This window comes from Sphingobium sp. BYY-5 (genome assembly GCF_022758885.1).
Taxonomy (GTDB): domain Bacteria; phylum Pseudomonadota; class Alphaproteobacteria; order Sphingomonadales; family Sphingomonadaceae; genus Sphingobium.
In genome coordinates, this window is the sequence record NZ_JALEBH010000001.1 from 3,344,016 (window position 1) to 3,397,055 (window position 53,040).

Here is a 53,040-nt window from a genome sequence, read left to right on the forward strand (position 1 = left end):
TTCATTAGAGAAGAGAGCAACGCCATGACCGATATTCCGTCCGTCCTCATTACCGGCGCTTCCACTGGCATCGGTGCCAGCTATGCCGAACGTTTCGCCCGCCGTGGGCACGACCTGGTGCTGGTCGCCCGCGATGCGGCACGGATGGAAGCCCTGGCTACCCGACTGCGGCAGGAAAGCGAGGTGACTGTCGATATCATTCAGGCCGACCTCACTAAGCCCCAGGAACTGGCAGCGGTGGAGACCCGCCTGCGTGACGACCGTCGCATCGGAATCCTCGTCAACAATGCCGGGGCAGCCAAGAGCGGCGATTTCGTCGATCAGGCGGCCGATGATGTCGCGAATATCATCGCGCTCAATACGACCGCGCTGGTGCGCCTGGCGAGCGCCGTGGCGCCGCGCCTTGTGGAGGCTGGTGAAGGGGCGATCATCAATATCGCTTCGGTCGTGGGGCTGGTGCCGGAGTTCGGCCAGACGGTCTATGGCGCGACCAAGGCGTTCGTCCTGTATTTTTCCCAGAGTCTCGGCCTCGAACTCGCATCGAAAGGCGTTTATGTTCAGGCGGTCCTGCCGGCGGCGACCCGTACCGAAATCTGGGAACGGGCGGGGGTCGACGTCAACACCATTCCCGGCTTGATGGACGTGAACGAGTTGGTGGACGCTGCGCTGGTCGGATTCGACCGCCGGGAAGCCGTAACCATCCCTCCACTCCCGGATGCCGGACAGTGGGATGCCTATCAGGCCGCGCGGCAAACCATGATTCCGGGCTTCGGCCAGGCCCATGCCGCAGAACGGTATCGGATAGCGCGCTGAACCCAATCATGGGGGCCGCGCGTCTATGCGGCCCCCATGGTCATGAAGTGACCGCGGCAACCGTTCGGTTAGAGGTTGGCGTCGGCATGAGATCGGAGACATCATCATGAAGGCCTTCATCCTCGACCACTATAAGAAAAAGGGGCCCCTGCGTTTCGGTGACATGTCGGAACCGGAAGTCGGGGATGACGACGTCCTGGTCCAGGTCCACGCGGCCGGACTCAATCTTCTGGATTCCAAGATTCGCGACGGAGAGTTCAAGCCCATCCTGCCATACCGTCCACCCTTCATTCTGGGGCACGACATGGCTGGAACGGTCATCCGGGTCGGATCGAATGTCCGGCGCTTCAAGCTGGGCGATGAAATCTATGCCCGGCCGCGCGATGGTCGGATCGGGACATTTGCGCAACTGATCGCGGTGAATGAGGCCGATGTGGCGCTCAAGCCCAGCAACCTTTCCATGGAGGAAGCCGCATCGATCCCGCTGGTGGCGCTCACCGCCTGGCAAGTGCTGGTAGAGGCGGCCGCGCTGAAGAAAGGGCAGAAGATTCTCATCCACGCCGGCTCCGGAGGGGTGGGTAGCTTTGCCATCCAGTTGGCGAAGCATCTTGGCGCAACGGTCGCCACGACGACGAGTACGGCCAATATCGAACTGGTCAAAAGCCTCGGCGCGGATGTCATTATCGACTATAAGAAACAGGACTTTGAGACGCTTTTGACCGGCTATGATGTTGTCCTCAACAGCCTGGATGGCGACACGCTCCAGAAATCTCTGAACATACTCAAACCGGGCGGCAAGCTGATTTCCATCTCTGGCCCGCCCGATCCCGATTTCGCCAGGGAGCAGGGATTGAACTGGTTCCTGCGCCAGCTCCTGCGGCTGTTGAGCCTAAAGATTCGACGCAAGGCCAGGCGCCATCGCGTCACCTATGCGTTCCTGTTCATGCGCGCCAATGGCGATCAGTTGAGCAAGATCGCGACGCTTATCGAAGACGGGATCATTCGCCCCGTCATGGATAAGATCTTTCCCTTCGCCGCGGTTAACGAGGCTTTGGCCTATATCGAAACCGGACGATCCAGGGGCAAGGTCGTCGTCAAGATGCGATGACGGGGCTGCTTCAGGCGGCGAACCGGCAGGGGATGGCCATGCCCGAACGGGAATCCCCTGCGCGCATCAGGGCGCCGCATCATCCTGGATGATGGCGACATCCCAGGGCGCAAGATCAATCTGCTGTCCGCGCGCGATCTTACGCGCGCTGAGCAATTCCGTCCCGTCGCCGGTCGCCGAAATATGCTGCGGCGTGGCGGAATAGTTGAGAAGATAGTGGACCTGACGCCCATCCTTCAGCGTGCCGCCGCGCACGATGATCGGGAAGCGGACGCCGGGCATGGCCGGTGTGACGCCCGCCCTTTCAACCTCGGCTGCGACGATCTTCTCGACCAGCGCGTCGCTTGGCATGAAACCGATATAGCTGACCTCGCCCTTGCCCCAGGCGTTGCGGGTCATCGCGGCGTGAGCGGGCCATGATGGGTGTTTGTAGCGCGCGACGACCTTGGCCGTCGTCGGCGTCAGCATCTCCATCCACCAGCGTGCCTTATTGTCCTCATTGCCCACGTTGAACGGGTCTCCCTCCAGCGTGACACCCTCCGGAATGGTGAACTGCTGGTAGGTGACGCCCGCCGCCTCGGCGATCGCGCCGGGCTGGCTCGCATAGCGGACCTTGGTATTCTCGTCCGAAAAGCCGCTCTTGAACGTGTAGAGCAAGTGGCCGCCGCGCTTGGCGAAATCGTTGAGCTTCGCGATCTCCGCGTCGCTCGCCGCATAGAGCGCCGGCACGACGATCAGCTTATAGTCGTCCAGCTTCATGGTGGAGTCGGGCGACAGGATGTCGACCTCCACGTTCATCCGGTACAGCGCGTCGTAGAATGGGCGCAGCACCTGATTATAATCGATGCCGTTTGGCTTGAACGAGTCAAACGCGCTGAGCGCGGTGTTGCTGACATAGATTGCGACGCGATTATGCTTCGTCATGCCGGCCAGTTTCGGGCCAAGCCGCTTTATATCCGCGCCAACCGTCTGCGCTTCGGCATGGACCGCGTTCGGCTTATAGTCCTGCGACAATAGCCCGCGCCAATAGGTCTCTATGGCGTTCGCGGTGGTCGCCCAGTGCCAATATGCCACCATCTGCGCGCCGGAGGCGAGGTGGCTGAACGCCTGCAACCGCAATTGGCGCGGATAGGGTGTCCATTGTGGAAACCCCTGCGCCTCTGTTTCCAGCACCAGATAATTCTGGCCATTTCGCATCGATCGCGCAACGTCACCGCCGAAAGCGATCTCTGCGCCGGTCAGCTTGTCCTGGCTGGGGTGATAGATGTCGATCCCGGCAATATCCAGCGGGCGGGCGGCCTTCCAATGGTCCACCTCAGGCTGGATGCCGAAGCTGTATCCTTTCCAGGCGAGATCGAAATTCTGGGTCAGGAACTGGCCCGGTCGTGCATGGGCGCGAACGATTTCTGCCTGCCAGTTCAGAAAATCGGTGACGAGGCTGCGTTGGAACGCGGCAAAGGCATTGGACAGGCTGGCATTGATCGATCCGTTGGCGGACGGGAAATCCTCCCACCGGTTGATGCGGTTGCTCCAGTAATCGAGACCATATGCCTTGTTCATCGCATCCAGGGTCGGCCACTTCCTTTTCATGGATGCGACGAAAGCGGCCTGCACATTGGCGCCGCTGGTGTCATACGCCTTCGTTTCGTTGTCGAGCTGGTAGCCTATGACAGCCGGATGATCCTTCACATGATCGATCAGCGCGACAATCACGCGCTCGGCGGCGGCGCGATAATCGGGATCGGTGATGTCCATATTCTGGCGCCGGCCATATTCGGCCCGCCCCTGCGGTGTGACGACCAGGACGTTGGGATGCTGGCGCGCAAGCCAGGTAGGCACCGCGTAGGTCGGCGTGCCGACGATCACCTTGATGCCCTGCCGGTGCATTGCGGCCAGCATCCGGTCGACATGACTGAAGTCGAATATGCCCGGCTGGCGTTCCAGCGTGCCCCAGGTCGACTCCGCGATCCGCACCACGGTAATGCCCGCATCCTTCATTAACCGGGCATCCTCGTCCACGCGATCGACAGGCGTATATTCGTCGTAATAGGCGACGCCATAGAGGATGGTGTCCGGCATTTGCGCCTGTAGCGCGGGCGATGCCGATAGAAGGATGGATGTTCCCAGAACCCCTAAAACCCAACGCATGATCGCCCCTCCCTTTTGTCGGAGTATATCGGCGCAATATCATGCCGCAACCGGCAAATGCCGCACTGGCCGTTATCGTTGCGCTGGGCCTTCATGGAAAGGGATGTCGAAGAGTGCCTCCATCTATCCGCCACATCCTCCGCATCCGCCACACCCGCCGCCGCTGCATCCTCCGCCACCTCCATTGTCGGAGTGACCGCTGTTGGTCCGCATCAGATGAAAGTCGTTCCAGCCGGAGCCGACGAGTACCATAGTGCCGAACAGCGCAACCGCGAGCACGGCTTCATCGGCAGTGGGCGCGCGCTGGAGACGTTCGGCACGCGCCTGCGCCTCCTCGATCGCGGTAATGCCGCTCCACGTCCTCGGTTCGCGCATGAACCAGCGCATGAGCGTGAAGATGATGGTGGCGATCAGCAATATGGTCAGGAAGCCGGTCGGATGGTCGAGCGCGGTGCCATAGCGCCAGCGCGATATGCCGAATGTGAGCAGCAGCAGATAGGGCAGCGTCTGGCACAGGCGGACCAGCATAGCCCGTCTTTCGTCCATCAGCAGTCCGGCGGCGACGAGCCCGCGCCGCAGCGCGTCCACATGCGAATGGAGCGCATTCTCGACCGCGGACCATTGGATGGGGGAGGGTAGCGCGAGTATGCTTGCCTCCGCTCCGCTACGCCGCATGTCGCGTCGCACGATCTCGATCTGGCGGTCGTCGGTCAGCGCAAGCAGTCGTGCCGACAGGAGCCGGGTAACGATCAGATCGAAAACGCGGCCGGGACCGCCGGAGAGAAAGGCGGCCTGCTCATTATCAATCGCGCCGGCTTCGCTGCCACGCGCGCGAAGATAGCGGGGAATGGCAAATCCCAGACGAATGACGATGCAGAGAAGTATGATATACAGGGTGAGGAACTGGCCACCGGTCCACTCATCATGATCGAAGATTCTCATGACCCAAGGTTCCTCTACCATATGATAAAGTGAAGCATGGCAATCAGCGCCGTGGCAATGAGAATTGCCCGCAGCGTGGAGCGTGAAACCACCATTCCGTCGCGTGGATGGACGCGCCGTGATCGGGGATCGTCGATCAGTCGTCGTCCGGCGCCCGGCCAGAGATCAATGGGAGGCGACGCGCCAAAGACCCGCTCATAATATTGCAGCGTCCTGGCATATTGTTCGAAGAAGCGTGACCGTTCGACATCCCCCCCGGCGGTCGGCCCATGGTGCAGTGGTCGACCGAGAACATCGGGGCAGAAACGTTCCCAATAGTCGCGGCTGTAAGTCAGATGGAGATGCCAAGCCTGATCGACCGCGTCGGACGGAGTGAGTTCGCAATCGCTCGTCACCGCTAGAAAGCAGAAACGGCGATATTCCTCGAACACGCGCAGCGCTTGTGTTTCGCTCCAGCCATTTTCGCGGGCGAGCCGTTGTACGAAGGAGAGGCGGGTATTTTCAGGACCAACGACATAGGAAGACAGCGCGCACCACACCGGATGATTGGGGTAGATGGCGGCTTCATGATCCTGTGCACGCATCGGATATGAAGAATATCATGGACTTGAAGGCAGGCAAGCGGTTTCGCCTAGCGCACCGGGAGCATGTCACTGGAAGGAGGGCTGCAATTATCCCTCTCCGAGCATAGAAAAGCCCGGCGAGGTCATCGACCTGCCGGGCTTTTCCATGGTGGGCGTGGCAAGGATTGAACTTGCGACCCCTGCGATGTCAACACAGTGCTCTACCACTGAGCTACACGCCCGCCGTGGAGGGGGCCAATAGCGGGGGGTAGCACAGCGCGCAAGCGGGAAATTGCGTCGGGCCAACATTCTTCCGGCCAACATTCTGCTGGACAGGGTTGGGGCCGCCCATATGGTGCGGCGCAGACAGGGGGACGCCCAGATATATGCTGCCATCGCCATCCTCGCCGCTCCAGATAGCGCCGCGGCTGCCTTTCTACCGACAGCTTTATGTCCAGGTGCTGGTCGCGATCGCGCTTGGCGTGCTGATCGGCCATGTCTGGCCCGATGCGGGCAAGCAGTTGAAGCCGCTCGGCGAAGCGTTCATCAAGCTGGTGAAGATGGTCATCGCTCCGGTCATCTTCCTGACCATCGTCACCGGCATTGCGGGGATGAAGGAACTGGGCGCGATCGGTCGGGTGGCGGCCAAGGCGTTCGCCTATTTCCTGACCTTCTCGACCCTCGCCCTCATCGTCGGCCTGATCGTCGCCAATGTCGTGCAGCCGGGCGCGGGCCTGAATATCGATCCAGCGACGCTCGATGCCGGCAAGGTCGCCGACTATGCCCATCAGGCGCATGAAACGACGCTCACCGGCTTCCTGATGGGCATCATCCCCTCGACCATGGTTTCGGCGGTGGCGGATGGCAACATATTGCAGGTGCTGTTCGTGGCGATCCTGTTCGGTATCGCGCTGACCATGATTGGGGACAAGGCCGATCCGTTGATGCGCGTGCTCGAATCCGCCAGCCATGCGGTGTTCAAGCTGGTTGCCCTGCTGATGAAGGCGGCGCCGATCGGCGCTTTCGGGGCCATGGCCTTCACCATCGGCGAATATGGCGTCGGCACGCTCGCCAATCTCGCCGGGCTGGTGGCGACCTTCTACCTCACTTCCTTATTGTTCGTGCTGGGGGTGCTGGGCGCGGTCGGCTGGCTGGTGGGGTTCAACATCCTCCACCTCATCCGCTATCTGAAGGCTGAGTTGCTGCTGGTGCTCGGCACCTCCTCTTCGGAAGCGGCGCTGCCCAGCCTGATCGAGAAGATGGAGCGCGCCGGCTGCCGCAAGTCGGTGGTCGGGCTTGTGGTGCCGACGGGCTACAGCTTCAACCTCGACGGCACCAACATCTATATGACGCTGGCGGCTCTGTTCATCGCCCAGGCGTGCAATGTGCATATCAGCCTGGAGCATCAGATATTGCTGCTGCTGGTGGCGATGATCTCGTCCAAGGGGGCGGCCGGCGTCACCGGTGCGGGCTTCATCACGCTGGCGGCTACGCTGTCGATCGTGCCGTCGGTGCCGGTCGCGGGCATGACCCTGATCCTGGGCGTCGACCGCTTCATGAGTGAATGCCGCAGCCTCACCAACTTCATCGGCAATGCGGTGGCGACGGTGGTGGTGTCGGTGTGGGAAAAGGGGCTGGACCGCGAACGCTTCAACGCAGCCATGGCCGGCCTGCCGCTCGACCCCACGCCAGACATGCAGGAAGTCGTTCCGGGCTGAGCCTCAATTGAGGCCCGACACGCTCTGGCTGTCGAACATCCGCTCGACCTCCAGCACCAGGTCGCGCAGGTGGAAGGGCTTGGACAGCACCTTGGCCTGTGGCACGGCCTTGCCGGCCTTCAGCGTCACGGCGGCAAAGCCGGTGATGAACATGATCCGCATATCGGGCGCGACCTGCGCGGCATGTTGCGCCAGTTCGATGCCGTCCATTTCCGGCATGACGATGTCGGTCAGCAACAGGTCGAACCGGTCACTGTTGATATGGGGCAGCGCCTCCAACCCGGTGGCGGCCGAAACCACCTCATAACCCGACTTTTCCAGTGCGCGGGCAAGATAGGTCCGCATACTTTCATCATCTTCTGCCAACAATATGCGAATCATCGCCCCGTTTTCGTCCTATCGTCTGGTCGCGCGCCTCCCACCCCTCTGGCTGGCGCGATGTCCGCTTATATGCGACAAGGTGTAAATATTATCCATCCGGGGAACCACATTGGACGCGCCGGTGAAAGGAACCGCATTGGACGACGGCGCGCCGCATCCTCCTGTTTCTACGAACGGCTTTTTCGACCTGCACGGGCCAGCGACGCCCAGCCGCCCCGTCATAGTGTCGGTGCCCCATGCCGGGCGCGATTATCCGGCAGACCTTCTGGCGCAGGCGCGGGTACGGCCGGAAATCCTGCAACGGCTGGAAGATCGCTGGGCTGACCTGCTCGTTCAGCCGCTGATCGCGCGTGGCTTCACCGTGCTGGTCGCGCGGGCGGCGCGGGCGATGATTGATCTCAACCGGCATGAGCGGGAAGTGGACCCGGTGATGCTGCGCGACGTGCCGCATGGCGCCGCCCTGCACAGCAGCGCGAAGCTGCGCGGCGGCCTGGGCCTGTTGCCGCGCCGTCTGCCCGGTGCGCAAGAATTATGGCGCGGGCCGTTGTCCTGGGCTGAGGTGCAGCGGCGGATCGACCAGGTCCATCGCCCCTATCATGCCATGCTGGCCCAATTGATGAAGGCGGCGCACGACGCCTATGGCCATGCCATCCTGGTCGACCTGCACAGTATGCCGCCGCTGTCGCCCCCGGCGCCGGGTCGCCGCGCGCCGGGCATGGTGCTGGGCGACCGGTTCGGCCGCAGCGCATCCAGCCGGCTGATGGCGCTCATCGCCGACATGGCCGAGGCGCATGGCGTGGCGACGGCGCAAAATCACCCCTATGCGGGCGATTATCTGCTGGAGCGGCATGGTCGTCCAGGGCGCGGGATGCACGCGATTCAGGTCGAAATCGACCGTACCCTCTATCTCGACGTGACGCTCGATCGGCCGGGACCGGGGATTGAGCGGATGCGTGGACTAGTGACCGACATTGCTGAGGCGCTGGCGCGGGAACTGCCGCGTGAGGAATATGCGCTGGCCGCTGAATAGGCCTAACCGCCGCGCTGCATCACGAGGCGCGCGCCAGCAACGCTCAGATGATGCGAATCGAAATAGAGCGGCTTGCCGTCCCGCTCGATCGCACAATGACGGGTGTCGCAGAGGGCCGCTATCGGATCGATATAATCCACGCCGCGCGCCTGCCATGCGGTGAAGAGTTTGCGCAGATGGCGGGTGCGTTCTTCGACCGTGGCGCGATCGACGCCCGTCGCCCCAGCGAGGCGACCCGCACAGGCAAGGTGGGCCAGGCGGCGCGGCACGTCGAAGGGCTGGGGCGGTACGGGGCCGATGATCGTGACGGCCCGGCCCTCTGCCCGCAGCGCTTTTATGCTGTGGTCGAGCTTCGCGACGAAGGCCGGATCATCGAAATCGCCATTGGCCCAAAAGGCGGCCAGATAGACGCGCTTTATATGCGGGTTCGCGCGAATCGCCGCGAAGATGGCGCGGTTGGCGGCGGCGCAGCGGGCATCCTTTGCCATATAGTCCAGCACGGGCGGACAACTGGACGCGGTGCGCTGGATGAGGGAGCGGCCCTGCGCGCGCGCCTGCTGGCCCAGCGCATAGGCCAGTTCCACGCCATGGCTGTCACCCCAGAGCAGCGCGTCGGGCGGTGTCGCCGCGCCCAGCACGCAGGGCTGCATCCCGCGCACGAAGCTGTCGTGACAACGCCCACGCTTCGGGCTGACATCGTCGCGCCCGGCGATCTGCGCGAGCACCGCCGGGGAGAAACGTGACGACCAGGGACCAGTGGTAAACAGCGCCAGCGACAGGGCGCACAAGGTCGCCATGGCTGCGGCGGTAAAGCCGAAGATCCGGCGCGTTGGCATGTGGCGCGGATTGCGGAAAGGCCGTTCTACGAAACGCCAGGACAGGAAGGCGGCCAGAAACGCGCCGCCGATCACCATGATCCGTATCCATCCCGACAGCGGCAGGTCGGTTGCATATTCGGTGAAGACGATCAGCGGCCAGTGCCAGAGATAGAGGGAGTAAGAGAGGAGGCCCACGCCCACCAGCGGCGGCAGGGCAAGCAGCCGCTCCATGCTGGTGCCCGGTGCGCCATGCAGCAGGGCGGCTGCACCCGCCACCGGCAACAGCGCCGCGACGCCGGGGAACAGGGTGCTGCGATCATAGGTGAAGACCGCGAACGCAATGGCGGAAACGCCCGCCCAGGCAATCCCCTCACGCAACCAGTGCGCTCGCACCACGGGTACTGCGCCCAGCGCCAACAGCGCGCCGGCGAATAATTCCCAGGCGCGGGCGGGCAGCAGATAGAAGGCGAAACCGGTCGCATCGCGCTGCATCGCGACGCAGAGCGCCAGCGATCCCGCCGCTATCGTCGCGACCACCGCCGTCCGCCAGCGCTGTGCGAAGCGCGCCAGCAGCATCAGCAGGATGGGGAAGTCGATATAATATTGCTCCTCGACTGCCAGCGACCAGCTATGGAGCAGTGGTTTCACGTCCGCGCCGCCCGCGAAATAGCCGGTGTCGGCAAAGAACCAGAGGTTGGAGACGAAGAAGGTGGCGGCCAGCGCCGATTTCGGCACGCCTTCCAGATCGCCCGGCAGATAGAGCCAGGCGGCCGCGCCCAGCACCGCCAGCATCATCAGCGTCAATGCAGGCAGGATGCGGCGGAAGCGTCGTTCATAGAAATGCACGAGCGAGAAGCGCTTTTCATTGACCTCGCGCGCGATGATCCCTGTGATGAGGAAGCCGGAAATGACGAAGAAGATGTCGACACCGACATAGCCGCCCGAAAAGCCCGGTACATGGGCGTGGAACAGCAGCACCGGCAGGATGGCGAGCGCGCGCAGGCCGTCAATGTCGCGGCGATAGCGAATCGCGGCGCCTAACCCCGTCTGTCCAGATGCCGGTCCGTGCATCCGGCGGGTTTAGGGCCAAAGCCCTGACAATCCCTTTATGGGCATCGTTCCGCTTGCGGTTGCATTCCATGCAACTGCTGTTTTTCCCTTCGCATTTGCGAAGGTGCCGGCCGGTTGGCAAAGGAGGTGTGCCTTTCAGGCATCCTCTCCTAAAAACTTTCAGGCTGGTCTTCGGACCGGCCTTTTTTTTGTCGCATCGCTGCGCTAGAGGGGCGTTGCTGATGCCGCGCCAATAATAGTTTCTTGGAGAGGATGCCGCCGGCAAAACCGGCAGGGCGAGGCATGGTTGGGGGATTGAGCGCGGTCTTCGCGCTCTCCCCCATTTTTCTGCATATCTGATCGATCATCCGTCGGCAAAGCCGAAGGGCGCGCGCGTCCGGCGATAATCGTCGGGCAGCATTTCGCGCCCGATCGGCGGGGCGGAACGCGCCATGCACTGGGCGCGGTGACACAGGCGACACGTGACACCGATCGGCGCCGGCTCCACTGGCAGCGTGTCCTGCGTATAGATGAGCTTGTGCGCATGCTCCGCCGCGCAGCACAGCGCGACGGCGCGCTCCACCCTGGGCGCCCCCCATCCGCCGCCGCCCGCCGTCACCGTCCGCGCGATCGAGAAGAAGCGCTGGTCGTCGGGCAGTTCCAGCCATTGCGTCACTACCTCGCGCGGGGTTTCGAACACGCGATGCACCGACCAGAGCGGGCAGGAGCCGCCATGACGGGCGAAGGGAAAGCCCGCGCCGTCCAGCCGCTTGGACACATTGCCCGCCGGATCGACCCGCAGGAAGAAGAAAGGCACCCGTTCCTGCCCCGGCTTCTGGAGCGTCGTCAGCCGGTGGGCGGTCTGCTCGAAACTCGTGCCGAACTGGCGGGCGAGCGCCTCCACATCATAGCGCCGTGCCTCGACCGCTTTTGCAAAGGGCGTGTAGGGCATCAGGATCGCCGCCGCGCCATAGTTGGCCAGAGCACGGCGGGCGAGGCGGCGGCCGCTCTCGCTGTTGAACTGCCCGTCCTTGAGCAGCGCGTCGAAACTCTTGCGCATTTCCAGATAGGCGATCTGGAGCGCGAGCTGAAATTGTGCGCTGGCCCCGTCCAGTGCGTCGTCCAGCAGCACGGCGTCGCGATGCCGGTCGAACCGCCGCATCGACCCGGCCATCACATCCGAAGGCAACCGTCGCACCCGCAGATTGTGGCGCGCCTTGAGCCAGGCCGTCAGGCCGCCCTCGGCCTCCGCCTCGGTCGCCAGCCTCTCCGCCGCGTCGTCCAGCACCGGAAAGCTGTTGCGCCGCGCGGCCAGGAAACGGCGCGATTCCGCCACGGGATCGGCCACATCTTCCACAGGCTCCAGCCCCGCGCCGCGATCCGCCCCCCGATCGGCCAGGGCCAGATGCTCCTCGCGATAGCTGGTGTAGAGCCGCAGGAGCGCTTCGGTGATGCCCGGATAATTGACCGCCACGTCACCGGTCGCGAGCGTGGGCAGGTCGATATCGGCGAACATCGGGTCTTTCAGTACCGCCTGTAATCGCGCGGTCTGCTCCGCGCCGCCGTCACCCGCTACCTCCGCCATGTCCAGCCTGTAGGTGCGCGCCAGCCGCAACAGCATGTCGGCGGTCAGCGGCCGCTGGTTGCGCTCCAGCAGCGCGACATAGCTGGGCGAAATCTCCAGGTCGGCCGCCATGTCCGCCTGCGTCAGGCCCAGATCGCGCCGCAGTCTGCGCAGGCGCGGACCCATGTAAACCGGGCGATCCTTGGTCATCGACTCCGTTCCCTTGTATAAGCTTTACAACTTTACATCAGATTTTTGTAAAGATCGACAACTGGACTTTGACGGGGCTGCGCAATTGCAGATCTCCTGTCTATTTCGCTGTCCATTCCCGCTCACCCGAAGGATGGACAGATGACCTATCAAAGTGAAATCGCGAAGGCCGATACGCTGATCGGCGGCCAGGCCAACTGGGACGGCATTGCGCCGGAATCCGTCGCGAGGATGCGGGTGCAGAACCGTTTCCACACCGGCCTCGACATTGCACGCTACACCGCGAAGATCATGCGCGCCGACATGGTCGCCTATGATGCCGATCCGGCCAATTACACCCAGTCGCTGGGCTGCTGGCACGGCTTCATCGGCCAGCAGAAGATGATTTCCATCAAGAAGCATTTCGGCACGACCAAGGGGCGCTACCTCTATCTGTCCGGCTGGATGGTCGCCGCGCTGCGCAGCGAATTTGGTCCGCTGCCCGACCAGTCGATGCATGAAAAGACCAGCGTTCCCGCGCTGATCGAGGAGCTTTACACTTTCCTGCGCCAAGCTGACGCCCGCGAACTGGGTGGCCTGTTCCGCGACCTCGACAAGGCGCGCGAAGAAGGAGATGAGGTCAAGGCGGCGAAGCTGCAACAGCAGATCGACGGCTTCGAAACCCATGTGGTTCCGATCGTCGCCGACATCGACGCGGGCTTCGGCAATGCGGAGGCGACCTATCTCCTCGCCAGGAAGTTCATCGAGGCGGGCGCCTGCTGCATCCAGATCGAAAACCAGGTTTCGGACGAAAAGCAGTGCGGCCACCAGGACGGCAAGGTCACGGTGCCGCATGAGGACTTCCTCGCGAAGATCCGCGCGGTGCGCTACGCCTTCCTCGAACTGGGCGTCGATGACGGCGTGATCGTCGCGCGCACCGATTCGCTGGGCGCGGGCCTGACCAAGCAGATCGCCTATACCCGTGAGGCTGGCGACATTGGCGACCTCTATAATGGCTTCCTCGATTGCGAGCCGGTTGATCCGGCCGCGATCGGCCATGGCGACGTCCTCATCAGCCGCGACGGGCAGCTATTGAAGCCCAAGCGCTTGGCCAGCAACCTTTACCAGTTCCGCGCTGGCACCGGTGAGGATCGCTGTGTCCTCGACTGTGTCACCGCGCTTCAGAATGGCGCCGACCTGCTGTGGATCGAGACGGAAAAGCCGCATATCGGCCAGATCGGCGGCATGGTCAGCCGTATCCGCGAGGTGATCCCCAACGCCAAGCTGGTCTACAATAATTCGCCCAGCTTCAACTGGACGCTGAACTTCCGCCAGCAGGTGTTCGACGCCTGGGAGAAGGAAGGGCGCGACGTCACCGCCTATGACCGGGCGAAGCTGATGAGCGTGGATTATGACGCCACCGATCTTGGCATCGAAGCCGATGAGCGCATCCGCACCTTCCAGAAGGACGCGGCGCGCCAAGCGGGCATCTTCCACCACCTCATCACCCTGCCGACCTATCACACGGCGGCGCTCAGCACCGACAATCTCGCCAGGGAATATTTCGGCGAGGCCGGAATGCTGGGGTACGTCAAGGGCGTGCAGCGTCAGGAAATCCGTCAGGGCATCGCCTGCGTGCGGCATCAGAACATGGCCGGCTCCGACATCGGCGACGATCATAAGGACTATTTCGCCGGCGAAGCCGCGCTGAAGGCTGGCGGCACGCACAACACGATGAATCAGTTTGCGGCCTGATCCAGGCCGTGCCTTCTCAACCCGTTCGGGCTGAGCTTGTCGAAGCCCTCTCCTTTCCTGAAGGAGAAGGAATGCCCTTCGACAGGCCCAGGGCGAACGGGGTTTAGGCCCGGATAGCCTGGCAGTGGGCAGGTTGCCGGATAGTCCATCTCCCCGGCGATATCCCGATGCGCGACGGGGAGATGGGTTCCGCATCCGTAACAAGCGTGGAAGACTGACGTTTCGCGGCCGGGGCCGTGAGGACAGCCAGTTCGCGGGGACTTCGACACTCCTCTCGCGATTTGGGTGGAAGGAACTGGACGGCCCGGTGCATAGCCGGGCCGTTTTTTCACTGTACTTAGCAAGGTTTATGCAATCCCCGCCCGCTGCCGCACGGCCTGTTTCAGGATATCCAGCGGCATCGCGCCCAGCGTCAGCACCTCATGGAATTGCTTGAGGTCGAACCTGTCGCCCTGCGCCTTCTTCGCTTCCTCGCGCAGGTCGTTCCACACGGTATGGCCGATCTTGTAGCTGCATGCCTGACCCGGCCAGACGGTGTAGCGGTCGATCTCGCCCTGGCTGCGGCCGCGCGCGATGCCAGTGGTGGCGATCAGGTAATCGGTCGCCTTCTCGCGGCTCCAGCGCTTGGCGTGCATCCCGCTGTCGACCACCAGCCGGGTGGCGCGGAACAGCAGCGATTGCAGATAGCCGACCCGGCCCAGCGGATCGCCCGCATACATGCCCATCTCGTCGGCAAGCTGTTCGGAATAGAGCGCCCAGCCTTCCGAATAGCCGCTGTAGAAGCCGCGCCGCCGGATCATCGGGATGGAATCGGATTCCAGTGCGACCGACACCTGAAGATGATGGCCCGGCACCGCTTCATGATGGGTCAGCGTGGCGAGGCCGAATTTCGGCCGGTCGAACGTGTCGCGCAGGTTGATGAAGTAGATGGCCGGCCGTGACCCGTCGAGCGAGGCGTTCTGATAATAGCCGCCCGGCGCGCCCGCCTGGATCGTCACCGGCACGCGGCGCACCTCGACCGGCGCCTTGGGCACGGTGTTGAAGGCTTCGCCAAGGCGCTTCTGCATCGCGATGATCTGGCTGTTCAGTTGCGCCAGCAGCGCCTCGCGGCCCGGATCGGTGTTGGGATAAAGCTGGTCGGGCCGCTTGTTGAGCGCCACCAGCCTGTCGCCGACCGTCCCCTGGCTCATCCCTTCCCCTTTTAGGATCGCGTCGATCCGGCCGCTGATCTCCGCCACCTGATCCAGGCCAAGCTGGTGAATCTCGTCGCCGGTCAGGCGTGTGGTGGTCGCGGCTTCGGCGGCAGCGGCGTAGAAAGCCTCGCCGTCGGGCAGGCGCCAGCAGCCCGCATCATGCACCGCCTTCGCCCGCAACTGCTGCACCAGCGCGCGCTGGCGGTCGATGGCGGGGAAGATCTTCTCCGTGACGATCTGTTCCGCCTGGGTCGCGCGTTCGGGCGGCAGGCCAGCGGCGGCCAGCTTCCTGGCGAAGGAGGCGACCAGCACGGTCTGCACCGCCGGCTGGTCGCGCAGCGCTGCCTGCATCTTCATCACCGTGTCGAGAATATAATCCGGCGCGAACACGCCCCTGGCCGCGTCCGCCTTCTGCCGGTCCAGTTCGCCATCCATGGCGACGGAGAAGGCTTCGAGGCGGGAGAGATAGGCGTCGGCGTCCGCCGCATCCTTCACCCGATGTTGCGAATCGAGGAAGTCGGGCACTTCGCGATAGCTGCCGGTGAGCTGCGAGAGGATATAGGGCGCGAACCGCCCGGCCGTCTCGCCATAGCCGAAGCGCTCGCCACCGACCGCGCGATCGAGCTGATAGGCGACGACATCATAGTCGAGCTGGCTCGCGGCACTGAGTGTCGTGCGGTCGACGCTTGCCAATTGCTTCGCCTGCGCCTTGGTCCGGGCCAGGTCGCGCGCTGCGCCAGCGGCGCTGGTATCGGAGAGCTTGCCTCGCAATGCCGCTCGTGCACCGGTGTCCAGGCCGAGGCGCGTCGCGCTTTCGGGCGAATCTTCCAGCCGCTCGTAGAAGAAGCCGTCCAGCATCGTCCGGAAACGCGCATCTGTCTCGCTGGCCTGGGCAAAGGCGCGTGGCGTGGCGGCGGCGATGGCTGTGGCGCCACTGGTGGCAAGAAATTGGCGTCGGTTCACGACAGATGCTCCATGGATCGGGGAAGGGCGGCAAGGGAATGCCGCCCGCGATGCGCCCTTGTGCCGCGATGACAAAGGCTTGGCTAGAGTCAGGGGAAATGTTCTCCCGCTTTCGCAGACGTACGGTGCGCTTATAAGCCCAGCTTGTCAGCATCGTGGATCGTTGCGGCTATATCGCCGTTACCCGATGCGATATTGCGCGGGCACCTTGCACGGGGAAGGAATGCCGATGTCCTATACGCTCATCACCGCCAATCGAAACTATAGCAGTTGGTCGTTGCGCCCCTGGGTGCTGATGAAGGCGCTGGGCATTGCGTTCGACGATCGGATCGAACCCTTCGCGTCCGCCACCAACTATGCCGCGTTCCGCAGCTTTTCGCCCACCGGGCAGGTGCCGGCGCTGGTCGATGGAGACCGCACCGTCTGGGATTCGCTCGGCATCATCCTCTATCTTGCCGACCGCCACGCGGGAGTCTGGCCGGCCGATGAGGCTGCGCGCGCCTTCGCCCAATGCGCGGCCGCCGAAATGCACAGCGGCTTTTCCGCGTTGCGCAACGACTGCACCATGAACGTCGGTGTCCGTGTCGATCTGCATTTGCCGTCGCCTGCGCTCAACAGGGATATCGCCCGTTTGCGCGAATTGTGGGAGCAGGGGCTGGAGCGCTTCGGCGGTCCCTTCCTGGCCGGCAAGGATTTCACGGCCCTCGACGCTTTCTATGCGCCCGTCGCCTTCCGCGTGCGCACCTATGGACTGGACGTCGGCCCGGTCGCTCGCGCTTGGGTCGATCATATGCTGGCCCATCCCGCCATGCGGCAGTGGGAGGAGGAGGCTCTGGCCGAAACCTGGCGCGAGGAAAGTCATGAAGCGGAGATCAGTGCGGCGGGTCATATCCTCGAAGATTATCGCGCAGTGTAAGATTCTTGCCTGACAGATAGGAAAAACAGCCGATTTCGGTCGCTCACCCCCTTTTCCCCCGGCCATTACGGGTCTAGGGGGTGAACACTATGGTTAAGTCTCGCACCCTCTACGAAAAAATCTGGGACGCACACGTTGTCGAGCGTCGTCCCGACGGCACCTGCCTCATCTATATCGATCGCCACCTTGTCCATGAGGTGACGAGTCCGCAGGCGTTTGAGGGGCTTCGTCTCGCCGGACGGAAGGTGCGCCGTCCCGATCTCACCCTTGCGGTGCCGGACCATAATCTGCCCACCACCCCGCGCCGCGATGCGCAGGGGCAGCGCATTCCCATCGCCGATCCGGAAAGCGCGCAGCAGCTTGCCGCGCTGGAACGGAATGCGCCTGAATTTGGCGTCCGCCTGATCGGCGACGCCGATGTGGAGCAGGGCATCGTCCATGTCGTCGGTCCGGAACAGGGGTTCACGCTTCCTGGCGCCACGCTGGTCTGCGGCGACAGCCACACCAGCTCACATGGCGCGCTGGGCGCGCTGGCCTTCGGCATCGGCACGAGCGAGGTCGAACATGTGCTCGCCACCCAGACGCTGCTGCTCAAGCAGTCGAAGACCATGGCCGTGGTGGTCGATGGTGAACTGGCGCCGGGCGTCACGCCCAAGGATGTGGCGCTGGCGATCTGCGGCCGTATCGGCACGGCGGGCGGCACCGGCTATGTTATGGAATATCGCGGCTCCGTCTTCCGCGACATGTCGATCGAGGGTCGCCTGACCGTCGCCAACATGTCGATCGAGGCGGGCGCGCGATCGGGCCTGTTCGCGCCTGACGAAAAGACCTTTGCCTATCTCAAGGGCCGCCCGATGGCGCCCAAGGACGCGGATTGGGATGCTGCGGTCGCCTGGTGGCGGACGCTGCACACCGACGAAGGGGCTATGTTCGACAAGACCGTGGTCATCGATGCTGCCGACATCGTGCCCAACGTCACCTGGGGCACCAGCCCGGAGGATGTGGTCCCCGTGACCGGCGTGGTGCCCGATCCCCACAGCTTCGCCGATCCTTCCAAGCAGGCCGCGGCGCAGAAGTCGCTCGACTATATGGGCCTGACCGCCGGTCAGCGGATGGAGGATGTCGCGATCGAGCATGTCTTCATCGGCAGTTGCACCAACAGCCGGATCGAGGATCTGCGTGCCGCCGCTGCCCTGCTGAAAGGACGTCATATCGCGGCGGGCATCAAACATGCCATGGTCGTGCCCGGTTCCGGCCTGGTCAAGCGCCAGGCGGAGGCGGAAGGGCTGGACCGCATCTTCCTCGACGCCGGTTTCGAATGGCGTGAGCCGGGTTGTTCGGCCTGCCTGGGCATGAATCCGGACAAGGTGCCCGCGGGCGAGCGCTGCGCATCGACGAGCAACCGTAATTTCATGGGCCGCCAGGGACCGGGATCGCGCACCCATCTGGTGTCGCCTGCCATGGCGGCGGCGGCGGCCATCACCGGTCGCCTGACCGATGTTCGCGCGATGTTGAATAACAAAGAGGGGATAGGCGCATGAAGAAGATTTTCTGGCTGCTGACGCTGGGCGCGCTGGCAAGTGCGGCGATGGCCGCAACCCTGGGCCGTGCCGAAGACACGCCGGCGGCCGAGATGAAGAAGGTTCATTGATGGAGCAACTGACGACCGTTGACGGCAGGGCCTATCCGTTCGGGATGAAGAATGTCGACACCGACATCGTCATCCCGGCCCATTGGCTCAAGACGATTTCGCGCAACGGCCTGGGCAGGGGCGCGTTCGAGGTGCTGCGCAAGGAACCGGGCAATGTCTTCGATGATCCCGCCTATGCCGGCAGTCCCATCCTGATCGCGGGCGACAATTTCGGCTGCGGTTCCAGCCGCGAACATGCCGCCTGGGCGCTTGGCGACCTGGGCATCAAGGTGGTGATCGCACCCAGCTTCTCCGACATCTTCTCAGGCAACGCCTTCAAGAACGGCATATTGACCGTGGTGCTGCCGCAGGAAGCCGTGGACCGGTTGCTGGAGGTCGCGAAGACGGATCCGATCCATATCGATCTGGAGGCGCAAACCGTCACCACCCAGTTCCAGGACCGCTTCCGGTTCGAGATTGATCCCTTTCGCAAACACTGCCTGCTGGGCGGTCTGGACGAAATCGGCCTGACCCTGGGCGAAGTCGATGTGATCGACAGCTATGAAGCGAAAGTGGCGCAGGAACGCCCCTGGATCGTCCCTGCCCCCGTGCTCGGCGTTGCGTAATGGCGCGCGACTACCTATCAATTAGTACAGATACAGTTTTCACAAGGTTTTAGACGCATGACCACCTTCGACGATCGCGAACGGGCGTTCGAAAATATGTTCGCGCACGATCAGGAAATGCAGTTCCGTATCCAGGCCCGGCGCAACCGGCTGCTTGGGGAATGGGCTGCGGCGAAGATGGGCCTGACCCCGGAAGAGACCGACGCCTATGCCAAGGCGGTTGTGCAGGCCGATTTCGAGGAAGCGGGCGATGAGGATGTCATCCGCAAGCTGCTGGGCGATATGACGTCGGCGGGGATCGATATCGATGAAGCCGGCGTGCGCATCGCGCTGGATGAACAGGCTGTGGTCGCCCGCCGCATGTTCATCGAAGCGCAGTAAGGGACGCTCTTCCCATGCCGATGGCCGCTGATGAGATTGCGGATATGATCCGGGCCGCCTTTCCCGATGCGGAGGTCGAGATCACCGACCTTGCCGGGGACGGCGACCATTATGCCGCGCGCGTGGTGTCGGAAAGTTTCCGGGGCATGACGCGCGTCGCGCAGCAGCGGGCCGTCTATGCCGCGCTTGGCGGGCGCATGGGGGGCGTGCTCCATGCCTTGCAACTCACCACCGCCGTTCCCAACTAACGGGCCGGCAGATTTTCGTGCCCGTGGCTACGGGACACCAGACAGGAATGGATTTTTCGCATGACCGACGCCGTGCAGCAGCGGATTGCCGAGATCGTCAACGGCAATGACGTGGTGCTCTTCATGAAGGGCACGCCGCTTTTCCCCCAATGCGGTTTTTCAAGCCGCGCCATCGCGATCCTTGAGCATTTGGGCGTTGCCTATGACACGGTCGACGTGCTGCAGGATCAGGAGGTCCGCCAGGGCATCAAGACCTATTCCGATTGGCCGACCATTCCCCAGCTTTATGTGAAGGGTGAATTTGTCGGCGGCAGCGACATCATGATGGAAATGTATGAAGCTGGCGAACTGCACCAGCTCATGACCGACAATGGCGTCGCCGCCGCGAACTGACCCGCCTTCGATTGCAATAAAAAGGCGGCTCGTAATACGGGCCGCTTTTTTTATGGATTGAGCAGGTGAAGCCGTTCGCTTCCGGTCAATTCTTTCGCTGCGGCACGGTGAAGGTGCCCGACACGCGCCCACCGGAACTGGTCGAGGTGCCATTGCCGCCGGTGGACCGGCCGTCAACGGTCGATCGTCCGCTGTTGAGGTCCATGACCAGCCGGCCGCCGGTCAGCCGGTTCGATCCCTGGGTCAGCGTGACATTGCCCAACATGGTGATGAGCTTGGCATTCAGGTCGTAGATGGCGACATTGCCCCGCGCGGTTTGGTCCGCCTTGACGATGACGACATTGCCGGATGCATCAATACGGTCGATCTCGATCCCGCCGGGACCATTGTTGCTGGCCGGGTTGCTGTTCGGCTGGTTGTGATAGGCGACGGTCATGCGCGCGGCGTTCAGGGTCATGCCCGCCTGCGTCACCTCGACATTGCCGGACACGACCACACGATCGGCGCGATCCTGTACTTCGATGCGATCGGCGGTGAAGTTGACCGGGGCGTTGCTGTCATGATTCTTGAAGACCTGCGCACCCGCCCCGGCGATCATCACGCCGGCGGTGCCCAGGAATCCGATCGGCAGCAGCAGAAGAGTGCGTTTCATCAGTTCTGCCCTTTGAGGCCATTTTGTTCGATGCGCAAGCGGGCGCGACCGTTCAGCGTCACGGTGCGTGCGCCCATGTCCGCTTCCAGATGATCGGCGCTGAACGTGCCGATCGGGATTCGCCCGTCGACCCGGCCCGCGCTTTGCATCCGGCGCGTGGTGAGGTCGATGCCCACATCGCGCGTGGTCAGGCGATAGCCTCCCGCCGCCTGGAACTGGACCGGCCCATCGATCGCGACGCGCTCGCTTTCCATATTATATCGCCCCTTTTGCGCGGTCAGCACGGCTGGCCCGTCCGACAATAATATGCGGGCGGACATGTCGTTCAAGTTGACGATCGGTTCGCGGGAGCTTTTCTGGACCGCTGATCCCGCGCGTAGCGAAAAGGGCTGCCCCTTGCTGTCCTCGCCGCGATAGAGCGCCTCGGTCACGCGCATCCGTTCGCTCGCGACATCGACCTTGTTCTTGTCGAGCACGAAGCTGACCTTGTCGCCGCCGGTGAAGGGGGCCGTCGCCAGTAGCGCCGCCAGCACGCCGACCGCGACCGGCAGCCAGTTCTTGAGCAGCTTGACCAGGCGGTCATGGCTGCCGCCCGGCCGCGCCCAGTGGCGGCGCACGTCGCGTTGATGATCGGCCTTGACGGACATGGCGACGTTGGTTGCTCCCTTACATATGCGCGAAAATGTCGATCTCCGGCCAGCCGGCCAGATCGAGTTGGGCGCGGTGCGGCAGGAAATCGAAACAGGCCTGGGCCAATTCCATCCGGCCTTCGCGAATCAGACGCTTGTCCAGTTCCGCCTTCAACTGGTGCAGGTAACGCACGTCCGATGCGGCATAATCTTTCTGCGCATCCGACAGGACGGGACTGCCCCAGTCGCTCGACTGCTGCTGCTTGCTGATATCCTGGCCCAGCAATTCGCGGACCAGTTCCTTCAGACCATGCCGGTCGGTATAGGTGCGGACCAGGCGCGAGGCGATCTTGGTGCAATAGACAGGGGCGGCCACGACGCCGAGATAATGCCGGATCGCGGCAATGTCGAACCGGCCGAAATGATAAAGTTTCAGCCGCTCCGGATCAGCCAGCACGGCGCGCAGGTTGGGCGCGGCATAATCGCTGCCGGGATTGAAGCGCACCAGATGCTCGTCACCCTTGCCATCGCTGATCTGGACGACGCAGAGGCGGTCGCGCGGGGTGATGAGGCCCATGGTCTCGGTGTCGACGGCGATCGGGCCGGGGGCAAGCACGCCGGCAGGCAGATCTTCTTCATGGAAATAGACGGTCATGCCATCCCCTCTATGGCGAAACTGGCCGCACCGCAATCAAGGCCTTATGATAGTGTTGCGGCACGGCAGTCCGCCCTGAAAGTGAGATGAGCTGCGCGGATATTCGCTATTTTGCAGCCGCGGAACGGAACGGGATCGCAACAGTGAAAATCATTCGCGCTGTCCTGAAAAGTTGATATAGTGATTCCCAAACCGCGCCTTTGCGGTGGATTCTGCATGTCATTCGCCCGACATGTTTGTCCGATTTGTCTTGGGGCGAAGCGAAAGTGACTAACAGGGCATGAGTTTTGATAGAGGTCGCCGCGGCGGGCGCGGCAAGGACAAGCGCGACGGTTTCGGCGACGACAATTTCTACGATCAGGGCAGCCGCGGTGGCTTCGGTGGTGATCGTGGTGGCTTCGGCGGCGGTTTCGGCGGCGGTGGTGATCGCTTCGGCGGCGGCGGCGGCGGCGCAGGCGGTGGTGGTGGTTTTGGCGGCGGCGCAGGCCGCGGCGGCTTCGGCGGTGGTGCCGGTGCTGGCGGTGGTTTCGGCGGCGGTGGTCGCGGGATGCCTGCCCAGGTTGTCGGCGAAGGCAAGGGCGTCGTCAAATTCTTCAACGGCCAGAAGGGTTTCGGCTTCATCGTTCGCGACGATGGCGGTGAGGACGTGTTCGTCCATATCAGCGCTGTTGAGCAGGCGGGTCTGACCGGCCTGGCCGAAGGTCAGCCGCTCGGCTTCACCCTGGTCGATCGTGGCGGCAAGGTGTCGGCCACCGATCTGGTGATTGACGGGGAACCGCTCCCGGTCACGGAGCGTGCGCCTCGTGAACCGCGTGCTGCTGGTCCTGGTGGCTTTGGTGGTGATCGTGGCGGCTTCGGCGGTGGCGATCGTGGACCGCAGCGTCAGTTGACCGGTGAACGCGCCAGCGGCACCGTGAAGTTCTTCAATGCGATGAAGGGCTTCGGCTTCATCCAGCGCGATGATGGCCAGCCTGACGCCTTCGTGCACATCAGTGCCGTTGAGCGTGCTGGCATGGCTGCGCTGAACGAAGGCGATCGGCTCGACTTCGAGCTGGAAGTCGATCGTCGTGGCAAATATGCTGCGGTGAATCTCCAGTCGAAGGCTGAGTAAGGCGCGGCTATAGAATCATCCCTGTTATGGGGAGAGGATTAGGAAAAGGGGTCGTCCATTGGACGGCCCCTTTTTCTTGCGCGGTCAATGCCGCAGAAGCGCTGCTGAAGCCCGTGTTATAGTGTGGAGGTCGCCTGCGGAGACCGGCCTCCGCCAGCGGCTGAAGGCTTCACGATATTCCGCTATTGACTACATTCGTAATCGATGCGACTACATCTGTGGTTGTAACCGGACGAATCGGGTCAAGGCAAGTGAGCGAGAAGATCAGCGAAGCGGAACTGGTGGTGATGGAGGCGCTGTGGGAACAGGCGCCGCAGACCGCCAACGATGTGGCTGATCGCGTTGCGGCGGAACGCGAATGGAGCCTGCAGACGGTCAAGACCCTGTTGTCGCGGCTGATGGCCAAGGATGTCATCGCCGCCGACCAGGATGGCCGCCGTTTTCTCTACCGGCCGCTGGTCGTGCGCGACGATTATGTCGCCAGCGAATCCGGGCGGCTGGTGAACCGGTTGTTCGGCGGCCGAGTGTCGCCGCTGGTCGCGCAGTTGGTGCAGCAGGATCAGTTGACGGCGGATGATATCGCTGAGCTTGAGGAAATCCTGAAAGGGTTGAGATCATGAGCGTCTGGCTGGCCGAAACTCTGATCGCCACCACCTTGCTGATGGCGCTGGTCATGATGTTGCGACGGCCGGTGGCGCGCTGGCTGGGGGCAGGGGCGGCCTATATGCTCTGGGCGCTGCCGCTGGCGCGGATGTTGATGCCGTCGCTGCCCGACGATCTGGCCGATCCGTCACCGCTGCATCTCGCGGTCGATCAGGCCGGATTGCCGGCGATATTGACGGACGCGCCTGCCGGCGCTGCGGTTGCCGCCGCGCCCGGCCTGCCCTGGCTGGAGATTGTGATCGCGGTCTGGCTCGCCGGGCTGGTGGTGTTCATCGCGGTGCAGATGGTGGGTTATGTCCGTTTTCGTCGCCACATATTGGCGGGTGCGACCCTGATCGGTGAAGAAGGCCGCATCCGCATCGTCACCAGCTCGCAGGCTTCCGGGCCGCTCGCTTTCGGTATTTTCCGGCCCTATATCGTGCTGCCTGCCGATTTCGCCTTAAGCTATGACTTGCAGGAACAGGACATGGCGATCGCCCATGAACGGGCGCATCATGAGCGGCGCGACTTGGCCGCGAATATGATCGCGTTGCTGTTGCTGGCCATCCACTGGTGCAATCCCGTCGCCTGGATCGCCTATCGTGCCTACCGCGCCGACCAGGAAACCGCCTGCGATGCGCGCGTCCTTGCCCTCTATGGCAGCGACCAGGCCCATGCCTATGGCCGCGCCATCCTGAAAGCCGCCAGCGGACGGCAGTTCGCCGGCGCTTGCCATCTCACACGTCTCGCCACGCTCAAAGGGAGGCTGAAAATGTTGTCGAATCACGAAACGTCATTGCACCGCATCAGTTGGGGCATGGCGGCGGTCGCACTGGTCACTGCCACAGGTCTGGCCCTCACTGCGTCGGGCAGCCGCGCCGCGCAGCAGATGGCGGCGATCACCGAAAAGGTGGAAAGCGCCGACTTGGCCCGCCTGACCGGTCTGGTTGCCCGTCCGGCCCAGGCCAATGCTCCGGCTGCGGTAGCCGTGGCTGCTGTCCCTGAGCCGGCGGCACCGACTGAACCGGCAGCCCGCCGCCATGCAGAACCGTGGCCGCATCCTGAACCCCTGGCGCCGATTCCGCCAGTTGCGCCCGCCGCTGACATGGTTGCGCCCATCCCGCCGATACCATCGGTGACGGTCCGTAGCGGAAAGGGTGGAATCACGGTCACGCATGCCGATGGCCGGGTCGAAACCCACCGTATCCCCACGGACGCTGAAATCGCTCGGATGGTGCCCGTTGTTGATGTCCGCGAAGGATGCGACGGCAATGACATCACCAGCCACCGCGAGACGGTGGACGCTAATGGTCGCCGCTATATCCGCGTACGCATCTGCCAGAGCGCGATTGAGAGGCAGGCCCGGCAGGCAGAAAGAGCAGGCCAGATGACCGGGCGCAAGAACCTGATTGCGGCCCGGATGCGGATCGCCGAAGCCCGTATGCCTGAAAGAGCGCGGGCTGACGCGCTACGCGATATCGATGACGAAATCGCCGACCTTGACCATCAGAATGACTAGGGCGGATCGATATTCGGGTTAAAGCAGAAGCCTTGGCCTCATTTCCAACGTCATGCCGGACCTGACCCGGCATGACGGCTTAGGAAGCGCCTAAAACCGTGAATGTCGATCTGGCCTAGATATCGAGGCTGGTGAGGCGGTTCATTCGTTCGGTCCGCAGGTCGGTCGATTGGGTGAGCATCGATGCCGCAGCAACGCGCCGGTCAGTGCGTAGGGTGACTACGCAACGAGCCGGGGGCTGAGCCTAACAGGTCCAGCCCCCATACTCATCACGCCGCGGCGCGGCGTTCTTTCAGTTCTTCGTTGAGCATTTCGGCCAGCAGGAAAGCCAGCTCCAGGCTCTGCGCCGCGTTCAGGCGCGGATCGCAATGGGTGTGGTAACGGTCGGCCAGACCTTCGTCGGTGATGGCGATGGCGCCGCCCGTGCATTCGGTGACGTTCTGGCCGGTCATTTCGGCATGAATGCCGCCGCCAAAGCTGCCTTCAGCGCGGTGAACGGCGAAGAAGCCGCGCACTTCGGCCAAGATGCGGTCGAAGGGACGGGTCTTGTAGCCGTTCGCCGCCTTGATGACGTTGCCGTGCATCGGGTCGCAGGACCAGACGACCGGATGGCCTTCGCGCAGCACCGCGCGCACCAGCTTGGGCAGGCCGGCCTCGATCTTGTCATGGCCGTAGCGGGTGATGAGCGTGATGCGGCCCGCCTCGCGCGCGGGGTTCAATATGTCGAGCAGGCGCAGCAGCGCGTCCGGCTCCAGGCTGGGGCCGCATTTCATCCCGATCGGATTGCCGATGCCGCGCAGATATTCGACATGGGCCGACCCCTCGAAGCGGGTGCGGTCGCCGATCCACAGCATGTGCGCGGACGTGTCATACCAGTCGCCGGTCAGGCTGTCCTGACGGGTCAGCGCCTGTTCGAACGGCAGCAGCAGCGCTTCATGGCTGGTGTAGAAGCTGGTGCCGCCAAGCTGGGGCACGGTTTCCGCCGACAGGCCGCAGGCACGCATGAAGTCGAGCGCCTGACCGATCTGGTCGGCCATCGCCTCGAACTTCGTGGCCCAGGGGCTGCGGCCCATGAAATCCAGCATCCAGCCATGTACCCGTTCCAGGCTGGCATAGCCGCCGGTCGAGAAGGCGCGCACCAGGTTCAGCGTCGCCGCCGACTGATTATAGGCACGGACCATGCGTTCCGGGTCCGGCTCGCGCGATTCGGGGGTGAAGGCGATGTCGTTGACATTGTCGCCGCGATAGCTGGGCAGTTCGACCCCGCCGATCGTCTCGGTATCGGCCGAGCGCGGCTTGGCGAACTGGCCCGCCATGCGGCCAACCTTCACCACCGGCAGCTTCGACGCGAAGGTCAGGACGACCGCCATCTGGAGCAGCACGCGGAAAGTGTCGCGGATATTGTTCGGGTGGAACTCCGCGAAACTTTCGGCGCAGTCGCCACCTTGCAACAGGAAGGCTTCGCCACTGACGACCTTGGCCAGGTCCGTTTTCAGGTTGCGCGCCTCGCCCGCAAAGACGAGCGGCGGAAACTGGCCAAGCTGGGCCTCTACCGAGGCAAGCGCCTCTGCGTCCCGATAAAAGGGCATCTGGATGCCCTTATGCTCCCGCCAGCTTTCCGGCGTCCACTTCGCCGCCACGTCGAGTCTCCTTCGCTCAAATAAAATAGGGGCCGCACCTACGATGACGCAGGCTTCAAGGCAAGTTTATAGCGGTTTCCCTGCCGCGCCGCGCAATGATTTGTCCCGATCAGGATGATCGGTCCAATCACTTTCCACCTATTTCTGGCAGGGATGGCGGTCGTTCAAGGCCACACTGACTAGGACGGAGGCGGGCGCCTTGCGCTGGTCGGGCCAGCGTTCGAGATAGGCGACGACGGTGTGCCGCGCCTCGTCCGCGCTCATCCGGTCGGGCCAGCAGACCGGGCGGCCGCGGCCGATGAAGGCGTCCTTGCGGATGCCATCGACCACGCCGACGATGTAGGCGGTGCAGGCGAGCGCATATTCGGGTGCCTTGTTGCGGCACTTCGCCAGCAGGCTGGTGCCGGTTTCGAACATGAAGGCGCCCGATCCGGCGGCCGGAGCGGTTGGCGTCGCAGGGGAGGGCGCTGCGGCGAGGCTGGCTGCCGCCAACGCGATCGGAAGCGCGCGCATCAAATATCGTCCTGTTCGCTGATGGTTGTGGCTCGCCCGTAACCAGGCGATGCTGAACCGCGCCTGTCAGGTGTCGAAGCCATAACCTTTCCCGCCGTGACGGGCCAGTGCCTGTCGTGGTTAATCCTTTCGCTTCGCCGCAAAGTCGAAGGTCACGGCCACCTGCGGGGTCAGCCCCTTGCTGCTGTCGCCATTGCCCACGCCAAAGGCGCTGCGGGTGACGGTGGCGCTGCCCGATACCCTGCGGGTCGCGTCCTTGCCGGACAGGGTGAAGCGGATCGTCTGCGGCTTCGACACGCCCTTCACGGTCAGCGTGCCGCTGGCGCGGTAGCGACTGGGGCCGGTCGATTCCGCGCCCTTGGCGACGAAGGTCGCGGTCGGGTGCGCGGCGGCGCCGAAAAATTCGTCGCCCGGCAGCATCCCGTCCTTATAGGCGTCGCCTACGCTGGCCGAGGCGATGTCGATCGTCACCTTGATATCGGCGCTGGCGGGATGGTCGGGATCCATGACGATCTGCGCGGTCCATTTGGAAAAGCTGCCGCTGATTGTTTCGCCGTCATTGCCGACCGAAAAGCCGATGCGGCCGCCGGGTTGAACGGTCCAGGCGGGTGGCGGGCCGGCGGGCGCCGGGGCGGCGGCGGCCGTTTCGGTCGCGTTGGCGGCGGCATTGTCGGCAGGGGCGGCCGCATTGGCCGCTGCTACCTGCGCTTCGGTGACATTGGTCGCTTCCGCTCCATTGTCCGGCTCTTCGATGACGGGCGCCGGGGCGGGCGCGGCCTGCGGGGTGGGCAGGATGGCGCGGCCAGCGGCAAAGCCGACCAGGAGCAACGCCGGCAGCGCCAGCAGTAGCGTTGTCGAGCGGCCCGGCACCATGCGCCAGATCAGGCCGTCGCGCATCAGCAGATGGTGGCGCAGCGCACCCGCGACATGGAGCAGGAAGAGCGCGACGCCTATCAGGGCGAGCAGGCCATGGCCATTTTCGGCGAACGCATGGCTGCTGGCGGGCAGGGGCAGATGGGGGAGGGGCAGGACGCCGAAGATCAGGGTCGGCACCTTGACCTTCGCGGTGGAGACCAAGGCCCAGCCGCTGAGCGGTGCGCCCAACATGAAGATGTAGAGGCCGACATGCACGCCCGAAGCCAATGCGCCCTGCCAACCGCCTTCCAGCTTGGCGGGACGGGGTTTCCAGTAGCGCACGGCGATGCGGGCCAGGGTCAGTGTGAGAATGGTGATGCCGACTGACTTATGCAGTTGATATAGATTAAAGCCGCGCGCGCCCAGGCCCTCAAGCGCCCAGCCGACAGCGAGTTGGAAGGCGAGCAGGGCGGCGATCGCCCAGTGCAGGGTGATGGCGACAAGGCTGTAGCGCTGCGGCATGGATGGTCCCCGGATGAACAGGCCGCAAAACTATGACGGGTGCGTGGCCAAGTCCATCGCGGCGCGCGGAAACGATGCGTTGCGCGTCAGTGCCCAAGGTCGAGCGGCGGCTTTTCCGCATCGGGCAGCTCTGCGCCCATGATGCGGGCGAGCGTGGGCGCGATGGCGCGCATGTCGACCTGGCCCAGATCCTTGCCTGCCGTCACGCCCTTGCCCATCAGCAGCAGCGTGGCGCGCAGATTGGCCGGGCCGGGGAAATAGCCGTGCATCCCCTTGACCGGGCTGGGCGCGACGACCGGTGCGGCGGGACCGCGATAGATGTCGGTGACGAAGCCGGGCTTGAGGTTGACCGTGAAGGTCGCCTGCGGGTTGCCGCCCATGGCTGTTACCTCTGCCCTGTCGGCGACCCGTTCGATACCGTTGGCGGGATTGGCGGCCAGCCGGTCGAGCAGCGCCTTCACCCGCGCGGCGAGCGCGGCATCGTCCGGGCGGGCGAGCATGATCGCGGCCGATCCGCCGGAAATCCAGGGCATGGCGAGCCAGGAGGCGACCTTACCATCCTTGCTCAAGGTGATGAGGCCGGCGTCGATGAAAGGGCGGTAGAGGTTGAGCGCGGTGTGGACCGCTTCGAACCCATGGTCGCTGACCAGCGCGATCACCGCATCGGGATGCGCCTTCGTCTCGGCCGCGATCAGGTCGCCGACGATCGCGTCGATCTTTTCCAGCACCGCGCGGGCGCTGGGCGTGTCCGGGCCTTTCTCATGCTGCTCATGGTCGAGCGCGGTTAGGTAGACGGTCAGGAATTGCGGCTGGTGCGCGGCGATCAGGGCGGTGGCGAAGCGGCCGCGCAACTGGTCGCCGGGCAGGCTTTCGTCGATGCCCATCGCATAGGGCTGACCGACCTTCGCCTCCAGCTCGGCCTTAAGGCCGGGCGTCGCCAGCGCGTCGAGCAGCTTGGCGTCGTCGGGATGGCCGGTGCGCCAGATTTGCGGCAGGTTCCAGGTCACGCCCTTCGCCGCGACACTGACCGGCCAGTGGATATTGCCGGTGGACAGGCCCGCCTTGCTCGCGGCTTCCCACAGGGTCGGCACCTTGATGTCCTGCGCATACCAATACCAGCCGCCCTGATTGATGCCGGTGGGATCGAAGCTGTTATTGGCGACGATGCCGTGCCGGGCGGGCGCGGCGCCGGTCATCAGGGTCGTGTGGCTGGGATAGGTGAGCGTCGGCAGCACGCCGGTCACGCCCGTGGCATGGGCGCCGTCCTTCGGGAGGCGGCGCAGATTGGGGATGGAAAGGCCGCGCTTGTCCGCCTCCAGCACGTCGCCGGGACGCAGCCCGTCGATCGAGATGAGGAGGACGGGTTCGGCCTGCGCCGCGCCGGGGAGCAGGGCGGCAAGGACGGAGGTGAGAAGCGGGGCTTTCATCATCATGATCGGTTCATTTCATGTCTTGGGCTGCGTTAAATCACAGCAGCAATGCCCGTCATTCCGGCGAAGGCCGGAATCCAGGGCGGCAACCACAGCCTATGCGGTCCTGGTCCCCGGCTTCCGCCGGGGTGACGGGATAGCGGTTCCGTCAGAAACCAGCCTTCAGCGTGGCGAAGAATTGCTGCGGCGCGCCGACCAGCAAGGTCTGGGCATCGCCGCTATTGCCGAAGCCGCCCGAACCGATAGTGCCGACATAGCGTTTGTCGAACAGGTTGGTGACGTTGAGCTGGATTTCCATCTTGTCGGTGAAACGATAACCGATCGAGGCGTCCACGAGCACCCGGCCGGGAACCGAGGCGTCGTTGGTGTAGCTGTAATAGCGGCGAGACATATAGTTGACACCGACGCGGGCGAAGCGCTGGCCATCGTCATAGTTGAACTCGCCGCGCGCCATATGCTTGGGGCTGTCGACCACGGTCTTGTCCTTGATCGCCGCGACCAGCGTGCCGTCGCCATTCACGACATCGTCGCGATAGGTGGCGTCGGTATAGCTGTAGCTGGCGTAAAGGCCGAAACCGCCGCCCAGTTTCAGATCGCCCGCCGCCTCGACGCCGACCGCGCGCACGCCGCCGACATTTTGCAGCGCCGACGGGTTACCCTGGATCGCCGATCCTACCTGCACGGCCAGCAGGCGATTGTGGAAGTTGACGAGATAGGCGCCAATCGTGCCGTTGAAGATGGGGGTGTTGTAGCGCAGGCCCAGTTCGAATGTGTCCGATGTTTCGGGTTTCAGATCATTCTTGATGGCGTCGAAGCCGGCTTGGTTGGTCGAGAAGGGACCGGTGGTGGTGGCGCTGGCGAAGGCGCGCGTCACCTGGGTGAAGCCGCCGAATATTTCCGCTTCGGGGCTGAGTTCGACCGCGAAGCCGGCGTGCGGCTGGAACCAGTCTTCGACCTTGATCTTGCCTTCCGGGAAGGTCGACGACACGACCGCTTCGGCCTTGTTCTTGACGCTGAACCCCTTCCAGCCAAGGTTGATCGTCACTAGCCCCAAGTCGATCTTGTCCTGGACATGATATTGGAAGGTGTCGGTGGTGAAGTCGAATTCCCACTGGGTGGCGAAGGGATCCTTCGGATAGTCGCGGAACGACAGGCCCGGATCGGTGCGGCTCGCGAAGGCATAAAAGCGGCGGGCCTGGTTGAACTTGTTATTCTCATACCAGGCGCCGACGCTCAGATTCTGGATGCCCAGCGTATAGTCGAGGCTACCGAACACGCCGATCCGGTCCATGCTATATTCGGTGGTGCGCACCGACATCGGCACGCCATTGGGACTGGGGACATAGGGGGTCGCCCACAGGCCCATGCCCTTGTTATTGTGATAATAGCCCTTGATCTTGAAGGTCGCCTTCTCCCCCAGCGGGGTAGTGAGGCCGATCGCGCCCAGCCAGTCCTTGCGCAGGCCCGCCGCATCATAATAGGCGTCGTCCGCGCTGGTGACATTGCCGGGATAGGTCTGGCCCGTGGCAACCTTCGCGCCGCTATAGTCATAGAGGCCATCGGGGAAAGGTGAACCGCCGCTGTTGCTGATCCGGTCGACGTCGTTCAGGCGGCTGGCATAGTCGATCGCGCGGGCATAGTCGGGGAAAGTGTTGTCCCAGCTCCAGCCCAGGCGACGGATCATCGACATGGACATGTCCTGATAATCCTGCTCGCGGCGATCCGAATAGCTGAGCCAGCCGTCGACCACCGCGTCGCCCACGGGGATCACGACCTTGGCGTTGCCCATATGCTGGTCCTGCGTGCCCTGGCCCTTATATTTGTTGGTCGAGCCATAGCCGTAGGACACATAGCCGCGAATCCCGTCCCGGCTGCCCAGCGCCAGCCGGGCGAAGGCGCGCCAGGTCTCGTCGCTGCCATAGGTGAGATTGCCCTGCGCGCCGAGCGAACCGCCGCTCAGATAATCGGCCGGGTCGGCGGAGAAGGTTTCGACCGTGCCGCCCAGATTGCCCGTCGCCTGGGTGCCGAGCGAGCCGGCGCCCTGGGATACGCGCACGCTGCCGATATTCTCGCTGCTGATGGCGCGGGTGATGTGCAGACCGTTATGGTTGCCATAGCTCATGTCGCCCAGCGGAATGCCGTCGAAGGTGAAGCCGAGCTGGTTCTGGTTGAAGCTGCGGATGGTGACGCGCTGCGACCATTCATAATTGCCGAACGGGTCGGCCGACTGGAAATTGACGCTGGGCAGTTTTTCGATCGCTTTCAGCGCGTTGGTGCCGGGCGTCAGGGTGACGATGTCGCGCTTGGTGATTTCCTGCACCTGGCGGGTTTCGCCCCGGCCGAAGACGATGATCTCCGTGCTGTCGGCAGGCGCGTCGGCTGCCGGCGGTGCGTCCTGGGCGAAGGCGGGCGCGGCGGCCAGCATGGTGGATGCGAGCAATAGGGCGTTGATCGGACGCATGGTGAAATCCCCCTTGGAACCCTGAGTGATGATTGGTTCGGCGGGGGCTTAGGCGCGTGATGTTGCACTGCGGTGTGAGCATCTTGACGGATCGGCGACGCTATTATGACATTATCATTATTATCGGTGCGATGACCGGCATCTTTCCCATTGTGTCAAAAAGGTCGCAGTCTTGCCATTTTCATCGGCGCGATTGCATCACTGCTCCTGACGGCTATGGCAATGGTACAGAAAATCCGAAGGGAAAGCAGGATATGGCCAAACCCGAAGCCTGGCGGTTCAGCCCCGAAGCCTACCGCTTCGTTACCAGTATCGACACCCGGTTCCAGGATCTCGATACTATGGGCCACATCAACAATGTGGCCATATCGGGCATCTTTGAAACCGCGCGCATCCGCTTTCATCATCATCTGGGCCGCCATCCGCAGGAACAGGGCGTGCGCTGGCTGGTGGCCAATGTGAACCTCAACTTCATCGAGGAGTCGCACTTTCCCTATCCCTTTGAGGTTCATTGCGCGATCGGCCATATCGGTCGCACGAGCTGGACGATCAGTTCGGCGGGTTTTCAGAAGGGGGTTTGCGTTGCCACCTGCGACACCACCGTCGTGACCCATGGCGCCGAGGGGCGTCGCAGCATCGACGATACGCTACGGGAGGCGATGGAGCTGAATTTCCTGCGCCAGCCGGAATAACGCCTATCGGAAGCCGGCCATCCGCCGGCTCCACTGGAAGGCGATGACGCCGCCCTTGACCGGTTGGATCATCGCCACCGCCAGCAGGATGGCAAGGCCGGGCCAGATCACCGCCTGCCAGCCGATCGGAATGGCGAAGGCGGCATTCACCTCGATCATCAAGGGCACCAGAATATGCCCCAAGAGCAGAATCACGATATAGGAGGGGAAATCATCCGCCTGATGCGCGTCCAGGTGGAGGCCGCAGGCCGTGCAGGTCGGCGCGGCTTTCAGGAAGCGGGCGAACAGACGTCCCTTACCGCAGGCCGGACAGCGGCCGCGCAACCCCTGGGCGATCGCCGGGCCGATCGGACGGTCTGGAGCGGGATCATGCATCCTTCCGCCGTTAGGGGCATGGCGTGGCCCGTGCAACAGAGCATCGTTGCCCAATGCCCCTCTGCCCACCCTTCCGCCCGCCCTTTCGCTCTGTGCAAAGCCTGTTAAGAAGCGCCATGCGTCTCCCCGGTCCCGACGAGCCATTCTGCCTGTTCGACGATGCGCGCCTGATCGGGGCGGCGCCGGCGCGGCTCTATCGCGATCCTGTCGCGATCATCGCGGCGCATAGCATGGCGGAGGTGCAGCCCGCGCTCGACCGGATTGTGGAAGCGCGCGAGGAAGGGCTGCATGTCGCGGGCTATATCAGTTATGAGGCGGGGCTTGCGCTGGAGGACCGGCTTGCTCCCATCGCGCGGAAGCGGGATGAGGCGCGCACACCCTTGCTCTGGTTTGGTTTGTTCGAAGGGGCACGGCTGATCGCGTCCGACGCGCTGCCTGGCCTGCTGCCCGATCCGGGCCGCGCGCGCGTGGGACCGCTGTGTCCGCTGGTGGACGAGGCCGCCTATCGCGCCGCCTTCGCCCAGGTGCAGGATTATATCCGCGCCGGCGACATCTATCAGGTCAATCTGACTTTCCCTTGCGAGGTCGCGGTCGAAGGCGATCTGATGGCGCTCTATGCCGCGATCCGGCCGCGCGCGGCGGCGGGCTATGGCGGTGTCATCCGGGACGGGGAACGGACGATCCTTTCCTTCTCGCCCGAACTTTTCTTCACCCAGGTGCGTGGCCAGCTCACGGCGCGTCCGATGAAGGGCACGGCGGTTCGGGGAGGCGATGCGGACGAGGATGCCGCCAATGCCCGCTGGCTGGAAGCGGACGCCAAGCAACGGGCCGAGAATCTGATGATCGTCGACCTGTTGCGCAATGACCTGTCGCGCGTGTCGCAGGCGGGCAGCGTGACCGTGCCCGACCTGTTCAAGGTGGAGAGCTATCCGACCGTCCATCAACTCGTGTCCACCGTGCGCGCGCGGGTGTTGCCCGGCCTGTCCCCGGTCGACGTGCTGCGCGTGCTCTTTCCCTGCGGGTCGATTACCGGCGCGCCCAAGGTGCGGGCGATGGAGATCATTGATGCGGTCGAACCGCAAGCTCGTGGCGTCTATACCGGGGCCATGGGCTGGATCGATCCGGAGGGCGACGCTGCGTTCAATGTTGCCATTCGCACTCTTTGCGTCGAAGAAGGTAGTGAAGTCGGTCGGTTAGGTCTTGGATCGGGTATCGTCGCGGATTCGGAAGGACATTCCGAATGGGCGGAATGCCTGGCCAAGGGGCGCTTTCTTTCACCGGCTTGACGGAATGACGCGCAGGGGTTTGAAATAATTCCAATGTCTTTGACTGATGGTCGGTTCGACCTGCTCGAAACCATGGCCTTCGATCCGCACGAGGGGATCAGGCTGCTTGAGCTGCATCTGGCGCGGCTGAAGGCCAGCGCCGATAGAATGGGCTTCGCCTTCGATCGTCATGCCGTGCGCAACGAACTTCAGGCCGCGACCTTCCGCCTGCGCGAGGCGAGCCGGGTGCGGTTGCTGGTGTCGCGCGGCGGGGCGCTGGCGATCGAGGTGCGCGACCATCAGAGCTGGCCGCCGGGGATCGTTCCGGTCGCCGTCGTGCCGCGCAACGCGCCCGCCGACGACCTGCGGTTGGCACACAAGACCACGGACCGGGCACTCTATCGAGATGCTCTCCGGCGGGGCGGCACCTACGAGGTGCTGATGACCGACGCGGCGGGCTATCTGACCGAAGGCAGTTTTTCGACCCTGTTCGTCGAGCGGGGCGACAAGCTGGTGACGCCGCCGCTGTCGCGCGGGCTGTTGCCGGGCATATTGCGGCAGAGCCTGATGGACATGGGGGAAGCGGTCGAGGGAGATCTGCGCCCCTACGACCTGGAACGGGGCTTCTTCATCGGCAACGCCGCGCGCGGCATGGTCGCCGCGACACTGGCGCGATAGCAGGCCTATCCTGCCGTAAAGCCATTAACGCTCATCTGGCCGGTTGCCCCTGCGTCCGTTGCGCACTAAGGGACGCCGCGTCCGCTTTTATTGCGGGCCTTGGGGATTTTTCAGAGAGTTTATTGCCATGAGCCAGACTTCCGCTGCCCTCGGTCGCATCCAGCCGTCCGCCACGCTCGCTATGAGCGCCCGCGTGAACGCGCTCAAAGCCGAAGGCGTGGACGTTATTGGCCTGTCGGCCGGCGAGCCGGACTTCGATACGCCCGATTTCGTGAAAGAGGCGGGCATTGAGGCCATTCGCAAGAATCTGACGCGCTACACCGACGTGGACGGTACTGCCGACGTCAAGGAAGCGGTCGTCTTCAAGTTCAAGCGCGACAATGGCCTAGTCTACAAGCGTAGCCAGATCACCGTAAATTCGGGCGGTAAGCACACCCTGTTTAACGCGCTGGTCGCCACCGTCGATGCAGGCGACGAGGTTATCATCCCGGCGCCTTATTGGGTCAGCTATCCCGACATCGTGAACTTTGCGGGCGGTAAGCCGGTTTTTATCGAAGGTCCGGCGAGTCAGGGTTACAAGATCACCGCCGCGCAGCTTGAGGCGGCGATCACCCCGCGCACCAAATGGGTGATGCTGAATTCGCCGTCCAACCCGTCCGGCGCAGCCTATTCGGCGGATGAACTGAAGGCGCTGGCCGATGTGCTGCTGCGCCATCCCCATGTGCTGGTGATGACCGACGACATGTATGAGCATGTCTGGTACGCCGCGACGCCCTTCGCGACCATCGCGCAGGTCTGCCCGGAGCTGTATGACCGCACGCTGACGGTCAATGGCTGCTCCAAGGCCTTCTCCATGACCGGCTGGCGCATCGGTTTTGCCGGCGGCCCGGAATGGATCATCAAGGCGATGAGCAAGCTCCAGTCGCAGTCGACCAGCAATCCCTGCTCGATCAGCCAGGCCGCTGCCGTCGCCGCACTGACCGGCCCGCAGGACTTCCTGGAAGAACGCAACGCCGTGTTCCGCAAGCGTCGCGACATGGTGGTGGCCATGCTGAACGACGCGCCGGGCCTCGACTGTCCGACGCCCGAAGGCGCCTTCTACGTCTATCCCGACGCCAGCGGCGTGATCGGCAAGGTGACGCTCAAAGGGCAAGTGATCGACAGTGACGAGGCGTTGATCGGCTACTTCCTGGACGAAGCTAAGGTGGCGGCCGTCCATGGCGCCGCCTTCGGCCTGTCCCCGGCCTTCCGTATCAGCTACGCGACCTCAGATGAGGTGCTCAAGAAGGCCTGCACCCGCATTCAGGAGGCGTGTGCGGCGTTGAGGTGAAGCGTCCTCCCCAGCACGGAGGGGACGCCAGCATTGCCAGCGGTCAGGAAAACCGGCGCATTAGCGCCGGTTTTTCCGTTCTGTAAAAAAATGGAAACGGTCTTTTTCGCACTGCAGCGTCTTGCGATTGACGCAATGCACTCTATATGCGCGTTGCGGAAAGAAACCGAATTACGGGCTGCGCCCTTTTCGTCCTTCCCTGGTCCGCATTGGTCGAAAGCCGCTTTTGCGGTTTGGCCGGTTCAGCCAGGGGCAAGGTGATGAAGCGTAGTCGCCGGCCAGATGGCCGAAAAGAGATTGTTGAGAAAGGCGTTTGCCATGATGGCGTTTTTGAAATCCGACCTGTTCCTGCGCTTTCTGGGCGGGTTCGCGATCGGCGCTGTCGGCATGTTCCTGCTCCAGCCCGAAGAACCACCCATGCTCAGCTCGACCGCGATCGCGGCTACCACGCCTTCCCATGGCGCGGCGCTCTGATTCGCCTTCGCGGATCATCCGGTGGACGAACGGTCCCCTTCATTGCATGATTTTTGACAAGCGCGGTTCCCATGGGAGCCGCGTTTTGTCGTTGTTCGGCTTGTCATTGGGTGCGCCCGCGCCTTACCTGCCTGACAAACGGTAAGGAGCATCCCCATGGGCGACATGCGCGGCCTCAAGATCCTGTCCACCCTGGCCGAGGACGGTCACCTGACCGTCGAGCTGGTCGAGGAAAACCTGCCGCCGCCCACGGGGCATGAGCTGTTGATCCGGGTGGAGGCTACGCCGATCAACCCGTCGGACCTGGGGCTGTTGCTTGGTCCGGCCGATGTTGAAAATGCCGATTATGGTGACGGTCGAATCGTGGCGACCATGCCCGACAGCGCCCGCCGTGCCATGGCTGCGCGGGTAGGGCAGGCGCTGGCGGTCGGCAATGAGGGCGCCGGGATGGTGGTTGCGGCGGGCGATGCAGCGCAAGCGCAGGCGTTGCTGGGCAAGCGTGTGAGTTGCGTTCCGGGTGGCATGTTCGCCCAATATCGACTGGTCGATGCGCGCGCCGTCATGGCGTTGCCTGACGGGGCGAGCGCGGAGGAAGGGGCGTCCGCCTTCGTCAATCCGATGACCGCGCTGGGCTTTGTCGAGACGATGCGGCGCGAGGGGCATGAGGCGATCGTGCACACCGCCGCCGCCTCCAATCTGGGCCAGATGCTGGTGCGTATCGCGCGGGAGGACGGCATTCCGCTGGTCAATATCGTGCGCAGCCAGGCGCAGGCGGCGACGCTTGAAGCGCTGGGCGCGGAGCATGTGCTGGACAGTTCGCGGGCCGATTTCCATGACAGGCTCCTGGCGGCGATCGAGGCGACCGGCGCGACCATCGCCTTCGATGCGATCGGCGGCGGCACGCTGGTCGGACAGATATTGCATGGGATGGAACAGGCGCTCGCCAAGGGGGCAGCCTATAGCCGCTATGGCTCCGACCGGTTGAAGCAGGCCTATATCTATGGCGCGCTCGATACGACGCCGACCGTGCTGACGCGCAGCTTCGGCTTTAGCTGGAATGTCGGCGGCTGGCTGCTCACCCCGTTCCTTCAGCGCGCCGGCGCCGAGACAGTGGAACGGATGCGACGGCGGGTACGCGACAATCTCACCACCACCTTCGCCAGCCCTTACAAGGCGCGGCTTTCTTTACAGGACGTGCTGACCCGCGATGCGGTGCTGACCTATAATGCGCGGCGGACGGGGGAGAAATATCTGATCGTGCCCAACGGATAGGGCGGGGATGACGGGACGGCGGCGGACGATTGCCGCAAAAGCGATCGGGCGGCGCCTGTTTCCAGACCCCGCCCGATACGCATCATTCTGTCAGCGCCGCGATGGCGCGCTTATTTCGGCGCAAGCACCATCAGCATCTGGCGGCCTTCCATGCGTGGATAGGCTTCGACCTTCGCGATTTCGGCGACATTCTCCGCCACGCGCTGGAGCAGGTTCATGCCGAGCTGCTGGTGGCTGAGTTCGCGGCCGCGGAAACGCAGGGTGATCTTCACCTTGTCGCCGTCGCCGATGAAATCATGGACCTTCTTCATCTTCGTATCATAGTCATGATCGTCGATGTTCGGACGCATCTTGATCTCTTTGAGTTCCTGCGTCTTCTGGGTCTTGCGGGCGATATTCGCCTTTTTCTGGGCTTCGTACTTGAACTTGCCGATGTCCAGGAACTTGCAGACCGGCGGATCGGCGTTCGGCGAGACTTCCACGAGATCGAGGCCGATCTCATAGGCTTGCTCAATCGCCTCCTGCGTAAACATCACACCGAGATTTTCGCCTTCATCATCGATTACGCGCACCTTCGGCACGTTGATGAACTCGTTATAACGGGGGCCGGACTTCGGCGGCGGCGCCAGCGGGCGGCGCATCATCGGGGGACGTATAGCAATATCTCCTACGGTCGTTTCAAAAACGGACGGCTCTTAGCGGCTTTTCTACAAAGCCGAAAGGGGTCCGTAATCCCGCCGTAACGGAATCACGGACCCTTGCGGCATTTCTGCCTCACCGCATATCGGGTGCCTGCGCCTCTTTTGCAAGACGGGCGATGACATCGTCGAGCGAAAGGACGCTTTGTCCCTCCTTGCCCAGTTCACGCAGCGCCACCGTGCCTTCATCAGACTCGCGGCGGCCGACCACCAGCAAATTGGGCACTTTGGCCAGGCTGTGTTCGCGCACCTTATAGTTGATCTTCTCGTTGCGGATGTCGAGTTCGGCGCGGATGCCGGCCGCGCGTAGCTTGTCCACCGCCTGGTTTGCATAATCGTCGGCGTCGGACACGATGGTCGCCACCACCGCCTGCACCGGCGCCAGCCAGAGCGGGAATTTGCCCGCATAATGCTCGATCAATATGCCGATGAAGCGCTCATAGGAACCGAAGATCGCGCGGTGGAGCATCACCGGGCGGTGCCGTTCGCCATCCTCGCCCACATAGCTTGCGTCGAGTCGTTCCGGCAACACGCGGTCGGACTGGATCGTGCCGACCTGCCAGGTACGGCCGATCGCGTCGGTCAGATGCCATTCCAGCTTGGGCGCGTAGAAGGCGCCTTCGCCCGGCAGTTCTTCCCAGCCAAATTCGGGGGTGTTGAGGCCTGCCGCCGCGACCGCGTTGCGCAGCTCTTCCTCGGCCTTGTCCCACATCTCCTCGCTGCCGAAGCGCTTTTCGGGGCGCAGCGCCAGCTTGATCGAGTAGGTGAAGCCGAAATCCTTGTAGATGCGGTCGGCCAGCGCGCAGAAGGCGCGGACTTCCTCGACGATCTGGTCCTCGCGGCAGAAGATATGCGCGTCGTCCTGCGTGAACTGGCGCACGCGCATCAGGCCGTGCAACGCGCCATGCGGCTCATTGCGGTGACAGCAGCCATTTTCGTAGAAGCGCAGCGGCAGGTCGCGATAGCTCTTGATCCCCTGACGGAAGATCAGGACATGCGCCGGGCAGTTCATGGGCTTCAGGGCCATCCAGTCGGCATCGTTCGACACCAGCGGCCCTTCATCCTCGACATTGGGCACTTCGTCGGGGATGACGAACATATTCTCGCGATATTTGCCCCAATGGCCGGACACTTCCCACTGGCGCGCATCCATCACCTGCGGCGTCTTCACCTCGCGATAGCCGGCATCGTCGATCGCGCGGCGCATATAGGATTCGAGCTGGCGCCAGATGATATAGCCCTTGGGGTGCCAGAAGACGCTGCCATGCGCTTCCTGCTGGAGGTGGAACAGGTCCATCTCCGCGCCCAGCTTGCGATGGTCGCGCTTGCCTGCTTCCTCCAGCCGCGTGAGATGCTCGGCAAGCTGCTTCTTGTTGAGCCAGCCGGTGCCGTAGATGCGCGACAGCATCGCATTCTTCTGGTCGCCGCGCCAGTAAGCGCCCGACACGCGCGTCAGCTTGAAGGCGGCGGGGTCCAGCTTCCCCGTCGAGGCGAGGTGTGGGCCACGGCACATGTCGTACCAGTCGTCACCCGACCGGTAGATGGTCAGTTCCTCGCCTTGCGGCAGTTCGGCGGCCCATTCGGCCTTATAGTCTTCGCCCATGGCGCGCCAGGCGGCGATCAGCGAGTCGCGGTCCATCACCTCGCGCACCAGCGGCTTGTCGGCGGCGATGATCTCCCGCATCTTCGCTTCGATCGCCGGCAGGTCTTCCTCGGTGAAAGGGTGGTCTTTCGGCGCGAAGTCATAATAGAAGCCGTCGTCGGTCGACGGGCCGAAGGTGATCTGCGTCCCCGGGAACAGCGCCTGCACCGCTTCGGCCAGCACATGGGCAAAGTCGTGCCGCGCCAGTTCCAGCGCATCGGCTTCATCCTTGCCCGTCACCAGCGCCAGTTGCGCGTCAGTCTCCAGCGGGCGCGTGATGTCGCGCAGCTCGCCGTCGACGCGCGCGGCAATGGCGGCCTTGGCCAGACCAGGCCCGATCGCCGCCGCAATGTCCGCCGGGGTAGTGCCGGGCGCGACTTCACGCACGGAACCATCGGGCAGGGTGATCTTGAGCATGGCGGACACGGGTGGTCTTTCTGTTGAAATGGCTGATTGCGCGGGCATGAAAGCCGCGCCTTCCCCTTAGATAGGCAGCCCGCACTGTCAATAGAAGCGTTCTGAAGGTGCCTGGTACAGCCGGTGGCTCGCGGAACGCGGCAGGCAAAGACTCCAGAAGCCCTCTTGCCAAGTTGCGCGGCGCGGCGCATCATTCATGTGTTGTTATATCATATTTCAACAGGAGGGATGTATGGCTTCGAGCTTCGCAAAACCCACTGGCCCGGATGGGGCCATCCCGATGGCGGAAATGAACACGACGCCGCTGATCGACGTGATGCTGGTGCTGCTCATCATGTTCATCATCACCATCCCGATCCAGACGCACAGCGTGGCCGTGGAATTACCGGGGCAGACGCAGGAACTGCCGATGGAAATGAACCCGATCAAGAACAAGGTCGGCATCGATGCGGACGGCGTGATCCGCTGGAACGGCGCGGCGATCGACCGGCTGACCTTGCGCCAATATCTGGCCGCGTCGCTGCGGAGGCCGGTCGAGCCGGAGTTGCAGTTCCAGCCCGACGCGGCCGCCCGCTACATGGCCGTCGATGCGGTGCTGGCCGACATCAAGCGCGCGGGCGTGACCAAGCTGGGTTTTGTGGGGAACGAGCGTTACGGCCAGTTCTGACAAGGTTCAGCGACAAAATGTAAAGTATCATTGACTATTCATCTCCAGCTTTGTAAAGGTCGCTTGACTTTAACGAAGCTGGAGGTGGAATTCCGATGCAACCAGAGCCCGTTTTTCGATTTCCCTGGCGAATCGTCTGTGCCGCCGCGGCCTTCACCCTGTTGATGGTCGGGGCGGGGGTGGCCGCCAATATTCTGACCATCAGCGGCTACGCCAAATTGCCGCTGATGCTGCCCGGCCTACTGGCGCTGGGCTGGCTGGGATGGGAAGCGTTGCGCCTCGCCGGTGCGGTCCCGGCCACGGCGATCGCCCGTTATATCCGGCGGGCCGTTCCGCTCGTTGCCGCCAATGTGGTCACGGTCATTGCGGCCATCATCATCCAGCGCGAATGGCATCCTACCGGCCTGGCGGCGATCCTGGTCGCCCTGCTGCCGGCACCGCCATTGATCGGCTTTGTATGGGCGATGGGTCGCCTGCTGGTGGAGGAAACGGACGAATATTTGCGCCTGCTCCATGCCCGCCGCGCGCTGATCGCGACGGGTTTCCTGCTGGTGGTGGCGACCGTCTGGGGGCTGCTCGAAGGATCGGGCCTGGCGCCTCATGCTCCGGCTTATTCCGCATTCATCCTCTGGAATCTGGGCCTGCTGCTCGCGCCTCTCTTTCCGGGCGCGCGGGCATGAAGAACCGGCTCAAGATATTGCGGGCCGAGCGGGACTGGAATCAGAGCGATCTTGCTGTACGGCTCGGTGTCTCGCGCCAGAGCATCAATGCGATCGAGACCGGCAAATATGATCCCTCGCTGCCGCTCGCCTTTCGCATCGCCGACCTGTTCGGCTTGGCGATCGAGGAGATTTTCCTGCGCGATTAATAGGGTGCCGACTTGACCACGACGATGCTTCACTGTCTTCTGTCGTCCGGGGAATGATCCGGGGGTGTCATGGACGAAGAACAGGTCGGGCGGGACGGTTTCGCCTTTGAGGGCAATTGGCGGGACTATGCGCCGATCGCCTTCACCAATTTGCTGCTGACCATCGTCACGCTGGGCGTCTATCGATTCTGGGCGACCACACGGACGCGGCGATACCTCTGGGCGAACAGCCGTTTCATCGACGACCGGCTGGAATGGACGGGCACGGGCAAGGAATTGTTCGTCGGTTTCCTGATGGCGGTGCTGCTGATCGGTCTTCCCTTCCTCTTCATCCAGTTCGGGGCGCAGGCGCTCATCCTGCGGGGGCAAAATGGCTTGGCGGGAATCCTGACGATCCTTGCCTTCCTGGTCATCTTCTACATGGCGGGCCTCGCCCGCTTCCGCGCGCTGCGCTATCGCCTAAGCCGTACCTGGTGGCACGGCATCCGGGGCGGCAGCGACAATCCGGGTTTCGGCTATGGCCTGTCCTATATGTGGAAGAGCCTGGTCGGCAGCCTCGCATTGGGTCTGATGATCCCCTGGTCGATGATGTCGCTGTGGAACGAGCGCTGGAACAAGATGAGCTTCGGCCCGCATATGTTCGAGGCGGCGGGCGACCACGGGCCGACCTTCAAGCGGTTCCTGCTCTTCTACCTGTTCCCCTTCATCCTCGTCGCCATCGGCGCCTTCGCGGCCATCTGGATTGTCCCGATGATGCCGCGCCTGGAACAGGGAACGCCGCCGCCCGTGAGCGCGATTCTGCTGATCGCGCTGGTCCCGATCACCTTCTATCTGGCGCTGGGCCTGATTGCGCTGGCCTTCTACGCCAAATTCTTCCGCGTTGCGGTCGACGGGCTGTCGCTGTCGGGACTGAATTTTCATTTCTACGCGCGCACGAAGGAATGGATCAATCTGTTTCTGGGCGACTTCGCCTTGGTTGTCTGCACGCTGGGGATCGGGGCGATCTTCCTGCAATATCGCCACTGGAAATTCTTCATCACCCATATGGGCGTGACCGGTGAAATCTATACCGACGAGTTGACCCAGTCGCAGACCAGGGTCGCGCGCCATGGCGAAGGGCTGCTCGACGCGCTGGATGTCGGCGCCTTCTGATCCATGAGCGATTTTCGCCCGTGGCATTATGACGGCCGGAGCGCGGTGCGGCGTTCTGTCGTGCTGCTGGATGCAGACGACGGGGGTTTCCGGCTGGAGGAGTCCGAGAGCGGCTGGACCGGGGAGCCGGTCGCCTGGACCGATCTGACCGTCATCGCCACGGAAAGCGACCGCGTCGCTTATGGCCACCGGGCGATCCCCGGCTGGCGCATGGGCTTTTCCGGCGATGCGCCGCCGGAGATCGCCGCGCATCTGCCCAAGGGGGAGCGCTATGGCCGCTGGATCGACCGGTTCGGTTTCTGGCGGGCGGCGGGGGTGTTCACCATCGTTGCCGCGCTGGTGGTCTGGGGCGCGCTGGAAGCGCCCGGCCTCATCGCGCCGCTGATCCCCAAGGCATGGGAGAATCGGATGGGCGACGCGATGGTCGGCGATTTCGGCGGCCGTTTCTGCCACACGCCGGCGGGCGACGCGGCGCTGCGCGCGCTGGTGGCGCGGATCGATCCCAAGGGGGAGGCGCGGGAGGTCGCGCTGGCCAATATCCCGCTGGTCAACGCCGTCACCCTGCCGGGCGGACGGATCATCCTGTTCGACGGACTGGTGCAGCAGGCGGGATCGCCCGATGAGGTGGCGGGCGTGCTGGGCCATGAACTAGGCCATGTCCGCCATCGCGACACGCTGACGGGCCTGGTGCGCCAGCTTGGCCTGAGCGCCGTGCTGGGCGGCTTTGGCGGCAATGCGGGCGGCTATCTGAACGGTGTCCTCTCACTCAGCTATGGACGGGATGCGGAAAGCGTGGCGGACAGCGTCGCCATCGACCAGATGCGCGCCGCCGCCATCTCACCCGCCGGTACGGCCGCCTTCTTCGCGCGCATGGGCGGAAAGGGAGAGGCGGATCGCACCGAACAGGCGATGACCTGGCTATCCTCCCACCCGCTCTCAGCCGACCGGCGCAAGCGGTTCGAGCAGGCGGTCGACAAGGGCGGGCGCTATCGCCCGGCGCTGGACGGCGCGCAATGGCAGGCGTTGCGCACGGCCTGCAAGTCCGATCCCCATGTGGCCAAGGCCTGGGCAAGCCCCTTCTGACCGGATGCGGCTTGCCCGCAACGCGCATCGCGGATAGTTTCGCGCGCCGGAAAGGAGGCAGGCTGGATGAAGGCGATGCGCTATATGCTGACCGCGCTGCTCTGCTATGCCGCCTTCTGGGGGGCCGCGCATGTCGGCATGTTGCCGGGGCTGCGCACCGACGCGGCGGCGGACATGTCTGCCAAGGCGATACCGGGCGCGGAAACATCGCACCGGATGTGGCGCTACCTGCCTATCATCCGGTGACGTTCAGGCGAAGAGCAGCCGCGCGCTATCGTCCGTCTGCTGGAGGAAGCCGACCGGCCCTCCTATCTCGATAGTAGCCGGCAGGTCATCGGTCGTCATGCCCGAAAGCGCCAAGCCGCTCTGGCAGGCGATGATCGCGACGCCCAGTCCCAGCGCCTCCTCCACCAGCATCGCCAGCGGCGGCAATCCGGCTGCCCGATGCGCGGCATCTTGCGGCGCGGCGATCGGCGCGCGCAGCAGCGCTACGGCATCCAGTTGCAGGAAAATCGCAGCCTCGCCCCCCAGGGCCGCCTGCGCTGCCGCCAGCACCAGCGCGCCGCGCAGCCGTTCCGCATCCGCCGTCGTGACGACGATCCTTAAGGAACGCATAGTTCCACGGCGCAGCCGGGACAGGCAGGGTCCTTCGCCACGTCGAGCGTGCGGAAGCGCATGGACAACAGGTCGGCGATCAGCAGCCTGCCCGCCATGTCCGCGCCGAAGGGGACGATCGCGCGGATCACCTCCAGCGCGGCGAGGCAGCCCATCGTGCCGGTGAGCGCGCCGATCACGCCCGTTTCGGCGCAGGTGCGTTCGGGCGCATCCTCCGGCGCGCCGACCAGGCAGCGATAGCAGGGCTTGTCCTTTTCCCAGCCGCGATAGGTGGCAAGCTGCCCCTCGAACGGGCCGACCGCCGCCGACACCAGCGGTATCCGCAGCCTTTGCGCCGCGTCGGCGACCGCCAGCCGCGTGTCGAAATTGTCGCAGCCGTCCAGCACCACATCCGCTTCGCGCAGGATCAGATCGGCATTGGTGGCGTCGATCCGGGCATTGATGGGGATCAGCTTTACGTCGGGATTGATCCGCGCCACGGCGGCCATCGTCGCCTCGGCCTTGGGCGCGCCGATATCGGCGGTGCCGAACAGGATCTGCCGCTGGAGATTGGACAGGGCCACCGCGTCATGATCGATCACGCGGATCGTGCCGACACCGGCCGCCGCCAGATAGAGGATCGCCGGGCTGCCGATGCCACCTGCGCCGATCACCGCAACGTCGGCGCCCAGCAATCGCGTCTGCCCCGCGCCGCCAATCTCCTTGAGGATGATGTGCCGGGCATAGCGTTCCAGTTGATCGTCGCTGAGCGTCACGGCGCGTCGGACCAGAGGAAGCGGACCTGCGAACGCATCCAGCGCGGTTCGGCCGCGCCGCTTTTGGGGAAGGAGTTACGCAGAGTGCCAAGGATGCGGCCGCTCACAAATTTCTCTACATCCGGGCAGCGTACATTGACTGGCGCGATCTTCAACGGCTTGCCGTCGCCCGACAGCAGGAACAGCATGTCGATTTCCAGCAATTGTGAGCCTTCATGGTTCACGGCGCCACTACATTCGCCGTGTCGATATAGACGGGCCACATCCTCCGACCAGCGCGGCGATATCTTGTGGCCTAGCCAGCCGTTGATGACGGGGACGCTGCCCAGATCCTGGGGCATGGGAATTGCGGCATCCGCCACGGGCGTCGCAGCCAGCATCAGTGAAAGCAGCATCGTCATCGCGTCACACCCCTGTCGAACCGAAACCGCCCTGTCCCCGGACGGTGTCGTCGAGACTATCGACTTCCGCGAAGCTGGCAAGCTGGACCGGCGCGACCACCAATTGGGCGATGCGGTCGCCGCGCTGGATGGGGAAGGGCGCGGCGCCCAGGTTGATGAGGATGATTTTCAGCTCGCCACGATAATCGGCATCGATCGTGCCGGGCGTGTTGGGCAGGCTGATGCCATGTTTGAGCGCCAGGCCGGAACGCGGGCGCACCTGCACCTCATAGCCTTCCGGGATCGCCATTGCGAAGCCGGTCGCCACGGCATGGCGGCCACCGGGGGGCAGCGTCAGTTCCTCGGCCGACACCACGTCCATGCCCGCTGCATGGGCGGTGGCGTAGGCAGGCACCGGCAATCCCTCGCCATGGGGCAGGCGCTTCAACAGGATTTCAACCGGGGCGAGAGGAGAGGGCATGGGCAACCTTTTCGATGAGTTTGTCGGCGACCTGGCCCTTGGGCATGGCAGGCCATGTTTCGATGCCGTCGGTGGTGACGATCTGCACGGCATTGGCGTCGCCGCCCATCACGTCACCCGACACATCGTTGGCGACGATCCAGTCCGCGCCTTTCCGGATGAGCTTGGCCTGGGCATGTTCGGCGATCTTCTGCGTTTCGGCAGCGAAGCCGACCAGCAGGGCAGGACGATGGGCATGGTGGCTGAGGGTCGCGAGGATATCGGGATTCTCGACCAGGGCGAGCGGGGCGGGCTGGCCCGATCCGTCCTTCTTGATCTTCTGTTCGGCGGCGTCGGCGGTGCGCCAGTCGGCGACGGCGGCGACCATGATCGCGGCGTCGGCGGGCAGGGCGGCTTCGACCGCGGCCAGCATCTGCCGCGCGGTCTCGACATCCACCCGGTCTACGCCCAGCGGGGTGGGCAACTGCACCGGCCCGGCGACCAGAGTCACCCGCGCGCCAGCCCGCGCGGCGGCGGCGGCGATGGCGAAACCCTGCTTGCCCGACGAACGATTGGCGATGTAGCGCACTGGATCGATCGGCTCATGCGTCGGCCCGGCGGTGACGAGGATATGCTTGTCTGTCAAATTTCCGTTCGGTTCGAGCTTGTCGAGAACCGACAGCGCATCACCGGCAAAATCGGGCTGGTCCGCCAGCGGATCGGCGCCTCTGGGCAGAGCGAGCAGCCGCTCGATCTCCGCAGCAATCGCCTCCGGTTCGGGCAGGCGGCCCTTGCCATACTCGCCGCACGCCATCTCGCCGCTGTCGGGTTCGAGGATATGGACGCCATCGGCATGGAGCCGTTCCAGATTGCGCTGCGTCGCTTTGTGATGCCACATGCGCACATTCATCGCCGGCACGGCCAGCACCGGCTTGTCGGTGGCGAGCAGCAGCGTGGTCGCCAGATTGTCGGCGATGCCGTTCGCCATCTTGGCGAGGATGTTCGCGGTCGCCGGTGCCACCACGATCAGATCGGCCTGTCGTGAGAGCTGGATATGCCCGATTTCCCGCTCTTCCTTGAGGTCGAACATGTCGCCAAAGACATGATCCTCGGTCAGCACGCCCAGCGACAGCGGCGTCACGAACTTCTCCGCGCTCTCCGTCAACACCGCCCGCACCGCGATGCCGCGCTTGCGCAAGGTGCGAACCAGTTCGAGCGCCTTGTAGGCCGCGATGCCGCCGGAGATGATGAGGAGGATGCGCTGGGTCATAGTCGTAGATATAGGAGCGCGGAGCCGAGCACGCCAGCCGCCGCAGCGATTGCCGCAACAAGCACATAGCGCCAGCCGCCACCCATGCGCATCAACTTTACCTCGCCCAGCGGGGGCGGGGGCGGGGCGCCGCCTTTTTCGGGGAAGGCGTCCTCGATCCGCTTGACCAGGCCCGGCAGCCGCTGGAGCGTGCGCCAGTTTTCGATCAGCGTGTCGGCCGCCTTCGCTTCCGGCCCCAGCTCGTCGCGCAGCCAGCCCTTCACATAGGGGCCGCTCGTCTCCCACAGGTTGATGTCGGGGTCGAGCGCGGTCGCCACGCCCTCCACCATGACCATCGTCTTTTGCAACAGCAGCAGATGCGGCTGGGTCTGCATGTCGAAGTCGCGGGTGATGGCGAACAGGCCGTCGAGCATCCCGCCGACCGACAATTCGCGCACCGGCTTGCCGCGCATCGGCTCGCCCACGGCACGCAGCGCGGTCGCGAATTCCTCGACATTATGATGGCCGGGCACATATTGCGCCTCGAAATGGATTTCGGCGACGCGCTTGTAATTGCCGGTGATGAGGCCGTAGAGAATTTCCGCCAGCCACATGCGCGCGCGTCGGTCGATCCGGCCCATGATGCCGAAATCGATCGCGACGATGTCGCCATTGGGCGTCACGAACAAATTGCCCTGATGCATGTCGGCGTGGAAGAATCCTTCCGCGATCGCCTGCCGCAGGAAGGCGTTGACCAGCCGCGCCGCCAGATCCTTCACATCATGGCCGGCGGCGATCAGCGCATCGCGATCGGAGATCTTGATGCCGTCGATCCATTCCATCGTCATGACCTTGCCGGTCGTGCGGTCCCAGTCGATCGCAGGGATGCGGTATCCTGGCATCGCCTCCATCGCTTCGCTGAGTTCGGACGCCGACGCCGCCTCGCGTCGCAGGTCCAGTTCGCGCACGGTCCATCGCTTCATATTGGCGATGACCAGCCGCGGGCGCAGGCGGGCGAGTTCGCCGCCCAGTTGCTCGACATGGGCGGCGGCCCATTCATAGGTCTGGATGTCGCGATTGAACTGGTCGATGACGCCGGGCCGGATCACCTTGACCGCGACGTCGCGACCGTCGGTGGTAAGCGCACGGTGCACCTGCGCGATCGAGGCTGCGCCGACCGGCACCTCATCGAAGCGGCTGTAGAGCGCATCGAGCGGACGGCTGAAGCTTTGCTCGATCTGCGCCTTGACTGTTTCGAACGGGACGGGGGGCAGGGCGTCTTGCAAGCGGAGCAGGTCGTTCGCCGCATGATCGCCCACCAGGTCGGGACGGGTCGCGAGCGTCTGGCCCAGCTTGATCGCGGCGGGACCGATTGCCTGGAAGGCGTCGGCATAGCGTGGCTGGTTGGGTACGCGCGCGCCGAAGCGGGCGATACGGACCAGCCGCCGCACGGGCGTCGGGGTCAGCGGATCGCGCTCGATACCGGTCAGCGCGCCATGCCGCGCCAGAGTGCGCCCCCATTTTACGAGGCGCCAGAGATGCGTGATATGCGCGGTCATGCGGGCGTCAAATCTTCCACCCGCTATGGATGGCGACCAGCCCGCCCAATATCGGCTCGACCTTGGTGTTCACGAAGCCGGCCTCGCGGATCATGGTTTCGAATTTGAGCATGGGCGGGAAGCGGCGGATCGATTCGATCAGGTAGCGATAACTGTCCGCATCGTTGGCGAAAAGCTTGCCCAGTTGCGGCACCAGCTTGTGCGAATAGCTGTCATAGACGTCTGAAAATCCCGGCCAGGTAGTGGTCGAAAATTCCAGGCAGAAGAATCGCCCACCGAATTTGAGTATGCGATTGGCCTCGCGCAGGGCCTGGTCGATATGGGTGACATTGCGGATGCCGAAGGCGATCGTATAGGCGTCGAACGCCCGGTCGCCAAAGGTCAGTTCTTCCGCATTCTGTTCCGACCAGATCAGGCCGTCATAGCCCTTCTTCTGTGCCCGATCGACGCCCACGGCCAGCATTTCGGGATTGATATCCGACACCGTCACCTGCGCGCCATGCCTGTGCATCCGGAACGCGATGTCGCCGGTGCCGCCCGCCATGTCCAGAATCTGTTCGCCGGCGCGGGGCTTCACCCGGCGCACGAACTGATCCTTCCACAAGCGATGCGCGCCGCCCGACATGGCGTCGTTCATCAGGTCATATTTGGCCGCGACATTGGAGAAGACCGCGCGGACCATGCCCGCCTTTTCAGCGGCATCGACGTCGCGATAGCCGAAGGATGCTGTGTCGTTCATGGGCATCGCTCTAGCCGCTGTTCCACCGCCATGCCAGTGAGAAGGCGCGTGGGGTATTTGCCCCTGTCCCTCGCCCCTATCCCTCAGCGGCGTACGTCCCTACATGGGTGCCATGCCAGAACTGCCCGAAGTCGAAACCACCATTGCCGGCCTGCGCTCCGTCCTTCAGGGAGCGGTGTTGGCGCGGGTCGAGCCGCGCCGCGCGGACCTGCGCTTTCCGATTCCCGTTGATCTGCGCCAGCGCCTGACCGGGGCGACCGTCACGAACCTGTCGCGCCGCGCCAAATATGGCCTGATCGAAACCGATCGGGGGGACATGATGATCTTTCACCTTGGCATGTCGGGCCGATGGCGCATCGACCCGGCGGAGATCGGGGCGCACGATCATCTGCTGCTGGAGACGGGCGGCGGTCGCCTCCTTTCGCTGAACGATCCGCGCCGCTTCGGGTCGATCGACCTGGTGCGGTCGGATACATGGACCAGCTACGCCCCCTTCACCCGCATGGGACCGGAGCCGCTGGGGCCGGATTTCGACGTCGCCCGATTCGCCGCTGTGCTGGAGGGCAAGGCGACCTCGATCAAGGCAGCCCTGCTCGATCAGAGGATCGTCGCGGGCCTTGGCAATATATATGTGTGCGAAGCGCTCAACATGACGGGGATCGCCCCGACTCGCGCGGCGGGAAAGATCAGTCGCCCGCGACTCGCCTTGCTGGTCGAATCGATTCGCGATGTGCTGGCCGCCGCCATCGTCGCGGGCGGTTCCACCCTGCGGGACTATGCCCGGCCCGACGGGGAGCTTGGCTATTTTTCCAAACAGTGGCGCGTCTATGGGCGCGAGGGCGGACTCTGCGCTTGCGGTGGCACGGTGCAGCGCCGAGTCGATGGGGGGAGATCGACCTTCTTCTGCCCGAAATGCCAGAAATAGCGCGGGTCCGAGCGGTTGACGGCCAGCGCGATCCTCTGTAAGGGGCGCAGCTTCACGAGGCGGGTCGGCACACCGGCGGGCCTCTTCCAGAGATTTGACGAGAACCGAGGAACAGAATGGCCAATACGCCGCAAGCCAAGAAGCGCATCCGTCGCAACGAGCGTCGCGCCGCAATCAATGGCGCCCGCATCAGCCGGATCCGCACCCTGGTGAAGAAGGTGGAAGCCGCCATCGTCGCCGGTGACAAGGCTGCCGCCGCCACCGCGCTGCAGACCGTCCAGCCGGAACTGGCCCGCGGCGTTGCCCGCGGCGTGCTGCACAAGAACACTGCCGCCCGCAAATTCGGCCGCCTGACCAAGGCTGTCAGCGCGATCGCCTAATCCCCTCCAAGGGATTGCTGAAATAGAAAGCCCGCTCCGGATCGCCGGAGCGGGCTTTTCATCGTTCATTCACACCCCTGTCATCTTTGGCACTCGCGCAATTCCCGCGATTCGACGCGCTGCACCACAAAAAGCGCTAGAATAATATTATGAAATATAAGGATAATTTGATTATCCCGTCTTTTCCGCGAGTTTGCTGAGTCAACGGCTTTATTTCACTTTTTTGAACCAAGGCACACTTGATCCGGTGGAGCGGCCCTGTCTATTTTGGTTCTCCGGCCGCTATTCGAATCACAATTTCCGGCGG

Annotated in this window: 54 protein-coding genes and 1 tRNA gene (1 of these 55 cut by a window edge); 28 read left to right on the forward strand and 27 right to left on the reverse strand. The window is 63.8% G+C overall.

All coding sequences use genetic code 11. The features are described from left to right. Positions 1-813, forward strand: partial view of an SDR family oxidoreductase gene (locus MOK15_RS16120; RefSeq protein ID WP_242932533.1) — the 3' portion only. 12 nt of this gene lie to the left of the window's left edge; only the last 813 of its 825 coding nucleotides appear in the window; its start codon lies beyond the left edge, outside the window; the stop codon is at positions 811-813. A gap of 106 nt (positions 814-919) precedes the next feature. Then, positions 920-1,921, forward strand: a complete 1,002-nt coding sequence (locus MOK15_RS16125; RefSeq protein WP_242932534.1) for an NADP-dependent oxidoreductase — start codon at positions 920-922, stop codon at positions 1,919-1,921. 66 nt (positions 1,922-1,987) lie between these two features. Here MOK15_RS16125 and MOK15_RS16130 read toward each other — a convergent pair whose 3' ends face one another. The 4 genes from MOK15_RS16130 to MOK15_RS16145 all read right to left on the reverse strand — a co-directional run bounded on the left by MOK15_RS16130 (position 1,988) and on the right by MOK15_RS16145 (position 5,816). Next, entirely contained in the window at positions 1,988-4,069 is a 2,082-nt protein-coding gene (locus tag MOK15_RS16130; protein WP_242932535.1) for a beta-galactosidase, read from the reverse strand. A 123-nt stretch (positions 4,070-4,192) separates the two neighbouring features. Then, positions 4,193-5,011, reverse strand: coding sequence for a TIGR04222 domain-containing membrane protein (locus MOK15_RS16135; RefSeq protein WP_242932536.1), 819 nt, complete (start codon positions 5,009-5,011; stop codon positions 4,193-4,195). A 14-nt stretch (positions 5,012-5,025) separates the two neighbouring features. After that, positions 5,026-5,595 (reverse strand): hypothetical protein, encoded by a 570-nt coding sequence (locus tag MOK15_RS16140; protein ID WP_242932537.1) that lies wholly within the window; start codon positions 5,593-5,595, stop codon positions 5,026-5,028. A 146-nt stretch (positions 5,596-5,741) separates the two neighbouring features. Continuing rightward, positions 5,742-5,816: transfer RNA gene (locus MOK15_RS16145), tRNA-Val, on the reverse strand. Positions 5,817-5,960: 144 nt separating this feature from the next. Between MOK15_RS16145 and MOK15_RS16150 the strand changes: the two genes are divergently transcribed. Further along, positions 5,961-7,292, forward strand: coding sequence for a dicarboxylate/amino acid:cation symporter (locus MOK15_RS16150; RefSeq protein ID WP_242932538.1), 1,332 nt, complete (start codon positions 5,961-5,963; stop codon positions 7,290-7,292). A 3-nt stretch (positions 7,293-7,295) separates the two neighbouring features. On the opposite strand, the gene MOK15_RS16155 is transcribed toward MOK15_RS16150, so the two are convergent. Beyond that, a complete protein-coding gene (locus MOK15_RS16155; RefSeq protein ID WP_242932539.1) occupies positions 7,296-7,673 on the reverse strand; it encodes a response regulator in 378 nt (125 codons plus the stop codon). Between the two features lie 136 nt (positions 7,674-7,809). Here MOK15_RS16155 and MOK15_RS16160 point away from each other — a divergent pair, with 136 nt between their 5' ends. Then, positions 7,810-8,703: an N-formylglutamate amidohydrolase gene (locus MOK15_RS16160; RefSeq protein ID WP_242932795.1), complete on the forward strand. Its 894-nt coding sequence runs from the start codon at positions 7,810-7,812 to the stop codon at positions 8,701-8,703. A gap of 2 nt (positions 8,704-8,705) precedes the next feature. Here MOK15_RS16160 and MOK15_RS16165 read toward each other — a convergent pair whose 3' ends face one another. From MOK15_RS16165 to MOK15_RS16175, 3 genes are all read right to left on the reverse strand, one after another. Next, positions 8,706-10,592: an acyltransferase family protein gene (locus tag MOK15_RS16165; RefSeq protein ID WP_242932540.1), complete on the reverse strand. Its 1,887-nt coding sequence runs from the start codon at positions 10,590-10,592 to the stop codon at positions 8,706-8,708. A gap of 149 nt (positions 10,593-10,741) precedes the next feature. Next, a complete protein-coding gene (locus tag MOK15_RS16170) occupies positions 10,742-10,939 on the reverse strand; it encodes a hypothetical protein (RefSeq protein WP_242932541.1) in 198 nt (65 codons plus the stop codon). Beyond that, complete coding sequence (locus MOK15_RS16175) at positions 10,936-12,345, reverse strand: short-chain fatty acyl-CoA regulator family protein (protein WP_242932542.1); 1,410 nt, start codon at positions 12,343-12,345, stop codon at positions 10,936-10,938. The genes MOK15_RS16170 and MOK15_RS16175 overlap by 4 nt, the downstream gene beginning before the upstream one ends. 141 nt (positions 12,346-12,486) lie before the next feature. Between MOK15_RS16175 and MOK15_RS16180 the strand changes: the two genes are divergently transcribed. Next, on the forward strand, positions 12,487-14,079 hold the full coding sequence (locus tag MOK15_RS16180; RefSeq protein WP_242932543.1) for an isocitrate lyase: 1,593 nt from the start codon (positions 12,487-12,489) through the stop codon (positions 14,077-14,079). Between the two features lie 347 nt (positions 14,080-14,426). Here MOK15_RS16180 and MOK15_RS16185 read toward each other — a convergent pair whose 3' ends face one another. Next, complete coding sequence (locus MOK15_RS16185) at positions 14,427-16,235, reverse strand: DUF885 family protein (protein WP_242932544.1); 1,809 nt, start codon at positions 16,233-16,235, stop codon at positions 14,427-14,429. A 229-nt stretch (positions 16,236-16,464) separates the two neighbouring features. Between MOK15_RS16185 and MOK15_RS16190 the strand changes: the two genes are divergently transcribed. The 6 genes from MOK15_RS16190 (at position 16,465) to grxD (ending at position 20,429) form a co-directional block, all read left to right on the forward strand. After that, entirely contained in the window at positions 16,465-17,151 is a 687-nt protein-coding gene (locus tag MOK15_RS16190; RefSeq protein ID WP_242932545.1) for a glutathione S-transferase family protein, read from the forward strand. Between the two features lie 89 nt (positions 17,152-17,240). Next, complete coding sequence (gene leuC, locus MOK15_RS16195; protein ID WP_242932546.1) at positions 17,241-18,692, forward strand: 3-isopropylmalate dehydratase large subunit; 1,452 nt, start codon at positions 17,241-17,243, stop codon at positions 18,690-18,692. A 109-nt stretch (positions 18,693-18,801) separates the two neighbouring features. Next, the gene (leuD, locus tag MOK15_RS16200; RefSeq protein ID WP_242932547.1) at positions 18,802-19,407 is read left to right on the forward strand and encodes a 3-isopropylmalate dehydratase small subunit; all 606 of its coding nucleotides are present in this window, start codon (positions 18,802-18,804) and stop codon (positions 19,405-19,407) included. 57 nt (positions 19,408-19,464) lie between these two features. Further along, a complete protein-coding gene (locus MOK15_RS16205; RefSeq protein WP_242932548.1) occupies positions 19,465-19,788 on the forward strand; it encodes a DUF1476 domain-containing protein in 324 nt (107 codons plus the stop codon). A 14-nt stretch (positions 19,789-19,802) separates the two neighbouring features. After that, entirely contained in the window at positions 19,803-20,036 is a 234-nt protein-coding gene (locus MOK15_RS16210; protein ID WP_242932549.1) for a BolA family transcriptional regulator, read from the forward strand. A 60-nt stretch (positions 20,037-20,096) separates the two neighbouring features. After that, positions 20,097-20,429 (forward strand): Grx4 family monothiol glutaredoxin, encoded by a 333-nt coding sequence (grxD, locus tag MOK15_RS16215; protein WP_242932550.1) that lies wholly within the window; start codon positions 20,097-20,099, stop codon positions 20,427-20,429. A gap of 85 nt (positions 20,430-20,514) precedes the next feature. Here grxD and MOK15_RS16220 read toward each other — a convergent pair whose 3' ends face one another. The 3 genes from MOK15_RS16220 to MOK15_RS16230 are packed head-to-tail and all read right to left on the reverse strand — an operon-like array spanning position 20,515 to position 22,365. Next, positions 20,515-21,081, reverse strand: coding sequence for an LptA/OstA family protein (locus tag MOK15_RS16220; protein WP_242932551.1), 567 nt, complete (start codon positions 21,079-21,081; stop codon positions 20,515-20,517). Beyond that, a complete protein-coding gene (locus MOK15_RS16225) occupies positions 21,081-21,728 on the reverse strand; it encodes an LPS export ABC transporter periplasmic protein LptC (RefSeq protein WP_242932552.1) in 648 nt (215 codons plus the stop codon). Before MOK15_RS16225 ends, MOK15_RS16220 begins: the two co-directional genes overlap by 1 nt. 19 nt (positions 21,729-21,747) lie before the next feature. Further along, a complete protein-coding gene (locus MOK15_RS16230) occupies positions 21,748-22,365 on the reverse strand; it encodes a ribonuclease D (protein ID WP_242932553.1) in 618 nt (205 codons plus the stop codon). A gap of 280 nt (positions 22,366-22,645) precedes the next feature. Between MOK15_RS16230 and MOK15_RS21920 the strand changes: the two genes are divergently transcribed. The 3 genes from MOK15_RS21920 (at position 22,646) to MOK15_RS16255 (ending at position 25,637) form a co-directional block, all read left to right on the forward strand. Then, entirely contained in the window at positions 22,646-23,476 is an 831-nt protein-coding gene (locus MOK15_RS21920; RefSeq protein WP_278254161.1) for a cold-shock protein, read from the forward strand. Positions 23,477-23,727: 251 nt separating this feature from the next. After that, positions 23,728-24,096 (forward strand): BlaI/MecI/CopY family transcriptional regulator, encoded by a 369-nt coding sequence (locus MOK15_RS16250; protein WP_242932554.1) that lies wholly within the window; start codon positions 23,728-23,730, stop codon positions 24,094-24,096. Continuing rightward, positions 24,093-25,637, forward strand: a complete 1,545-nt coding sequence (locus MOK15_RS16255) for a M56 family metallopeptidase (protein ID WP_242932555.1) — start codon at positions 24,093-24,095, stop codon at positions 25,635-25,637. The genes MOK15_RS16250 and MOK15_RS16255 overlap by 4 nt, the downstream gene beginning before the upstream one ends. Positions 25,638-25,906: 269 nt before the next feature. Here the strand turns inward: MOK15_RS16255 and MOK15_RS16260 are convergent, their stop codons facing one another. From MOK15_RS16260 to MOK15_RS16280, 5 genes are all read right to left on the reverse strand, one after another. After that, entirely contained in the window at positions 25,907-27,277 is a 1,371-nt protein-coding gene (locus tag MOK15_RS16260; protein ID WP_242932556.1) for a 3-deoxy-7-phosphoheptulonate synthase class II, read from the reverse strand. A 138-nt stretch (positions 27,278-27,415) separates the two neighbouring features. Further along, the gene (locus MOK15_RS16265; protein ID WP_242932557.1) at positions 27,416-27,790 is read right to left on the reverse strand and encodes a Rap1a/Tai family immunity protein; all 375 of its coding nucleotides are present in this window, start codon (positions 27,788-27,790) and stop codon (positions 27,416-27,418) included. A gap of 120 nt (positions 27,791-27,910) precedes the next feature. Next, positions 27,911-29,167: a YceI family protein gene (locus MOK15_RS16270; RefSeq protein WP_242932558.1), complete on the reverse strand. Its 1,257-nt coding sequence runs from the start codon at positions 29,165-29,167 to the stop codon at positions 27,911-27,913. Between the two features lie 86 nt (positions 29,168-29,253). Beyond that, entirely contained in the window at positions 29,254-30,597 is a 1,344-nt protein-coding gene (locus tag MOK15_RS16275) for an ectonucleotide pyrophosphatase/phosphodiesterase (RefSeq protein ID WP_242932796.1), read from the reverse strand. A 148-nt stretch (positions 30,598-30,745) separates the two neighbouring features. Further along, positions 30,746-33,058, reverse strand: coding sequence for a TonB-dependent receptor (locus tag MOK15_RS16280; protein ID WP_242932559.1), 2,313 nt, complete (start codon positions 33,056-33,058; stop codon positions 30,746-30,748). 254 nt (positions 33,059-33,312) lie between these two features. Here MOK15_RS16280 and MOK15_RS16285 point away from each other — a divergent pair, with 254 nt between their 5' ends. Beyond that, entirely contained in the window at positions 33,313-33,750 is a 438-nt protein-coding gene (locus MOK15_RS16285) for a thioesterase family protein (RefSeq protein WP_242932560.1), read from the forward strand. A 3-nt stretch (positions 33,751-33,753) separates the two neighbouring features. On the opposite strand, the gene MOK15_RS16290 is transcribed toward MOK15_RS16285, so the two are convergent. After that, positions 33,754-34,125 carry a DUF983 domain-containing protein gene (locus MOK15_RS16290; protein WP_242932561.1) on the reverse strand — a complete coding sequence of 124 codons (372 nt, stop codon included), beginning with the start codon at positions 34,123-34,125 and terminating at the stop codon, positions 33,754-33,756. Positions 34,126-34,241: 116 nt separating this feature from the next. On the opposite strand from MOK15_RS16290, the gene pabB reads away from it, so the two are divergent. The 5 genes from pabB to MOK15_RS16315 all read left to right on the forward strand — a co-directional run bounded on the left by pabB (position 34,242) and on the right by MOK15_RS16315 (position 39,144). Then, on the forward strand, positions 34,242-35,411 hold the full coding sequence (gene pabB, locus MOK15_RS16295) for an aminodeoxychorismate synthase component I (protein ID WP_242932562.1): 1,170 nt from the start codon (positions 34,242-34,244) through the stop codon (positions 35,409-35,411). Positions 35,412-35,444: 33 nt separating this feature from the next. Then, entirely contained in the window at positions 35,445-36,068 is a 624-nt protein-coding gene (locus MOK15_RS16300) for an aminotransferase class IV (RefSeq protein WP_242932563.1), read from the forward strand. Between the two features lie 127 nt (positions 36,069-36,195). Continuing rightward, positions 36,196-37,398: a pyridoxal phosphate-dependent aminotransferase gene (locus MOK15_RS16305; protein WP_242932564.1), complete on the forward strand. Its 1,203-nt coding sequence runs from the start codon at positions 36,196-36,198 to the stop codon at positions 37,396-37,398. A gap of 318 nt (positions 37,399-37,716) precedes the next feature. After that, a complete protein-coding gene (locus MOK15_RS16310) occupies positions 37,717-37,872 on the forward strand; it encodes a hypothetical protein (protein ID WP_242932565.1) in 156 nt (51 codons plus the stop codon). Positions 37,873-38,028: 156 nt separating this feature from the next. Beyond that, complete coding sequence (locus MOK15_RS16315; RefSeq protein ID WP_242932566.1) at positions 38,029-39,144, forward strand: zinc-binding dehydrogenase; 1,116 nt, start codon at positions 38,029-38,031, stop codon at positions 39,142-39,144. Between the two features lie 110 nt (positions 39,145-39,254). Here MOK15_RS16315 and infC read toward each other — a convergent pair whose 3' ends face one another. Together infC and thrS are read right to left on the reverse strand one after the other, a co-directional pair. Beyond that, complete coding sequence (gene infC, locus MOK15_RS16320) at positions 39,255-39,788, reverse strand: translation initiation factor IF-3 (protein ID WP_242932567.1); 534 nt, start codon at positions 39,786-39,788, stop codon at positions 39,255-39,257. Between the two features lie 130 nt (positions 39,789-39,918). Next, the gene (gene thrS / locus MOK15_RS16325) at positions 39,919-41,901 is read right to left on the reverse strand and encodes a threonine--tRNA ligase (protein ID WP_242932797.1); all 1,983 of its coding nucleotides are present in this window, start codon (positions 41,899-41,901) and stop codon (positions 39,919-39,921) included. Positions 41,902-42,133: 232 nt separating this feature from the next. Between thrS and MOK15_RS16330 the strand changes: the two genes are divergently transcribed. From MOK15_RS16330 to MOK15_RS16355, 6 genes are all read left to right on the forward strand, one after another. After that, positions 42,134-42,568, forward strand: a complete 435-nt coding sequence (locus MOK15_RS16330) for a biopolymer transporter ExbD (RefSeq protein WP_242932568.1) — start codon at positions 42,134-42,136, stop codon at positions 42,566-42,568. A 95-nt stretch (positions 42,569-42,663) separates the two neighbouring features. Beyond that, the gene (locus MOK15_RS16335; protein ID WP_242932569.1) at positions 42,664-43,248 is read left to right on the forward strand and encodes a hypothetical protein; all 585 of its coding nucleotides are present in this window, start codon (positions 42,664-42,666) and stop codon (positions 43,246-43,248) included. Continuing rightward, positions 43,245-43,436 carry a helix-turn-helix transcriptional regulator gene (locus tag MOK15_RS16340; protein ID WP_242932570.1) on the forward strand — a complete coding sequence of 64 codons (192 nt, stop codon included), beginning with the start codon at positions 43,245-43,247 and terminating at the stop codon, positions 43,434-43,436. The genes MOK15_RS16335 and MOK15_RS16340 overlap by 4 nt, the downstream gene beginning before the upstream one ends. A 69-nt stretch (positions 43,437-43,505) precedes the next feature. Then, positions 43,506-44,588 (forward strand): YjgN family protein, encoded by a 1,083-nt coding sequence (locus MOK15_RS16345; protein WP_242932571.1) that lies wholly within the window; start codon positions 43,506-43,508, stop codon positions 44,586-44,588. 3 nt (positions 44,589-44,591) lie between these two features. Further along, positions 44,592-45,671 carry a M48 family metallopeptidase gene (locus tag MOK15_RS16350; RefSeq protein WP_242932572.1) on the forward strand — a complete coding sequence of 360 codons (1,080 nt, stop codon included), beginning with the start codon at positions 44,592-44,594 and terminating at the stop codon, positions 45,669-45,671. 66 nt (positions 45,672-45,737) lie between these two features. Further along, positions 45,738-45,917 carry a hypothetical protein gene (locus MOK15_RS16355; protein ID WP_242932573.1) on the forward strand — a complete coding sequence of 60 codons (180 nt, stop codon included), beginning with the start codon at positions 45,738-45,740 and terminating at the stop codon, positions 45,915-45,917. Positions 45,918-45,920: 3 nt separating this feature from the next. On the opposite strand, the gene MOK15_RS16360 is transcribed toward MOK15_RS16355, so the two are convergent. From MOK15_RS16360 to MOK15_RS16390, 7 genes are read right to left on the reverse strand one after another with little or no spacing between them, the layout of a single operon-like run. Next, positions 45,921-46,286 (reverse strand): DsrE family protein, encoded by a 366-nt coding sequence (locus tag MOK15_RS16360; protein WP_242932574.1) that lies wholly within the window; start codon positions 46,284-46,286, stop codon positions 45,921-45,923. Then, positions 46,274-47,041 carry a HesA/MoeB/ThiF family protein gene (locus MOK15_RS16365; RefSeq protein ID WP_242932575.1) on the reverse strand — a complete coding sequence of 256 codons (768 nt, stop codon included), beginning with the start codon at positions 47,039-47,041 and terminating at the stop codon, positions 46,274-46,276. Before MOK15_RS16365 ends, MOK15_RS16360 begins: the two co-directional genes overlap by 13 nt. Continuing rightward, the gene (locus tag MOK15_RS16370) at positions 47,038-47,442 is read right to left on the reverse strand and encodes a hypothetical protein (protein WP_242932576.1); all 405 of its coding nucleotides are present in this window, start codon (positions 47,440-47,442) and stop codon (positions 47,038-47,040) included. Before MOK15_RS16370 ends, MOK15_RS16365 begins: the two co-directional genes overlap by 4 nt. 4 nt (positions 47,443-47,446) lie before the next feature. Then, entirely contained in the window at positions 47,447-47,902 is a 456-nt protein-coding gene (dut, locus tag MOK15_RS16375) for a dUTP diphosphatase (protein WP_242932577.1), read from the reverse strand. Then, the gene (locus MOK15_RS16380; RefSeq protein ID WP_242932578.1) at positions 47,877-49,151 is read right to left on the reverse strand and encodes a bifunctional phosphopantothenoylcysteine decarboxylase/phosphopantothenate synthase; all 1,275 of its coding nucleotides are present in this window, start codon (positions 49,149-49,151) and stop codon (positions 47,877-47,879) included. Before MOK15_RS16380 ends, dut begins: the two co-directional genes overlap by 26 nt. Continuing rightward, complete coding sequence (gene ubiB, locus MOK15_RS16385) at positions 49,148-50,689, reverse strand: 2-polyprenylphenol 6-hydroxylase (RefSeq protein ID WP_242932579.1); 1,542 nt, start codon at positions 50,687-50,689, stop codon at positions 49,148-49,150. The genes MOK15_RS16380 and ubiB overlap by 4 nt, the downstream gene beginning before the upstream one ends. A gap of 7 nt (positions 50,690-50,696) precedes the next feature. After that, positions 50,697-51,428 (reverse strand): class I SAM-dependent methyltransferase, encoded by a 732-nt coding sequence (locus MOK15_RS16390; RefSeq protein WP_242932580.1) that lies wholly within the window; start codon positions 51,426-51,428, stop codon positions 50,697-50,699. Between the two features lie 112 nt (positions 51,429-51,540). Here MOK15_RS16390 and mutM point away from each other — a divergent pair, with 112 nt between their 5' ends. Both mutM and rpsT read left to right on the forward strand, forming a co-directional pair. Then, positions 51,541-52,353, forward strand: coding sequence for a bifunctional DNA-formamidopyrimidine glycosylase/DNA-(apurinic or apyrimidinic site) lyase (gene mutM, locus MOK15_RS16395; protein ID WP_242932798.1), 813 nt, complete (start codon positions 51,541-51,543; stop codon positions 52,351-52,353). Positions 52,354-52,469: 116 nt separating this feature from the next. Continuing rightward, positions 52,470-52,733 (forward strand): 30S ribosomal protein S20, encoded by a 264-nt coding sequence (gene rpsT, locus MOK15_RS16400; protein WP_242932581.1) that lies wholly within the window; start codon positions 52,470-52,472, stop codon positions 52,731-52,733. Positions 52,734-53,040: the final 307 nt, after the last annotated feature.

What these genes read in the sequence shown, in the direction of transcription:
- MOK15_RS16220 (WP_242932551.1), bottom strand. Translation starts at nt 21,081, where the DNA reads ATGAAACGCACTCTTCTGCTGCTGCCGATCGGATTCCTGGGCACCGCC.
- MOK15_RS16225 (WP_242932552.1), bottom strand. Translation starts at nt 21,728, where the DNA reads ATGTCCGTCAAGGCCGATCATCAACGCGACGTGCGCCGCCACTGGGCG.
- MOK15_RS16300 (WP_242932563.1), top strand. Translation starts at nt 35,445, where the DNA reads ATGTCTTTGACTGATGGTCGGTTCGACCTGCTCGAAACCATGGCCTTC.
- MOK15_RS16180 (WP_242932543.1), top strand. Translation starts at nt 12,487, where the DNA reads ATGACCTATCAAAGTGAAATCGCGAAGGCCGATACGCTGATCGGCGGC.
- infC (WP_242932567.1), bottom strand. Translation starts at nt 39,788, where the DNA reads ATGATGCGCCGCCCGCTGGCGCCGCCGCCGAAGTCCGGCCCCCGTTAT.
- mutM (WP_242932798.1), top strand. Translation starts at nt 51,541, where the DNA reads ATGCCAGAACTGCCCGAAGTCGAAACCACCATTGCCGGCCTGCGCTCC.
- MOK15_RS16285 (WP_242932560.1), top strand. Translation starts at nt 33,313, where the DNA reads ATGGCCAAACCCGAAGCCTGGCGGTTCAGCCCCGAAGCCTACCGCTTC.
- MOK15_RS16290 (WP_242932561.1), bottom strand. Translation starts at nt 34,125, where the DNA reads ATGCATGATCCCGCTCCAGACCGTCCGATCGGCCCGGCGATCGCCCAG.
- MOK15_RS16350 (WP_242932572.1), top strand. Translation starts at nt 44,592, where the DNA reads ATGAGCGATTTTCGCCCGTGGCATTATGACGGCCGGAGCGCGGTGCGG.
- MOK15_RS16370 (WP_242932576.1), bottom strand. Translation starts at nt 47,442, where the DNA reads ATGACGATGCTGCTTTCACTGATGCTGGCTGCGACGCCCGTGGCGGAT.
- MOK15_RS16310 (WP_242932565.1), top strand. Translation starts at nt 37,717, where the DNA reads ATGATGGCGTTTTTGAAATCCGACCTGTTCCTGCGCTTTCTGGGCGGG.
- MOK15_RS16340 (WP_242932570.1), top strand. Translation starts at nt 43,245, where the DNA reads ATGAAGAACCGGCTCAAGATATTGCGGGCCGAGCGGGACTGGAATCAG.
- MOK15_RS16210 (WP_242932549.1), top strand. Translation starts at nt 19,803, where the DNA reads ATGCCGATGGCCGCTGATGAGATTGCGGATATGATCCGGGCCGCCTTT.
- pabB (WP_242932562.1), top strand. Translation starts at nt 34,242, where the DNA reads ATGCGTCTCCCCGGTCCCGACGAGCCATTCTGCCTGTTCGACGATGCG.
- MOK15_RS16125 (WP_242932534.1), top strand. Translation starts at nt 920, where the DNA reads ATGAAGGCCTTCATCCTCGACCACTATAAGAAAAAGGGGCCCCTGCGT.
- MOK15_RS16150 (WP_242932538.1), top strand. Translation starts at nt 5,961, where the DNA reads ATGCTGCCATCGCCATCCTCGCCGCTCCAGATAGCGCCGCGGCTGCCT.
- rpsT (WP_242932581.1), top strand. Translation starts at nt 52,470, where the DNA reads ATGGCCAATACGCCGCAAGCCAAGAAGCGCATCCGTCGCAACGAGCGT.
- MOK15_RS16130 (WP_242932535.1), bottom strand. Translation starts at nt 4,069, where the DNA reads ATGCGTTGGGTTTTAGGGGTTCTGGGAACATCCATCCTTCTATCGGCA.
- MOK15_RS16360 (WP_242932574.1), bottom strand. Translation starts at nt 46,286, where the DNA reads ATGCGTTCCTTAAGGATCGTCGTCACGACGGCGGATGCGGAACGGCTG.
- MOK15_RS16190 (WP_242932545.1), top strand. Translation starts at nt 16,465, where the DNA reads ATGTCCTATACGCTCATCACCGCCAATCGAAACTATAGCAGTTGGTCG.
- thrS (WP_242932797.1), bottom strand. Translation starts at nt 41,901, where the DNA reads ATGCTCAAGATCACCCTGCCCGATGGTTCCGTGCGTGAAGTCGCGCCC.
- MOK15_RS21920 (WP_278254161.1), top strand. Translation starts at nt 22,646, where the DNA reads ATGAGTTTTGATAGAGGTCGCCGCGGCGGGCGCGGCAAGGACAAGCGC.
- leuD (WP_242932547.1), top strand. Translation starts at nt 18,802, where the DNA reads ATGGAGCAACTGACGACCGTTGACGGCAGGGCCTATCCGTTCGGGATG.
- MOK15_RS16135 (WP_242932536.1), bottom strand. Translation starts at nt 5,011, where the DNA reads ATGAGAATCTTCGATCATGATGAGTGGACCGGTGGCCAGTTCCTCACC.
- ubiB (WP_242932579.1), bottom strand. Translation starts at nt 50,689, where the DNA reads ATGACCGCGCATATCACGCATCTCTGGCGCCTCGTAAAATGGGGGCGC.
- MOK15_RS16335 (WP_242932569.1), top strand. Translation starts at nt 42,664, where the DNA reads ATGCAACCAGAGCCCGTTTTTCGATTTCCCTGGCGAATCGTCTGTGCC.
- MOK15_RS16315 (WP_242932566.1), top strand. Translation starts at nt 38,029, where the DNA reads ATGGGCGACATGCGCGGCCTCAAGATCCTGTCCACCCTGGCCGAGGAC.
- MOK15_RS16170 (WP_242932541.1), bottom strand. Translation starts at nt 10,939, where the DNA reads ATGATCGATCAGATATGCAGAAAAATGGGGGAGAGCGCGAAGACCGCG.
- MOK15_RS16270 (WP_242932558.1), bottom strand. Translation starts at nt 29,167, where the DNA reads ATGCCGCAGCGCTACAGCCTTGTCGCCATCACCCTGCACTGGGCGATC.
- MOK15_RS16155 (WP_242932539.1), bottom strand. Translation starts at nt 7,673, where the DNA reads ATGATTCGCATATTGTTGGCAGAAGATGATGAAAGTATGCGGACCTAT.
- MOK15_RS16275 (WP_242932796.1), bottom strand. Translation starts at nt 30,597, where the DNA reads ATGATGAAAGCCCCGCTTCTCACCTCCGTCCTTGCCGCCCTGCTCCCC.
- MOK15_RS16355 (WP_242932573.1), top strand. Translation starts at nt 45,738, where the DNA reads ATGAAGGCGATGCGCTATATGCTGACCGCGCTGCTCTGCTATGCCGCC.
- MOK15_RS16305 (WP_242932564.1), top strand. Translation starts at nt 36,196, where the DNA reads ATGAGCCAGACTTCCGCTGCCCTCGGTCGCATCCAGCCGTCCGCCACG.
- MOK15_RS16345 (WP_242932571.1), top strand. Translation starts at nt 43,506, where the DNA reads ATGGACGAAGAACAGGTCGGGCGGGACGGTTTCGCCTTTGAGGGCAAT.
- MOK15_RS16265 (WP_242932557.1), bottom strand. Translation starts at nt 27,790, where the DNA reads ATGCGCGCGCTTCCGATCGCGTTGGCGGCAGCCAGCCTCGCCGCAGCG.
- MOK15_RS16255 (WP_242932555.1), top strand. Translation starts at nt 24,093, where the DNA reads ATGAGCGTCTGGCTGGCCGAAACTCTGATCGCCACCACCTTGCTGATG.
- dut (WP_242932577.1), bottom strand. Translation starts at nt 47,902, where the DNA reads ATGCCCTCTCCTCTCGCCCCGGTTGAAATCCTGTTGAAGCGCCTGCCC.
- MOK15_RS16230 (WP_242932553.1), bottom strand. Translation starts at nt 22,365, where the DNA reads ATGACCGTCTATTTCCATGAAGAAGATCTGCCTGCCGGCGTGCTTGCC.
- MOK15_RS16330 (WP_242932568.1), top strand. Translation starts at nt 42,134, where the DNA reads ATGGCTTCGAGCTTCGCAAAACCCACTGGCCCGGATGGGGCCATCCCG.
- MOK15_RS16165 (WP_242932540.1), bottom strand. Translation starts at nt 10,592, where the DNA reads ATGCACGGACCGGCATCTGGACAGACGGGGTTAGGCGCCGCGATTCGC.
- MOK15_RS16205 (WP_242932548.1), top strand. Translation starts at nt 19,465, where the DNA reads ATGACCACCTTCGACGATCGCGAACGGGCGTTCGAAAATATGTTCGCG.
- grxD (WP_242932550.1), top strand. Translation starts at nt 20,097, where the DNA reads ATGACCGACGCCGTGCAGCAGCGGATTGCCGAGATCGTCAACGGCAAT.
- MOK15_RS16280 (WP_242932559.1), bottom strand. Translation starts at nt 33,058, where the DNA reads ATGCGTCCGATCAACGCCCTATTGCTCGCATCCACCATGCTGGCCGCC.
- MOK15_RS16380 (WP_242932578.1), bottom strand. Translation starts at nt 49,151, where the DNA reads ATGACCCAGCGCATCCTCCTCATCATCTCCGGCGGCATCGCGGCCTAC.
- MOK15_RS16175 (WP_242932542.1), bottom strand. Translation starts at nt 12,345, where the DNA reads ATGACCAAGGATCGCCCGGTTTACATGGGTCCGCGCCTGCGCAGACTG.
- MOK15_RS16140 (WP_242932537.1), bottom strand. Translation starts at nt 5,595, where the DNA reads ATGCGTGCACAGGATCATGAAGCCGCCATCTACCCCAATCATCCGGTG.
- MOK15_RS16390 (WP_242932580.1), bottom strand. Translation starts at nt 51,428, where the DNA reads ATGAACGACACAGCATCCTTCGGCTATCGCGACGTCGATGCCGCTGAA.
- leuC (WP_242932546.1), top strand. Translation starts at nt 17,241, where the DNA reads ATGGTTAAGTCTCGCACCCTCTACGAAAAAATCTGGGACGCACACGTT.